This window comes from Burkholderia sp. PU8-34, assembly GCF_053427725.1.
Genome location: NZ_JBSAXC010000020.1, coordinates 1 through 56,628 on the forward strand (window position 1 = coordinate 1; position 56,628 = coordinate 56,628).

At 67.2% G+C, this 56,628-nt stretch carries 53 protein-coding genes, 1 tRNA gene and 1 riboswitch (1 of these 55 only partly in view); of the genes, 32 read left to right on the top strand and 22 right to left on the bottom strand.

Annotated features, from left to right (window positions below):
* Window positions 1–400: 400 nt before the first annotated feature.
* A complete protein-coding gene (locus ACV22Z_RS30925) occupies window positions 401–1,666 on the bottom strand; it encodes an SGNH/GDSL hydrolase family protein (RefSeq protein ID WP_448080126.1) in 1,266 nt (421 codons plus the stop codon).
* 201 nt (window positions 1,667–1,867) lie between these two features.
* Here ACV22Z_RS30925 and paaA point away from each other — a divergent pair, with 201 nt between their 5' ends.
* From paaA to ACV22Z_RS30965, 8 genes are all read left to right on the top strand, one after another.
* Window positions 1,868–2,866 (top strand): 1,2-phenylacetyl-CoA epoxidase subunit PaaA, encoded by a 999-nt coding sequence (gene paaA / locus ACV22Z_RS30930; RefSeq protein WP_448080047.1) that lies wholly within the window; start codon window positions 1,868–1,870, stop codon window positions 2,864–2,866.
* A gap of 107 nt (window positions 2,867–2,973) precedes the next feature.
* A complete protein-coding gene (gene paaB / locus ACV22Z_RS30935; protein ID WP_010092957.1) occupies window positions 2,974–3,258 on the top strand; it encodes a 1,2-phenylacetyl-CoA epoxidase subunit PaaB in 285 nt (94 codons plus the stop codon).
* Window positions 3,259–3,269: 11 nt separating this feature from the next.
* Window positions 3,270–4,073, top strand: a complete 804-nt coding sequence (gene paaC, locus ACV22Z_RS30940) for a 1,2-phenylacetyl-CoA epoxidase subunit PaaC (RefSeq protein ID WP_448080048.1) — start codon at window positions 3,270–3,272, stop codon at window positions 4,071–4,073.
* Window positions 4,074–4,098: 25 nt separating this feature from the next.
* Window positions 4,099–4,656 (top strand): 1,2-phenylacetyl-CoA epoxidase subunit PaaD, encoded by a 558-nt coding sequence (paaD, locus tag ACV22Z_RS30945; RefSeq protein WP_448080049.1) that lies wholly within the window; start codon window positions 4,099–4,101, stop codon window positions 4,654–4,656.
* Between the two features lie 121 nt (window positions 4,657–4,777).
* Window positions 4,778–5,842, top strand: coding sequence for a 1,2-phenylacetyl-CoA epoxidase subunit PaaE (gene paaE, locus ACV22Z_RS30950; RefSeq protein ID WP_448080127.1), 1,065 nt, complete (start codon window positions 4,778–4,780; stop codon window positions 5,840–5,842).
* Between the two features lie 150 nt (window positions 5,843–5,992).
* Window positions 5,993–6,802 carry a DUF1835 domain-containing protein gene (locus ACV22Z_RS30955; RefSeq protein WP_448080050.1) on the top strand — a complete coding sequence of 270 codons (810 nt, stop codon included), beginning with the start codon at window positions 5,993–5,995 and terminating at the stop codon, window positions 6,800–6,802.
* A gap of 13 nt (window positions 6,803–6,815) precedes the next feature.
* Window positions 6,816–7,421: a TetR/AcrR family transcriptional regulator gene (locus ACV22Z_RS30960; RefSeq protein WP_448080051.1), complete on the top strand. Its 606-nt coding sequence runs from the start codon at window positions 6,816–6,818 to the stop codon at window positions 7,419–7,421.
* A 234-nt stretch (window positions 7,422–7,655) separates the two neighbouring features.
* Window positions 7,656–8,303 (top strand): GNAT family N-acetyltransferase, encoded by a 648-nt coding sequence (locus tag ACV22Z_RS30965; protein WP_448080052.1) that lies wholly within the window; start codon window positions 7,656–7,658, stop codon window positions 8,301–8,303.
* A 287-nt stretch (window positions 8,304–8,590) separates the two neighbouring features.
* Here ACV22Z_RS30965 and ACV22Z_RS30970 read toward each other — a convergent pair whose 3' ends face one another.
* Complete coding sequence (locus ACV22Z_RS30970) at window positions 8,591–9,115, bottom strand: Lrp/AsnC family transcriptional regulator (protein ID WP_448080053.1); 525 nt, start codon at window positions 9,113–9,115, stop codon at window positions 8,591–8,593.
* A gap of 205 nt (window positions 9,116–9,320) precedes the next feature.
* Between ACV22Z_RS30970 and hppD the strand changes: the two genes are divergently transcribed.
* Entirely contained in the window at window positions 9,321–10,418 is a 1,098-nt protein-coding gene (gene hppD, locus ACV22Z_RS30975) for a 4-hydroxyphenylpyruvate dioxygenase (protein ID WP_448080054.1), read from the top strand.
* 126 nt (window positions 10,419–10,544) lie between these two features.
* On the opposite strand, the gene ACV22Z_RS30980 is transcribed toward hppD, so the two are convergent.
* Window positions 10,545–10,739, bottom strand: coding sequence for a hypothetical protein (locus tag ACV22Z_RS30980; RefSeq protein ID WP_448080055.1), 195 nt, complete (start codon window positions 10,737–10,739; stop codon window positions 10,545–10,547).
* Window positions 10,740–11,060: 321 nt separating this feature from the next.
* Between ACV22Z_RS30980 and ACV22Z_RS30985 the strand changes: the two genes are divergently transcribed.
* Window positions 11,061–14,654: an indolepyruvate ferredoxin oxidoreductase family protein gene (locus ACV22Z_RS30985; protein ID WP_448080056.1), complete on the top strand. Its 3,594-nt coding sequence runs from the start codon at window positions 11,061–11,063 to the stop codon at window positions 14,652–14,654.
* Between the two features lie 172 nt (window positions 14,655–14,826).
* Here the strand turns inward: ACV22Z_RS30985 and ACV22Z_RS30990 are convergent, their stop codons facing one another.
* Window positions 14,827–17,097, bottom strand: coding sequence for an NADP-dependent malic enzyme (locus tag ACV22Z_RS30990; protein ID WP_448080057.1), 2,271 nt, complete (start codon window positions 17,095–17,097; stop codon window positions 14,827–14,829).
* A gap of 465 nt (window positions 17,098–17,562) precedes the next feature.
* On the opposite strand from ACV22Z_RS30990, the gene ACV22Z_RS30995 reads away from it, so the two are divergent.
* From ACV22Z_RS30995 to ACV22Z_RS31025, 7 genes are all read left to right on the top strand, one after another.
* Window positions 17,563–18,249 (top strand): orotate phosphoribosyltransferase, encoded by a 687-nt coding sequence (locus ACV22Z_RS30995; protein ID WP_124598787.1) that lies wholly within the window; start codon window positions 17,563–17,565, stop codon window positions 18,247–18,249.
* A gap of 291 nt (window positions 18,250–18,540) precedes the next feature.
* On the top strand, window positions 18,541–19,134 hold the full coding sequence (locus tag ACV22Z_RS31000; protein ID WP_448080058.1) for a YbhB/YbcL family Raf kinase inhibitor-like protein: 594 nt from the start codon (window positions 18,541–18,543) through the stop codon (window positions 19,132–19,134).
* Window positions 19,135–19,372: 238 nt separating this feature from the next.
* Window positions 19,373–19,945, top strand: a complete 573-nt coding sequence (locus tag ACV22Z_RS31005; protein WP_448080059.1) for a flavodoxin family protein — start codon at window positions 19,373–19,375, stop codon at window positions 19,943–19,945.
* Window positions 19,946–20,088: 143 nt separating this feature from the next.
* On the top strand, window positions 20,089–21,039 hold the full coding sequence (argC, locus tag ACV22Z_RS31010) for an N-acetyl-gamma-glutamyl-phosphate reductase (protein ID WP_448080060.1): 951 nt from the start codon (window positions 20,089–20,091) through the stop codon (window positions 21,037–21,039).
* 452 nt (window positions 21,040–21,491) lie between these two features.
* A complete protein-coding gene (locus ACV22Z_RS31015; protein ID WP_448080061.1) occupies window positions 21,492–22,925 on the top strand; it encodes a DUF2957 domain-containing protein in 1,434 nt (477 codons plus the stop codon).
* A 139-nt stretch (window positions 22,926–23,064) separates the two neighbouring features.
* The gene (locus ACV22Z_RS31020; RefSeq protein ID WP_448080062.1) at window positions 23,065–24,306 is read left to right on the top strand and encodes a DUF2957 domain-containing protein; all 1,242 of its coding nucleotides are present in this window, start codon (window positions 23,065–23,067) and stop codon (window positions 24,304–24,306) included.
* 16 nt (window positions 24,307–24,322) lie between these two features.
* Complete coding sequence (locus tag ACV22Z_RS31025) at window positions 24,323–25,156, top strand: OmpW/AlkL family protein (protein WP_448080128.1); 834 nt, start codon at window positions 24,323–24,325, stop codon at window positions 25,154–25,156.
* A 160-nt stretch (window positions 25,157–25,316) separates the two neighbouring features.
* Here the strand turns inward: ACV22Z_RS31025 and ACV22Z_RS31030 are convergent, their stop codons facing one another.
* From ACV22Z_RS31030 to ACV22Z_RS31040, 3 genes are all read right to left on the bottom strand, one after another.
* Entirely contained in the window at window positions 25,317–25,475 is a 159-nt protein-coding gene (locus tag ACV22Z_RS31030; protein ID WP_448080063.1) for a hypothetical protein, read from the bottom strand.
* Between the two features lie 87 nt (window positions 25,476–25,562).
* A complete protein-coding gene (locus ACV22Z_RS31035) occupies window positions 25,563–26,201 on the bottom strand; it encodes a LysE family translocator (protein ID WP_448080064.1) in 639 nt (212 codons plus the stop codon).
* A 105-nt stretch (window positions 26,202–26,306) separates the two neighbouring features.
* Window positions 26,307–27,176, bottom strand: a complete 870-nt coding sequence (locus ACV22Z_RS31040; protein ID WP_448080065.1) for an NAD(P)-dependent oxidoreductase — start codon at window positions 27,174–27,176, stop codon at window positions 26,307–26,309.
* A gap of 92 nt (window positions 27,177–27,268) precedes the next feature.
* On the opposite strand from ACV22Z_RS31040, the gene ACV22Z_RS31045 reads away from it, so the two are divergent.
* Window positions 27,269–28,024: a Mut7-C RNAse domain-containing protein gene (locus ACV22Z_RS31045; RefSeq protein ID WP_448080066.1), complete on the top strand. Its 756-nt coding sequence runs from the start codon at window positions 27,269–27,271 to the stop codon at window positions 28,022–28,024.
* Window positions 28,025–28,098: 74 nt separating this feature from the next.
* Here the strand turns inward: ACV22Z_RS31045 and ACV22Z_RS31050 are convergent, their stop codons facing one another.
* The gene (locus ACV22Z_RS31050; protein ID WP_448080067.1) at window positions 28,099–28,335 is read right to left on the bottom strand and encodes a hypothetical protein; all 237 of its coding nucleotides are present in this window, start codon (window positions 28,333–28,335) and stop codon (window positions 28,099–28,101) included.
* 425 nt (window positions 28,336–28,760) lie between these two features.
* On the opposite strand from ACV22Z_RS31050, the gene ACV22Z_RS31055 reads away from it, so the two are divergent.
* From ACV22Z_RS31055 to ACV22Z_RS31080, 6 genes are all read left to right on the top strand, one after another.
* On the top strand, window positions 28,761–29,966 hold the full coding sequence (locus ACV22Z_RS31055; protein WP_448080068.1) for an efflux RND transporter periplasmic adaptor subunit: 1,206 nt from the start codon (window positions 28,761–28,763) through the stop codon (window positions 29,964–29,966).
* A gap of 1 nt (window position 29,967) precedes the next feature.
* The gene (locus ACV22Z_RS31060; protein ID WP_448080069.1) at window positions 29,968–30,666 is read left to right on the top strand and encodes an ABC transporter ATP-binding protein; all 699 of its coding nucleotides are present in this window, start codon (window positions 29,968–29,970) and stop codon (window positions 30,664–30,666) included.
* Between the two features lie 21 nt (window positions 30,667–30,687).
* The gene (locus ACV22Z_RS31065) at window positions 30,688–31,842 is read left to right on the top strand and encodes an ABC transporter permease (RefSeq protein WP_448080070.1); all 1,155 of its coding nucleotides are present in this window, start codon (window positions 30,688–30,690) and stop codon (window positions 31,840–31,842) included.
* A 7-nt stretch (window positions 31,843–31,849) separates the two neighbouring features.
* The gene (locus ACV22Z_RS31070; protein WP_448080071.1) at window positions 31,850–33,016 is read left to right on the top strand and encodes an ABC transporter permease; all 1,167 of its coding nucleotides are present in this window, start codon (window positions 31,850–31,852) and stop codon (window positions 33,014–33,016) included.
* A gap of 253 nt (window positions 33,017–33,269) precedes the next feature.
* A complete protein-coding gene (locus ACV22Z_RS31075; protein WP_448080072.1) occupies window positions 33,270–34,610 on the top strand; it encodes an MFS transporter in 1,341 nt (446 codons plus the stop codon).
* A 58-nt stretch (window positions 34,611–34,668) separates the two neighbouring features.
* Window positions 34,669–36,078, top strand: coding sequence for an enolase C-terminal domain-like protein (locus tag ACV22Z_RS31080; protein WP_448080073.1), 1,410 nt, complete (start codon window positions 34,669–34,671; stop codon window positions 36,076–36,078).
* A gap of 179 nt (window positions 36,079–36,257) precedes the next feature.
* On the opposite strand, the gene ACV22Z_RS31085 is transcribed toward ACV22Z_RS31080, so the two are convergent.
* The 5 genes from ACV22Z_RS31085 to ACV22Z_RS31105 form a co-directional block, all read right to left on the bottom strand.
* A tRNA-Ala gene (locus ACV22Z_RS31085) sits at window positions 36,258–36,333 on the bottom strand.
* 50 nt (window positions 36,334–36,383) lie between these two features.
* Window positions 36,384–36,734: a c-type cytochrome gene (locus ACV22Z_RS31090; RefSeq protein ID WP_448080074.1), complete on the bottom strand. Its 351-nt coding sequence runs from the start codon at window positions 36,732–36,734 to the stop codon at window positions 36,384–36,386.
* Window positions 36,735–36,745: 11 nt separating this feature from the next.
* On the bottom strand, window positions 36,746–37,540 hold the full coding sequence (locus ACV22Z_RS31095) for a BON domain-containing protein (RefSeq protein WP_448080075.1): 795 nt from the start codon (window positions 37,538–37,540) through the stop codon (window positions 36,746–36,748).
* Window positions 37,541–37,557: 17 nt separating this feature from the next.
* A complete protein-coding gene (locus tag ACV22Z_RS31100) occupies window positions 37,558–38,142 on the bottom strand; it encodes an SIS domain-containing protein (protein ID WP_448080076.1) in 585 nt (194 codons plus the stop codon).
* Window positions 38,143–38,288: 146 nt separating this feature from the next.
* On the bottom strand, window positions 38,289–38,753 hold the full coding sequence (locus tag ACV22Z_RS31105; RefSeq protein WP_448080129.1) for a YraN family protein: 465 nt from the start codon (window positions 38,751–38,753) through the stop codon (window positions 38,289–38,291).
* A gap of 46 nt (window positions 38,754–38,799) precedes the next feature.
* Between ACV22Z_RS31105 and rsmI the strand changes: the two genes are divergently transcribed.
* Entirely contained in the window at window positions 38,800–39,678 is an 879-nt protein-coding gene (rsmI, locus tag ACV22Z_RS31110; RefSeq protein WP_448080077.1) for a 16S rRNA (cytidine(1402)-2'-O)-methyltransferase, read from the top strand.
* A 160-nt stretch (window positions 39,679–39,838) separates the two neighbouring features.
* Here rsmI and ACV22Z_RS31115 read toward each other — a convergent pair whose 3' ends face one another.
* Window positions 39,839–40,441, bottom strand: coding sequence for a septal ring lytic transglycosylase RlpA family protein (locus tag ACV22Z_RS31115; protein WP_448080078.1), 603 nt, complete (start codon window positions 40,439–40,441; stop codon window positions 39,839–39,841).
* 642 nt (window positions 40,442–41,083) lie between these two features.
* Between ACV22Z_RS31115 and ACV22Z_RS31120 the strand changes: the two genes are divergently transcribed.
* The 3 genes from ACV22Z_RS31120 (at window position 41,084) to ACV22Z_RS31130 (ending at window position 42,934) form a co-directional block, all read left to right on the top strand.
* Complete coding sequence (locus tag ACV22Z_RS31120; protein WP_448080079.1) at window positions 41,084–41,728, top strand: MBL fold metallo-hydrolase; 645 nt, start codon at window positions 41,084–41,086, stop codon at window positions 41,726–41,728.
* Complete coding sequence (locus tag ACV22Z_RS31125; protein ID WP_448080080.1) at window positions 41,725–42,384, top strand: exonuclease; 660 nt, start codon at window positions 41,725–41,727, stop codon at window positions 42,382–42,384. The genes ACV22Z_RS31120 and ACV22Z_RS31125 overlap by 4 nt, the downstream gene beginning before the upstream one ends.
* A 79-nt stretch (window positions 42,385–42,463) precedes the next feature.
* On the top strand, window positions 42,464–42,934 hold the full coding sequence (locus tag ACV22Z_RS31130; protein ID WP_006477376.1) for an Lrp/AsnC family transcriptional regulator: 471 nt from the start codon (window positions 42,464–42,466) through the stop codon (window positions 42,932–42,934).
* A 180-nt stretch (window positions 42,935–43,114) separates the two neighbouring features.
* Here the strand turns inward: ACV22Z_RS31130 and ACV22Z_RS31135 are convergent, their stop codons facing one another.
* From ACV22Z_RS31135 to ACV22Z_RS31145, 3 genes are all read right to left on the bottom strand, one after another.
* On the bottom strand, window positions 43,115–44,281 hold the full coding sequence (locus ACV22Z_RS31135; protein WP_448080081.1) for a cation diffusion facilitator family transporter: 1,167 nt from the start codon (window positions 44,279–44,281) through the stop codon (window positions 43,115–43,117).
* A 237-nt stretch (window positions 44,282–44,518) separates the two neighbouring features.
* A complete protein-coding gene (locus ACV22Z_RS31140; RefSeq protein WP_448080130.1) occupies window positions 44,519–44,812 on the bottom strand; it encodes an H-NS histone family protein in 294 nt (97 codons plus the stop codon).
* Between the two features lie 356 nt (window positions 44,813–45,168).
* Window positions 45,169–45,828 carry a HugZ family pyridoxamine 5'-phosphate oxidase gene (locus ACV22Z_RS31145; protein WP_448080082.1) on the bottom strand — a complete coding sequence of 220 codons (660 nt, stop codon included), beginning with the start codon at window positions 45,826–45,828 and terminating at the stop codon, window positions 45,169–45,171.
* Window positions 45,829–46,275: 447 nt separating this feature from the next.
* Between ACV22Z_RS31145 and ACV22Z_RS31150 the strand changes: the two genes are divergently transcribed.
* Window positions 46,276–47,478 (top strand): MFS transporter, encoded by a 1,203-nt coding sequence (locus ACV22Z_RS31150; RefSeq protein WP_448080083.1) that lies wholly within the window; start codon window positions 46,276–46,278, stop codon window positions 47,476–47,478.
* 100 nt (window positions 47,479–47,578) lie between these two features.
* On the opposite strand, the gene ACV22Z_RS31155 is transcribed toward ACV22Z_RS31150, so the two are convergent.
* Together ACV22Z_RS31155 and ACV22Z_RS31160 are read right to left on the bottom strand one after the other, a co-directional pair.
* Window positions 47,579–48,721: a branched-chain amino acid ABC transporter substrate-binding protein gene (locus ACV22Z_RS31155; protein WP_448080084.1), complete on the bottom strand. Its 1,143-nt coding sequence runs from the start codon at window positions 48,719–48,721 to the stop codon at window positions 47,579–47,581.
* A gap of 478 nt (window positions 48,722–49,199) precedes the next feature.
* Window positions 49,200–50,279, bottom strand: a complete 1,080-nt coding sequence (locus tag ACV22Z_RS31160) for an NAD(P)H-dependent flavin oxidoreductase (protein WP_448080085.1) — start codon at window positions 50,277–50,279, stop codon at window positions 49,200–49,202.
* A gap of 464 nt (window positions 50,280–50,743) precedes the next feature.
* On the opposite strand from ACV22Z_RS31160, the gene ACV22Z_RS31165 reads away from it, so the two are divergent.
* Both ACV22Z_RS31165 and ACV22Z_RS31170 read left to right on the top strand, forming a co-directional pair.
* A complete protein-coding gene (locus ACV22Z_RS31165) occupies window positions 50,744–51,436 on the top strand; it encodes a dienelactone hydrolase family protein (RefSeq protein ID WP_448080086.1) in 693 nt (230 codons plus the stop codon).
* Between the two features lie 84 nt (window positions 51,437–51,520).
* Window positions 51,521–52,993, top strand: a complete 1,473-nt coding sequence (locus tag ACV22Z_RS31170; RefSeq protein WP_448080087.1) for an amidase — start codon at window positions 51,521–51,523, stop codon at window positions 52,991–52,993.
* 119 nt (window positions 52,994–53,112) lie between these two features.
* Here ACV22Z_RS31170 and metF read toward each other — a convergent pair whose 3' ends face one another.
* From metF to ahcY, 3 genes are all read right to left on the bottom strand, one after another.
* Window positions 53,113–53,943 carry a methylenetetrahydrofolate reductase [NAD(P)H] gene (metF, locus tag ACV22Z_RS31175; protein WP_448080088.1) on the bottom strand — a complete coding sequence of 277 codons (831 nt, stop codon included), beginning with the start codon at window positions 53,941–53,943 and terminating at the stop codon, window positions 53,113–53,115.
* Between the two features lie 19 nt (window positions 53,944–53,962).
* Complete coding sequence (locus ACV22Z_RS31180) at window positions 53,963–54,316, bottom strand: phage holin family protein (protein WP_448080089.1); 354 nt, start codon at window positions 54,314–54,316, stop codon at window positions 53,963–53,965.
* 157 nt (window positions 54,317–54,473) lie between these two features.
* On the bottom strand, window positions 54,474–55,892 hold the full coding sequence (gene ahcY, locus ACV22Z_RS31185; RefSeq protein WP_448080090.1) for an adenosylhomocysteinase: 1,419 nt from the start codon (window positions 55,890–55,892) through the stop codon (window positions 54,474–54,476).
* A 33-nt stretch (window positions 55,893–55,925) separates the two neighbouring features.
* Window positions 55,926–56,045, bottom strand: a riboswitch (S-adenosyl-L-homocysteine riboswitch).
* 367 nt (window positions 56,046–56,412) lie between these two features.
* Here ahcY and ACV22Z_RS31190 point away from each other — a divergent pair.
* Window positions 56,413–56,628, top strand: partial view of a DUF2515 family protein gene (locus ACV22Z_RS31190; RefSeq protein WP_448080091.1) — the 5' end (the start) only. It continues 795 nt past the right edge of the window; the window shows 216 of its 1,011 coding nt (coding positions 1–216); its start codon is at window positions 56,413–56,415; its stop codon lies off the right edge, out of view.

Consider the following 56,628-nt stretch of genomic DNA (forward strand, 5'->3'; position numbering starts at 1 on the left):
CGCGAGAAGAACTTCTTTCTCAGCAGCGCTGCGTTGTCAGCAGCAGAGAAGCGGAATTATGAACGCTGTTTCGCAGTTCGTCAACAACTTTTTTACTACAGCGTTGCGACTGCGGGGTTCATCTTTCTCGGCGACGCCGGCATCCCAAACAAGACACCCACACCGCTTCGCTCCCCCTCTTCCGCCCCGGCGTTGCCGTCAGCGCGAAAGAGGCGTGATTCTAGGCAGCTCCCGCGCCGAGCGCAAGGGGGTTGGTGAAATAAATTTTACAGCTCCCGTGCGCTGCCGCGCACGGGGGCTTTTTGCAGATGTATCGGGCGTCGCTGCACGCGCAGCCGATTCGCGTCCTTCTACATATAGAGGAGCTAGAGAAGCGCGAGAGCGAGTTGCCGATGACGCATCACTTCCCTGCTACCGCCGCCTGCAGCCGCTCGACCGGAACAGCCTCGGCCATCGCGGCATAGCCCGCATCACTCGGGTGAATACCGTCGCCGCTATCGTAGCGACGCTGCAGGGCACTCGGGCGCGCCGGGTCGCGCAGCGCCTGATCGAAATCGACCACGCCGTCGAACGCGCCACCACCCCGGATCCAGCGGTTCACCTCCAGCCGCAGCGCTTCGCGCCCGGCGGGCAGCGCCGCCGGCGTTAGTGTCGCGCCGAAGACCTTCACCCCCTGGCGATGCGCAGCGTCGATCAGCCGCCGATAACCGCCGATCAGCGATTCCGCCGTGACCTGCGTATGCGGGTTGTCGCAGTCGAGGCCGGCACGAGGCGGCATCGCCGCGAAGTTGATGTCATTGATGCCGATCAGCAGGATCACGGCCTTTACACCGGAGCGCGCCAGCGCGTCCCGCTCGAAACGGGACTGGAGCGCGGTGCCGTAGCACGCCGAATCGCTAAGCAGCCGGTTGCCGCTGATCCCGAGATTCACCACGCCGAGCGCATCCGCGCCCGACGCGCCCAGCCGGCGTGCGAGCGCGTCCGGCCAGCGGCTATTCCGATTCAGGCTCGAGCGCAGCCCGTCCGTGATCGAATCGCCGATCGCGGCAACGCTCGCCCGCGCCGCACCACCCTCGACTGCCAGTTCGGTGACCCACGCGTATTGGGTAAAGCGGGTCCGGAACGCGGCAGCTCTCGCGTCTTTCGTGTAATCGCCCGCCGCCGACACATAGTTCAGCTGGTTCGATACCCGATGCCACACCGTCATCCGCTGACTGGCGCCCATATAGAGAGACACGGCATACGGCCGCCCGGCCGCCACGTCGATCGCGACCGGGTCGCTCTCGATCTCCTGACCCGGCGCCAACGCGATCGACGCCTTGCCGCCGAATCGGATCGGCGCTGCAGCACCATCCGCCAGCGCGGCGCCGTCAGCCGCCCGGGCGAGGCTCGCCGACTCGATCACCAGCGGTGCGCGTCCATACGCGTTGCTCACGCGAATACGCGCCGCCCGCCCGGCGACCGTCGGATAAACGACCTGACGCACAGTCCTGCCGGCCACGTCGGGCGCACGGTAAAGCGGCGGCGGCGCAGCCAGGTCGGGAATCGGCTGCAACGCGGTCGCCCACGCGGCGACCCATTCCGCAGACGCGGCCACAGCTCCGGGCGGCGACAGGAGAACGGACGCACCCAGCACGGCCGCGGCAAGACTGCTTCTAAATGACATCGGCAAAATCCTCATCGGAAAGCGGGCATTGTGCCGCAGAAGCGCACGCGCTCCGCATGCCACCAGCTCCGTCCCCGTAAAACGGCCGGGCATTCTCCTCTCGTTTACCCGCATCACTTGCCGAATCGCCAAAATAATTTATTAACCGACCGGTCGGTTGGCTTATACTGCGCACACATTCAACCGGACGAGAGTCTCGCCATGTACACGCAATCCCTCGACATCCCCGGCAACGTCGCCCCGCTCGACGCCGCAGCCGAGTCACCCGAGCAGGCGCGGTTCGACGCGGTCATGGCCGCGGACGGCAAGATCGAGCCGCAGGACTGGATGCCCGACGCCTATCGCAAGACGCTGATCCGCCAGATTTCGCAGCACGCGCATTCGGAAGTCGTCGGCATGCTGCCGGAAGGCAACTGGATCTCGCGCGCGCCGAGCCTCAAGCGCAAGGCGATCCTGCTCGCGAAGGTGCAGGACGAAGCGGGTCACGGCCTCTATCTGTACAGCGCGGCCGAAACGCTCGGCGTGTCGCGCGACTCGCTGATCGACGCGCTGCTTGCCGGCAAGGCCAAGTATTCGAGCATCTTCAACTACCCGACGCCGACTTGGGCCGACGTCGGCGTGATCGGCTGGCTCGTCGACGGCGCCGCGATCATGAACCAGATCCCGCTGTGCCGCTGCACGTACGGCCCGTATGCGCGCGCGATGATCCGCGTGTGCAAGGAAGAGTCGTTCCACCAGCGTCAGGGCTTCGACGCGCTGATGTCGATGATGAAGGGCAGCGACGCGCAGCGCGCGATGGTCCAGCAGGCCGTGAACCGCTGGTGGTGGCCGGTGCTGATGATGTTCGGTCCGAGCGACGCCGATTCCGTGCATAGCAACCAGTCGGCCAAGTGGGGCATCAAGCGGATCACGAACGACGACCTGCGGCAGAAGTTCGTCGACGCGACGGTCGACCAGGCGAAGGTGCTCGGCGTGACGCTGCCCGACCCCGACCTGAAGTGGAACGAGGCGCGCGGCCACCACGACTACGGCACGATCGACTGGGAAGAATTCTGGCGCGTCGTCAACGGCGACGGCCCGTGCAACAAGGAGCGCCTCGCGACCCGCGTGAAGGCGCACGACGACGGCGCATGGGTGCGAGAAGCCGCGCTCGCGCACGAAGCGAAGCGTCGCGCGCGCGCCGAACAACACGCCGCCTGAGCGGCACGCGCCGGCGGCGCCCTGCGGCGCCGGCACACATCGAATTCAACATTGCATGGGACTGGAGCGGGCGCCGAAGCGCCTGCTCTGGCCGACAGGAGAAAGTGATGAACAAGGAATGGCCGATCTGGGAAGTGTTCGTGCGCAGCAAGCAGGGCCTCGACCACAAGCATTGCGGCAGCCTGCACGCGGCCGACGCGTCGATGGCGCTGCGCATGGCGCGCGACGTCTACACGCGCCGCCAGGAAGGCGTGAGCATCTGGGTGGTGCCGTCGTCGGCGATCACCGCGTCGGATCCGAACGAGAAGGCCGAGCTGTTCGAGCCGGCGGGCGACAAGATCTACCGTCACCCGACGTTCTACACGCTGCCCGACGAAGTCAACCACATGTAACGGCCCGCGCCATGACGATCACGCCCGAACACCTCTCCTACGTGCTGCGCCTCGCGGACAACGCGCTGATCCTCGGTCAGCGCAACGCCGAATGGTGCGGCCACGGTCCGATTCTCGAAGAAGACATCGCGCTCACCAACATGAGCCTCGACCTCATCGGCCAGGCGCGCATGCTGTACACGCACGCGGCCGACCTCGAGCGCCAGCTCAACGGCGCGGCGAAGACCGAGAACGATTACGCGTACTTCCGCACCGAGCGCGAGTTCGCGAACTTCACGCTCGCCGAACTGCCGCACTATGGCCCGGTGTCCGGCACCGCGCACGCCGACAAGGACTACGCGGTGACGATCGTGCGCAATTTCCTGTACACGATGCTGATGCTGCATGTATGGACCGCGCTCGAAACGTCGGAAGACGCGACGCTCGCCGCGATCGCCGCGAAATCGGTGAAGGAAACCCGCTATCACGTGCATCACGCACGCGAATGGCTCGTGCGCCTCGGCGACGGCACCGACGAATCACATCGCCGCGCGCAGGCTGCGCTCGACTATCTGATCCCGTACACGCGCGAATTCTTCGCGGCGGACCCGGTCGACGACGCGGTCGCCGCACGGCGCGTCGGCCCGGCGCCGGCGTCGCTCGAAGCGGCGTGGCGCGCGGACGTCGACGAAGCGCTCGCCGAAGCCACGCTCGTGCTGCCGGCGCCCGTGCAGCACATCACGACCGGCAAGCAGGGCGAGCACTCGGAACATATGGGCTACCTGCTCGCCGAAATGCAGAGCCTCGCGCGCCAGCACCCCGGCGCGACCTGGTAACGCGACGACTCACCGGAGCCCCACGATGTCCGTCCCGACCGCCGCGCCCCGCGCCACCGCCCCGCACCATGCCGATCCGCTGCTCGCGCGCGCGTGGGAAGTGCTGGAAGCGGTGCCCGATCCCGAAATCCCCGTCGTGTCGATCCGCGAGCTGGGCATCCTGCGCGACGTCCGGCGTGCGGACGACGGCCAGCTCGAGGTCGTGATCACGCCGACTTACTCGGGCTGTCCGGCGATGTCGCAGATCGCCGAGGACATCGCCGCCGCGATGCAGCAGGCCGACCTGCCGCCGCACCGGATCGAGACGGTGCTCGCGCCGGCGTGGACGACCGACTGGATCACGCAGGAAGCGCGCGACAAGCTGCGCGCGTACGGCATCGCGCCGCCGGTCGGCCAGTGCGGCAGCGCCGCGCCACGTGAAAACGTCGTGCGCTTCATGCCGCGGCCGGTCGCGGCGCCCGTCTGCCCGCGCTGCGGCTCCGCGCGCACCGAGCGCCTCGCGCAATTCGCGTCGACGGCCTGCAAGGCGCTTTATCGCTGCGTCGACTGCCGCGAACCCTTCGACTACTTCAAACCTTACTGAGATGAAACAACCCCCACGCTCACTTTGTTCGCTTGGGGGGGCGCAGCCCCCCCATCCCCCGGAAGCAGATCCATCGCTCGGGGCGGCCCGGCGGGGGTCGACGACCCCGCAATTTCATCCGCTGCGTATCCGCGACGTGCGGCCCGAGACCGCCGACGCCGTGACCGTCTCGTTCGAGATCCCGCCCGAGCTGCGCGACGCGTACCGCTTCACGCAAGGCCAGTTCGTCACGCTGAAAACCCACATCGACGGCGAAGAAACGCGCCGCTCGTACTCGATCTGCGTCGGCACGACCGACTACGACCGCGACGGCGAATTGCGCATCGGCATCAAGCGCGTGCGTGGCGGGCGCTTCTCGAACTTCGCGTTCGACACGCTGAAGCCCGGCCACACGATCGACGTGATGACGCCGGACGGCCGCTTCTTCACGCACCTGAACGCTGAGCACGGCAAGCAGTACGTCGCGTTCTCCGGCGGCTCGGGCATCACGCCCGTGCTCGCGATCGTGAAGACGACGCTCGAGCTCGAGCCGCGCAGCACGTTCACGCTGATCTACGGGAACCGCAGCGTCGACGCGATCATGTTCGCGGAGGAGCTCGAGGACCTGAAGAACCGCTACATGAACCGCTTCGTGCTGTATCACGTGCTGTCCGACGATATCCAGGACGTCGAGCTGTTCAACGGCGTGCTCGACCAGGCGAAGTGCGCGGCGTTCCTCGACACGCTGATGCCGGCCGACGCGATCGACGAGGCGTTCATCTGCGGCCCCGCGCCGATGATGGATGCGGCGGAAGCCGCGCTGAAGGCGGCCGGCTTGCCGCAGGCGAAGATCCATGTCGAGCGCTTCGGCACGCCGCTGCCGCAGGCCGGCGTGCCGGTGGTCGAGATCACCGACGACACGCCCGCCGCCGACCTCGAGATCGTCCTCGACGGCAAGAAGCGCAAGCTGCGCCTGCCGTACGAAGGCGTGAGCCTGCTCGACGTCGGCCTGCGCGCCGGACTCTCGCTGCCGTACGCGTGCAAGGGCGGCGTGTGCTGCACGTGCCGCGCGAAGGTGCTCGAGGGCGAAGTGCGGATGGAGAAGAACTACACGCTCGAGGAGCAGGAGGTGAAGGACGGTTTCGTGCTCACCTGCCAGTGCCACCCGGTCAGCGACAAGGTCGTGGTCAGCTACGACGAGCGCTGAGCGTCGTCGCGCCGGTCCGCACGCTGTCCCGCGCCGACCGGCCTAACGGTTTCTCGCGTCACACATCTCGCTTACACTAGGGGCCGCCCGCCGGCCGGACCATCCTGCGTCCGGCCGGCCGGCGGTTTTTCCTTTGTTGACGACAGGCCGATGAGTACCATTCACGTGATTCAGGGCGGCACCGCCGCCGCGTCGCTCAGCGAAGCGCTCGCGGAAGCCGGACGCGACGAGCGCGTCGTCGGATTGCTCGACGACCTCGCCGTCGGGCCCCTCAAGGGCGTCGACGAGACGCCGGAAGTCCGCGCCGCATTCTGGCAGCGCGTGCTCGGCGACCAGATCCCCGACTGGAAGGCGGAAGTCGAGCGCGAATTCGCGCGCCTCGACCTGCTCGCGATGGACACCGGCCAGGTGGTCGTCTGGCACGCGCCGAGCGTCGGCGACAAGCTGCTGCTGCGGCGCGTCGCCTACCATCTGCGCAACGTGCCGCAGCGCCTGAACGAGGTGCGGCTGTCGGAGGCCGATCTCGGCGCCGCATCGCCGCGCGCCGACCACGCATGCGCGACCGGCATGTTCTCGCCGGCACAACTGCGCGCGAAGCGGCCGGAAGCCGCGCCGATCTCGGTGCTGCGCATCGGCCGGCTCGCGCTTGAATGGCAGGAGGCCAAGCACCTCGATGCCGAACTCCGCTATTGGGTCAGCAATACGATCAAGAGCGGCCACTATGCCGATCTCGACGCGCAGATCCTCGCGCACGCGGACGGCGACTGGCTGCCGGCGCAACGTCTTGCCGGCAGCGTGATGGCCGGCGCCGATCGCGGCGGCCTGTTCGTCAGCGATTCGATCGCGCTGTGGCGGTGCCGCGAACTGGCCGTCGCCGGCCGCCTCGAGCTGCAGGACGACACCGTCGACCTTCATTCCACGCAGGTGCGCGCGGCCCGCGCCGCCGCGCCGCACCGTTAATCCGCATTCGACCATGGCCCGCACCCGAGCCCCCGATCACGAATCCCAGCGCGAGCAGATCCTCGATCTCGCCGCCGAAAAGTTCGCGCAGACGAGCTACCCGAGCACGTCGATGTCCGATCTCGCCACCGCGAGCGGCACGTCGAAGGCACGCCTCTACCACTATTACGAGAGCAAGGAAGCGATCCTGTTCGACCTGCTCGACCGCTACACGAAGCGGCTGATGCTGATCATCGCCGAGGTCGAAGGCACGAGCCAGCGGCGCGGCCTCACCGAGCGCGAGGCGTTCGCCGAGCTGGTGCGCGCGTTCCTCACCGAATACGAGACGTCGCACAGCCGCCATGTCGCGCTGCTCAACGACGTGAAATACCTCGAGGACGCGCAACGCGAGATCGTCCTCGACCGCCAGCGCGACATCGTCGCGGCCTTTGCGCGCCAGCTCGCCCGTGCGTATCCGGAGCACATCTCGAAGGAGAACCAGACGTCGGTGACGATGATGGTGTTCGGGATGATCAACTGGACCTTCACGTGGCTCAAGCCTGGCGGGCGCCTCGGCTACCGGGACTTCGCCGAGCAGGTGATCGGCATGATCGAGCGGGGGCTGTCTTCGCCGGCCTGATTGCGGCGGAGCAGCATGCGTTGCGCGATGGAAACACTGCGTCAGGCTGCCGCGCTTTTCATATGACCAATTTTAAAATCATTAAAAATCAGAGGCTTGCACGCAAAATTAAGCACCTTTAGAATTTCCCCTCGAAATCGCATTCGGGTTTTCCCCAATCCGGAGGCCTGCGGTCGGGTACAATGCTGCTGCGTTGCACAACCCGCTGTACGGTCACACATTGAGGAACCCACGATGAACACGCATATTCACGGCCATGCCGATGTCGTCGGCACCGCCGGTGCTGCGCCGGTTCTCGTCAGGGAACTGGCTTCCAAAGACCGTGAGCAGATGCTCACCCACTTTCTCTCGCTCGACGAAGAGGACCGCCTGCTGCGCTTCGGCCAGATGGTGCCCGACCACGTGATCGAGAACTACGTCCGCACGATCGACTTCGGCCGCGACACCGTATTCGGTGTGTTCGACCATGAGCTCGAGCTGATCGGCGTCGGCCACCTGGCCTACCTGCCGGCCGAAGGCGACAAGCGCACCGCCGAATTCGGCGTGTCGGTGCTCGAAAGCGCGCGCGGCCGCGGCGTCGGCACGAAGCTGTTCGAGCGCGCGGCGATCCGCAGCCGCAACACGCACGTGACGATGCTGTACATGCATTGCCTGTCGCGCAACGCGACGATGATGCACATCGCGAAGAAGTCCGGGATGCGGATCGAGTATGCGTACGGCGAAGCCGATGCGTACCTGTCGCTGCAGCCCGCCGACCACTCGACGATCATCGCCGAGATGCTGCAGGAACAGGCCGCGGTGTTCGACTACGCGATGAAGCGCCAGGCGCGCCGCACGTCGAAGTTCATCGAATCGCTGATGCCCGTCGCGCTGACGGCGTAACACCGGCCTGAAACCGGCCGATCGGGCCGCGTCCGCCCGGGCCACGAGCCCGCGCGGCGCGCCCGGTTCCTTCGCGGGACTGCCCGCAACCTCCCCGCCGTTCACGACCGTCGATCCCGCCGCATGTCAGGCGCATGTCAGGCTCATGTCAGGCGCATGTCAGGCGCACGTCGACGCCGTCGTTGCGTCGTTGCGTCGTTGCGTCGTTGCGTCGTTGCGTCGTTGCGTCGTTGCGTGCCGCAAGTGTGCGCGCACCTTCCACCCCGCCGCCCGTGCCCCACCACACGCTACCGCGTCGTGCGGATCGGCAGCGCGGTCGTTTCCTTGAAGCATTCGAGCGAGAAACTCGTCTTCACGTCGATCACCGACGGATGGTGCAGCAGTTGCTCCTGCACGAAACGCGAGAAATGCGCCATGTCCTCGACCTGCACCCGCAGCAGGTAATCCATGTCGCCCGTCATCGCATGACAGGCCACCACTTCCGGCCACGCCTGCACCGCCGCGCGGAACAGCTCCGCATGGGTCGCACCGGCGCGCGCCGACGTCTCGTCGACGCGAACCGGCGCGAGCCCGCCCCGCTTCTCGAGCCGCACGCTCACGTACGCGAGCAGGTCGAGCCCGAGCTTCTGCGGATCCAAAAGCGCGACGTAGCCGGTGATCACGCCGATCTCCTCGAGGCGCCGGATCCGCCGCAGGCACGGGCTCGGCGACAGGTTCACCCGTTCGGCGATCTCCTGGTTCGACAGGCGCCCGTTCTCCTGAAGAATCGCGAGAATCCGCCGGTCGATGGCATCCAATTCGACCTGCGCCATCTTCTGCCTCCAACACGTAAATTTGAGACTGTAAATTGCGCCATCGTAGTCACGCGCAATCAAGTTCGCAAGTTTCCGCTCCGCCTCGACCGCTACACTTTGTCGCACGCACTGATTCATCGCGCGCGTCGCGGCGCGCTTCACCCTCGGCATGGAACCGGAGTGCGCGCGCAAGCGCCGACGCCGGTCGATATTGGAGACATACATGCAGATCCCCACCTGGGACAATCCCGTCGGCACCGACGGCTTCGAATTCATCGAATACACCGCGCCGGACCCGAAGGCGCTCGGCCAGCTGTTCGAACGGATGGGCTTCACCGCGATCGCGCGCCATCGTCACAAGGACGTGACGGTGTACCGCCAGGGCGACATCAACTTCATCATCAACGCCGAGCCGGACTCGTTCGCGCAGCGCTTCGCGCGCCTGCACGGCCCGTCGATCTGCGCGATCGCATTCCGCGTGCAGGACGCCGCGAAGGCCTACAAGCACGCGCTCGAACTCGGCGCATGGGGCTTCGACAACAAGACGGGCCCGATGGAGCTGAACATTCCGGCGATCAAGGGCATCGGCGATTCGCTGATCTACTTCGTCGACCGCTGGCGCGGCAAGAACGGCGCGCAGCCGGGCGCGATCGGCGACATCAGCATCTATGACGTCGACTTCGAGCCGATCCCGGGCGCGAACCCGAACCCGGTCGGCCACGGCCTCACGTACATCGACCACCTGACGCACAACGTGCACCGCGGCCGCATGCAGGAATGGGCGGAGTTCTACGAGCGCCTGTTCAATTTCCGCGAAGTGCGCTACTTCGACATCGAGGGCAAGGTCACCGGCGTGAAGTCGAAGGCGATGACGTCGCCGTGCGGCAAGATCCGCATTCCGATCAACGAGGAAGGCTCGGAGACGGCCGGCCAGATCCAGGAATACCTCGACGCGTATCACGGCGAAGGCATCCAGCACATCGCGCTCGGCGCATCGGACATCTATCGCGCGGTCGACGGCCTGCGCGCCAAGGAAGTGAAGCTGCTCGACACGATCGACACGTATTACGAACTCGTCGACCGCCGCGTGCCGAACCACGGCGAGCCGCTCGACGAGCTCAAGAAGCGCAAGATCCTGATCGACGGCGCACGCGACGATCTGCTGCTGCAGATCTTCACCGAAAACCAGATCGGGCCGATCTTCTTCGAGATCATCCAGCGCAAAGGCAACCAGGGCTTCGGCGAAGGCAACTTCAAGGCGCTGTTCGAATCGATCGAACTCGACCAGATCCGCCGCGGCGTCGTGCAGGACAAAGCCTGACGGACAAGCGCTGACGCAGGTCACGGACGCACCGCCCGCGCGGGTGTCCGGTCAATGAAAAAAGGCGGGAATCGAAAGATTCCCGCCCTTTTTGCGTTGGTGCGGCCGGACGGCCACACGATCGAATCAACGCGCGTTCGCCCCCGGCGCGGCCACGCGCGCGTACGACGGCTGTGCGACGGCGTGCTGCGCCGGCGCGATCTGGCGCATCCGCGCGCCGGCTGCCGCCAGTGCACTCGCACCTTGCGCATGCACCGGGCCGGTCATCGCGAAGAACGCGGCGGACACGATCAGGAAACTCTGGATATGACGTGTGTTCATTGGCACCTCCATTTGAACTGCCGGCGCCTCCCCGCTTTCGTCATGACAATCGACGCCAGCGGGCACCTCCGGCAGGCCGCATAGATTAATTCCAGTTGCTCGACGAAGTGAGCGGCTTTACATGCTTTTACATGCTGTAACGCGTCATTCCTTCTCATCGCGCGGTGCCACCCGGCAATTCTGACGATAAGCGGCGGGTTTATCCCAGTGCTACCATCGGCGAAAACCGGCCAATATGCCGGCCACTGCCGACGCGTCCACAAGATGCCGACGCGATCGAAGTTTTGGTGATCCCAAACTGTGGGTGGAGGAGACTGATCAATGAATGCCCCGCTAGACGCAGGCCAACGCGCGTCGCTGGAAGCCGCGCTGAAGTCCGTCACGCTTGACGACAAATACACGCTCGAACGTGGCCGCGCGTACATGAGCGGCATCCAGGCCCTCGTGCGCCTGCCGATGCTCCAGCAGGAACGCGACCGCGCCGCCGGCCTGAACACCGCCGGCTTCATCTCCGGTTATCGCGGCTCCCCGCTCGGCGGTCTCGACCAGTCGCTGTGGAAGGCCAAGAAGCACCTGTCCGCCCACCAGATCGTTTTCCAGCCCGGCCTCAACGAAGACCTCGCCGCCACCGCCGTATGGGGCTCGCAGCAGGTGAACCTGTTCCCCGGCGCGAAGCACGACGGCGTGTTCGGCATGTGGTACGGCAAGGGTCCGGGCGTCGACCGCACCGGCGACGTGTTCAAGCATGCGAACTCGGCCGGCTCGTCGCAGCACGGCGGCGTGCTCGTGCTCGCCGGCGACGACCACGCGGCGAAATCGTCGACGCTCGCGCACCAGTCCGAACACATCTTCAAGGCCTGCGGCCTGCCGGTGCTGTTCCCGTCGAACGTGCAGGAATACCTCGACTTCGGCCTGCACGGCTGGGCGATGAGCCGCTATTCGGGCCTGTGGGTCGCGCTCAAGTGCGTGACCGACGTCGTCGAATCGTCGGCATCGGTCGACATCGACCCGCATCGCACCGAGATCGTGCTGCCGACCGACTTCATCATGCCGGACGGCGGCCTGAACATCCGCTGGCCCGATCCGCCGCTCGTGCAGGAAGCGCGCCTGCTCGACTACAAGTGGTACGCGGCGCTCGCCTACGTGCGCGCGAACAAGCTCGACCGCATCGAGATCGATTCGCCGCATGCGCGCTTCGGCATCATGACGGGCGGCAAGGCGTACCTCGACGTCCGCCAGGCGCTGACCGATCTCGGCCTCGACGACGAAACCTGCGCGCGCATCGGCATCCGCCTGTACAAGGTCGGCTGCGTGTGGCCGCTCGAAGCGCAGGGCGCGCAGGCATTCGCGCGCGGCCTCGACGAAATCCTCGTCGTCGAGGAAAAGCGTCAGATCCTCGAATACGCGATCAAGGAAGAGCTGTACAACTGGCCCGACACGCAGCGCCCGCGCGTGTTCGGCAAGTTCGACGAGAAGGACGGCGCCGGCGGCGAATGGTCGGTGCCGATGGGCAACTGGCTGCTGCCCGCGCACTACGAGCTGTCGCCCGCGATCATCGCGAAGGCGATCGCGACGCGCCTCGACAAGTTCGAGCTGCCGTCCGACGTGCGCGCGCGCATCGCCGCGCGGCTCGCGGTGATCCACGCGAAGGAAACCGCGCTCGCGAAGCCGCACGTGACGGCCGAGCGCAAGCCGTGGTTCTGCTCGGGCTGCCCGCACAACACGTCGACCAACGTGCCGGAAGGCTCGCGCGCGATCGCCGGGATCGGCTGCCACTACATGACCGTGTGGATGGACCGCAGCACGAGCACGTTCAGCCAGATGGGCGGCGAAGGCGTGCCGTGGATCGGCCAGGCGCCGTTCACGAACGAGAAGCACGTGTTCGCGAACCTCGGCGACGGCACCTACTTCCACTCGGGCCTGCTTGCGGTGCGCGCGGCGATCTCGTCGAAGGCGAACATCACCTACAAGATCCTGTACAACGACGCGGTCGCGATGACGGGCGGCCAGCCGGTCGACGGCGTGCTGACCGTGCCGCAGATCACGCACCAGCTCGCGTCCGAAGGCGCGAAGAAGATCGTGATCGTCACCGACGAACCGGAGAAATACGACGACACGAAGTCGCTGCTCGCGCCGGGCGTCACGATCCATCACCGCGACCAGCTCGACGACGTGCAGCGCGAGCTGCGCGAGATCGAAGGCACGACGATCCTCGTCTACGACCAGACCTGCGCGACCGAGAAGCGCCGCCGCCGCAAGCGCGGCACGTATCCGGACCCGGCCAAGCGCGTCGTGATCAACGACGCGGTGTGCGAAGGCTGCGGCGACTGCTCGGTGCAGTCGAACTGCCTGTCCGTCGAGCCGCTGGAAACCGAATTCGGCACGAAGCGCCAGATCAACCAGTCGAGCTGCAACAAGGACTTCTCGTGCGTGAAGGGCTTCTGCCCGAGCTTCGTGACGGTCGAAGGCGGCCAGCTGAAGAAGCCGAAGGCCGTGTCGGTCGACGGCAGCACGCTCCCGCCGATCCCCGAACCGGCGCTGCCGGCGATCGACCGCGCGTACGGCGTGCTCGTCACGGGCGTCGGCGGCACGGGCGTCGTCACGATCGGCGCGCTGCTCGGCATGGCCGCGCACCTCGAAAACAAGGGCGTGACCGTGCTCGACGTCACCGGCCTCGCGCAGAAGGGCGGCGCCGTGATGAGCCACGTGCAGATCTCGCACGCGCCGACCGACATCCACGCGACGCGGATCGCGATGGGCGAGGCGGACCTCGTGATCGGCTGCGACGCGCTCGTCACGGCCGGCGACGAATGCACGTCGCGGATGCGGCACGACGCGACGCGCGTGGTCGTCAACAGCGCGAAGACGCCGACCGCCGAGTTCATCAAGAACCCGAACTGGTCGTTCCCGGGCCTGTCCGCGGAGCAGGACATCCGCGCGGCGGCAGGTGATGCGGTCGATGTCGTCGACGCGAACCGCTTCGCGGTCGCGCTGCTCGGCGACGCGATCTACACGAACCCGTTCGTGCTCGGCTACGCGTGGCAGAAGGGCTGGCTGCCGCTCACGCTCGCGTCGCTCGAACGCGCGATCGAGCTGAACGCCGTGTCGGTCGACAAGAACCGAGCGGCCTTCGACTGGGGCCGCCGCGCCGCCCACGATCTCGCGAGCGTGCAGCAGGCCGCGGCCGGCGATGCGCGTGCCGCGCAGGCCGGCGCAACGGTGATCGCGCTGCACACGAAGAAGTCGGTCGACGCGCTGATCGCGAAACGCGTCGAGTTCCTGACCGCGTACCAGAACGCCGCGTATGCGTCGCGCTATGCAGCCTTCGTCGACAAGGTGCGCACCGCCGAGCGTGCGCTGGCGGACGGCGATACCGCGCAGGAACCGCTGACCGAGGCGGTCGCGCGCAACCTGTTCAAGCTGATGGCGTACAAGGACGAATACGAGGTCGCGCGGCTGCAATCCGATCCGGCGTTCCTCGCCCGCGTGTCCGCGCAATTCGAAGGCGACTGGAAGCTCAAGTTCCACCTCGCGCCGCCGCTGTTCGCGAAGAAGGACGCGCACGGCCATCTGGTGAAGAAGGCGTACGGCCCGTGGATGATGTCCGCGTTCCGGATGCTCGCGAAGCTGAAGGTCCTGCGCGGCACGGGGCTCGATCCGTTCGGCCGTACCGACGAGCGCCGCACCGAGCGCGCGCTGATCGGCGAGTACGAGGCGCTGGTCGGCGAGCTGGTCGGCAAGCTGAACGCCGCGAACCGCCCGCTCGCGCTCGAACTGGCGGCGCTGCCGGACGGCATCCGCGGCTACGGCCACGTGAAGGAGAACAACCTGCGCGCGGTACGCCAGAAGTGGAACACGCTGCTCGCGCAGTGGCGTTCGCCGACGGGCGGCCAGAGCCGGCAGCAGGTCGCGTGACGGGTTGCCGGGCCGGCGGCGCGCTCGCGGTTCGCGCCGGCCGACGCGACAAGGTGGCACAGCACGCGGCCCAATAACCGGCTCGCCATGAAAAAACGCCACGGAACGCAAGTTCCGTGGCGTTTTGTTTTGCACCGCGCGAGCCGCGCGGCGCGCCGTCAGCGCGAACGCGTTACTTCGTGTTCACGTTCGCGGCAGCGACAGCCGTCATGTTGATGATCCGGCGCACGGTCGCGGCCGGCGTCAGGATGTGGACCGGCTTCGCCGCGCCGAGCAGGAACGGGCCGACCGTCACGCCTTCGCCGCCGACCATCTTCAGCAGGTTGTACGCGATGTTCGCCGCTTCCACGTTCGGCATGATCAGCAGGTTCGCTTCGCCCGTCAGCGTCGTGCCCGGGAACGCGGCCTTGCGGACCACTTCGGACAGCGCCGCGTCGCCGTGCATTTCACCGTCGACTTCGAGGTGCGGTGCGCGCGCGACGATCTGCTTGCGGGCCTCGGCCATGCGGCGCGACGACGCCGACGGCGCGCTGCCGAAGTTCGAGTTCGACAGCAGCGCGGCCTTCGGCGTGATGCCGAAGCGCTCGATCTCGGCCGCGGCCTGGATCGTCATGTCGGCGAGCTGTTCGGCGCTCGGCTCTTCGTTCACGTACGTGTCGCACAGGAACAGGTTGCGGCCCGGCAGCATCAGCAGGTTCATCGCCGCGTAGTGCTCGGCGCCCTTCGCGCGGCCCAGCACCTGCTCGATGAACTTCAGGTGGCTGTGGTACGTGTCGATCATCCCGCAGATCATGCCGTCCGCGTCGCCCAGGTGGACGAGCATCGCGCCGATCAACGTGTTGAACTTGCGCAGCGCCGCCTTCGCGACTTCCGGCGTCACGCCGTCGCGCGCGCCGATCTCGTGGTACGCCGCCCAGTACTGGTGATAGCGGGTGTCGTCTTCCGGATTGACGATCTCGAAGTCGACGCCGGCCTTCAGCTTCGAGCCGATCTTCTGCAGACGCATTTCGACGACCGACGGACGGCCGACGATGACCGGCTTCGCGATCTTCTCCTGCAGCACGAACTGTGCGGCGCGCAGCACGCGCTCGTCCTCGCCCTCGGCGAACACGATGCGGGCCTGCTTCTTCTTCGCAGTCGCGAACACCGGGCGCATCACCATGCCGGTGCGGTAGACGGTCGCGCCGAGCTGCTCGCGATACGCGTCCATGTCCAGGATCGGGCGCGTCGCGACGCCCGAATCCATCGCGGCTTGCGCGACAGCCGGCGCGATCTTGATGATCAGGCGCGGATCGAACGGCTTCGGAATCAGGTATTCCGGGCCGAATTCGAGCGAATGGCCTTCATACGCCTTCGCGACTTCCTCGCTCTGGTCGGTTTCCTCGGCCAGCTCGGCAATCGCGCGCACGCACGCGAGCTTCATCTCTTCCGTGATCGTCGTCGCGCCGACGTCGAGCGCGCCGCGGAAGATGAACGGGAAGCACAGCACGTTGTTGACCTGGTTCGGGTAGTCCGAACGGCCGGTCGCGATGATCACGTCCGGGCGCGCAGCCTTCGCGTCTTCCGGGCGGATTTCCGGTTCCGGGTTCGCGAGCGCGAGGATCAGCGGACGGGTGCCCATCGCCTTGACCATGTCCTGCTTCAGCACGCCGGCGCTCGAGCAGCCGAGAAACACGTCCGCGCCGACGATCGCATCGCCGAGCGTGCGCGCGTCGGTCGTCACGGCGTAACGCTGCTTCGACGGATCGAGGTTGCCGCGGCCTTCGTAGATCACGCCCTTCGAGTCGCACACGAGCACGTTCGCCTTGTTCAGGCCGAGCTTCACGAGCAGGTCGAGACACGCGATCGCCGCCGCGCCCGCGCCCGAGCACACGAGCTTCACTTCACCGATCGTCTTGCCGACCACCTTCAGGCCGTTCAGGATCGCGGCCGACGCGATGATCGCGGTGCCGTGCTGGTCGTCGTGGAAGACGGGGATCTTCATCCGCTCGCGCAGCTTCTGCTCGATGTAGAAGCATTCCGGCGCCTTGATGTCCTCGAGGTTGATGCCGCCGAGCGTCGGCTCGAGCATCGCGATCGCGTCGACGAGCTTGTCGGGGTCCGACTCCGACAGTTCGATGTCGAACACGTCGATGCCCGCGAATTTCTTGAACAGGCAACCCTTGCCTTCCATCACCGGCTTCGCGGCCAGCGGGCCGATGTTGCCGAGGCCCAGCACCGCCGTGCCGTTCGTGATGACGCCGACCAGGTTGCCGCGCGACGTGTACTTCTGCGCATCGAGCGGATCCGCGTGGATCGCCTCGCACGCGGCCGCGACGCCCGGCGAATACGCGAGCGACAGGTCGAGCTGGTTCGACAGCGGCTTGGTCGGCGTGACCGAAATCTTGCCGGGTTTCGGGTTCTGGTGATAGGCGAGGGCTGCCTGCTTCAGTTGTTCGTCCATGATTGACCTGCGAGAGACATGCGAAAGAGAAATGCGAGTGCTCAGTACGCAGCACCTTGAGCCGCGTGTGCGTGGATCGAGGGGGTAATCGACTGCAACGGCCGCTGCGCGCCGGATTGGCGCGCGATCGAACCTCGGCGGGTGGCAAGAGGAAAGTACAAAGTACTGAGCGATTATTCTAGGGTCGCCTAGTGTACACCCCGCGCATGACGAACGTTGCTGCGTCGCCGCATCGCGAGCCTCGCGGCGCCACCCGATCAAGCCCCGTTTATTTCGGACTGTTCCGTACACGCCGGCAAGCACGCGCAAAGGCGTCGAAAACCGGCCCGAATCGGGTAAAATAGCGGGCTACGCGCGCAGCGATGCGGCCGGTCCCCCGGTCGCGCCCCGGCCCTCGCGGGCGGGTTCCCCTTGCTGCGCCACCGGGCCCGCGCCCGCTCCTCGCTCACCATCCAAGGAACGCCCATGACAGGCTTCGATCGTCAGACGATCTCCGACACGACCGCCAAAATCCTGCTCGAAGTGCAGGCGGTGCACTTCAACGCCGAGAAACCATTCATCTTCACGTCCGGCTGGGCCAGCCCGGTCTACATCGACTGCCGCAAGCTGATCTCGTATCCGCGCGTGCGCCGCGGCCTGATGGAAATGGCGGAAGCGACGATCCTGCGCGATGTCGGCTTCGAGCAGATCGACGCGGTGGCGGGCGGCGAAACCGCCGGCATCCCGTTCGCGGCCTGGATCGCCGACCGGATGATGCTGCCGATGCAGTACGTGCGCAAGAAGCCGAAGGGTTTCGGCCGCAACGCGCAGATCGAGGGCCATCTGGAAGAAGGCTCGCGCGTGCTGCTCGTGGAAGACCTGACGACCGACAGCCGCAGCAAGATCAACTTCGTCAACGCGCTGCGCACCGCGGGCGCGACGGTGAACCACTGCTTCGTGCTGTTCCACTACAACATCTTCAAGGAAAGCGTGTCGGTCCTGAAGGACATCGACGTCGACCTGCACGCGCTCGCGACCTGGTGGGACGTGCTGCGCGTCGCGAAGGCGTCGGGCTACTTCGAGACGAAGACGCTCGACGAAGTCGAGAAATTCCTGCACGCGCCGGCCGAGTGGTCGGCTGCGCACGGCGGCGCGACGGGCGCCCAGGAGTAATGCCGCGCCGGCGGACACGCCGGCCGCATGGCTCGACGAGCCGCTCGCCATCCGGCGAGCGGCTTTTTTTTCGCCCGCGCCGCCGCCTGTCCGTGCGCGTCTCGCCCGCCGTTGCGGGCTCCCGCCGCCGGCGGCTCCCCCGCACGCCGGGAAACCGATCGCGATCATGCGTCATTGCCTGCGTCGTTCATCGAACCCTAATGCTAGACTTGACCCATCGCCGCAGTCACCTTCGCAACAACAACGATGCCGGGCTCGGCGGCCCGGCCCACGTGACGGGAGAAGCGCCATATGCGTGTGGGTCGCCAGATCGCTCCGCCTGCGTCAACGCGTTGCCCGTCCCCGCTCGCCCTCGCCTTCCTTTGCGCCATCGGCTTCGCATGCCTGCCGGCACACGCTGACACCGCGTTCACCGTCACGAGCAGCGACCTGACGCCCGGCGGCCGGGTCGCCGCCGCGCAGGTGTTCGACCGCGGCGACTGCAAGGGCGCGAACCGCTCGCCGCAGCTGTCCTGGCGCAACCCGCCGCCCGGCACGCGCGGCTACGCGATCACGATGTTCGATCCGGACGCGCCGGGCCACGGCTGGTGGCACTGGGCCGTCGCGGTCATCCCGACCACCGTCACGAGCCTGCCCGCCGATGCAAGCGCATCGGGCTTCCTGCGGCGCATCGGCGCAAACGAGGCGCGCAACGACTTCGGCATCGACGGCTACGGCGGCCCCTGCCCGCCACCCGGCAAGCCGCATCGCTACGTGATCACCGTCTACGCGCTGAAGGGCACCGACCTGCGGGTCGGCCCGGGCCGTCCGGCGCCGATGTTCGAACACGAGATCGATACGGAGACGCTCGGCACCGCCACGCTCACCGTCAGCTACGGACAGTAGCGCCCACGCGCGTCGGCAGCCGGGCGGCGAAGCGCGTTGCCGCGCATTGCACTGCGCGGCCCGATTGCCTTCGCCGAAAAAACGCACTGCGTCGCGTTTCGTGCACATTCGCATCATGTCGCCTTGCTAGACTCTCGACGCCCGGGCGCTGCGCCATCCGCCGCACATCGCCGCGCACCGGCACCCGACGCGGCGAGCACGCGCTGGCCGCCCCCCGCTTCTTTCCGGAGAACGCTTCATGTCGAACATCGTCATCGTCTATCACAGCGGTTACGGTCACACGAAGAAACTGGCCGAAGCCGTGCAGGCCGGCATGCAGGACACCGGCGCGCACGCGCGCCTCGTTGCGGTCGGCGACCTCGACGACGCTGGCTGGGCCGCGCTCGACGCGGCCGACGCGATCGTCTTCGGCGCGCCGACCTACATGGGCGGCCCGTCGGCGCCGTTCAAGACCTTCGCCGATGCGACGTCGAAAGCGTGGTTCACGCAGAAATGGAAGGACAAGATCGCCGCGGGCTTCACGAACTCCGCGACGATGAACGGCGACAAGTTCTCGACGATTCAATATTTCGTCACGCTCGCGATGCAGCATGGGATGGTGTGGGTCGGCACGGGCCTGATGCCGGCCAACACGAAGTCGGCCACGCGCAACGACATCAACTTCGTCGGCGGCTTCACCGGCCTGCTCGCGCAGTCGCCGTCGGATGCGTCGCCGGACGAGGCGCCGCTGCCGGGCGACCTCGACACCGCGAAGGCGTTCGGCAAGCGCGTCGCCGACGCGACGGCCCGCTGGCTCGCGGGCGCGCGCTGAAGCGCTTCCCACGATAAAGGGACACAAGACGGCCCGCGGGCCGTCTTTTTTTCGCCCCGCGCGGTGCAGGCCCGCCGCATGACGTCTTAAAATGGCTGTTTTCCGGCGTGCGAGCGCCGTGGCCCCGTTTCAGAGAGAGCGAGATGAGCACCAAAGTTTTTGTCGACGGCCAGGAAGGCACGACCGGCCTCAAGATCTTCGAATACCTGTCCGCACGCAGCGACATCGAAATCCTGCGCATCGACGAAGCGAAGCGCAAGGACGTCGACGAACGCCGCCGCCTGATCAACGCGTCGAACGTCACGTTCCTGTGCCTGCCCGACGTCGCGTCGCGCGAGTCGGCATCGCTCGTCGAGAACCCCGATACCACGCTGATCGACGCGAGCACCGCGTTCCGCACGAATCCGGACTGGGCCTACGGCCTGCCCGAACTGGCACGCACGCAGCGCGAGAAGATCCGCACGTCGAAGCGCATCGCGGTGCCGGGCTGCCACGCGTCGGCCTTCGTGCTCGCGATGCGTCCGCTCGTCGACGCCGGCGTCGTCGCGCCGGCGTTCGCCGCGCACAGTCATTCGATCACCGGCTACAGCGGCGGCGGCAAGTCGATGATCGCCGACTACGAGAACCCCGCGCTGGCGAGCAAGCTCGCAAGCCCGCGTCCGTACGCGCTCGGCCTCGCGCACAAGCACCTGCCGGAAATGGCCGCGCACACGGGCCTCGCGACCGCGCCGATCTTCACGCCGATCGTCGGCCCGTTCCTCAAGGGTCTCGCGGTGACGACGTACTTCACGCCCGCACAGCTCGCGAAGCGTACGACGCCGCAGGACGTGCAGCGCATCTTCGCCGAGTACTACGCGGACGAAGCGTTCGTGCGCGTCGCGCCGTTCAATGCGGACGAGAACCTCGACGCTGGCTTCTTCGACGTGCAGGCGAACAACGACACGAACCGCGTCGACCTGTTCGTGTTCGGCAACGAAGAGCGCTTCGTCACCGTCGCGCGTCTCGACAATCTCGGCAAGGGTGCGTCGGGCGCTGCGATCCAGTGCATGAACCTCAACATCGGCGTGGCCGAGGATACGGGCCTCAAGCGCTGACCCAAGCGCTGACCCAAGCGCTGACCATCCTCGCATGCGATGCAAAGCCGGCCGCTGGCCGGCTTTTTATTTACCCTCGATTGGCAATAAAGCACCATTCGCGCACGCATTTACAATAATTTACAAGCTTTCCATTGCGCGATTGCCATCCAATTAATTCGCCACATTTTTATCCAGTCAATCCCGAATAGGGATAAACCGGATACCGCCGATTTAAACGCTGCCGATATACGCGCGTACGCGGCGAGCCTGCCGGGCGCGTCGCGTGGCGGCCACCCCGGGGGCACCCCGCAGCCTTCGCCACGTTTTAATTCTTACTGAAATCCGCTTGCCGAAAGGCTTCAATCGACGCGCGCTGTTTCAATCGTCTTTTTTAGACGAGTTCATCAATTGACAGCAAAAATCCGTGCAGCGACATTAGCTCGCACAATTAAACGATTGGAGACAGCGGCATGTCGCACGCCTTATCTAAGGGGGTGGCAACGGCCTTTGCCATCGCCCCTTTGCTGGTTGCATGTGGTGGGGGGGATTCCGGCGGCTCGCCCGCCCCGATCGAAGCGCCCCAATGTTCCGGTTCGAGCTGCGGCACGCAAGGGCCGCCGCCGTCGCAGCCCGTCAACGGCTCGCTGTGCCCGGCCGACGCCGACATCGTGAAGAGCACGTATCTCGGCGGCGCCGGTAGCGGCGAGATCGTCAGCGTCAACATCGATGCGGTCGCAATGACCTACACGCTCAAGTGGCTCGAGTCGCCGATCCCGCTGACGACAGGCACCGTCACGCCGACGCGCGCCGGCACGACGATCACCGGCAAGGTCATGCACCCGCCGACCGGCACGCTGCCGACTGCCGAGCAGACCCGTTGCGCGTTCATCTTCACGCCCGGCACGGGAACGGCCGGCAACGGCTCGGCCTATTCGACGGCCGCCGACTTCAACCCGTCGAACCCGCCGATGCTGCTCATCGGCATGGGCGTCGCGGGCGGCGGCATTCCGGGCGCGACGATCCAGTACAACGGGCTAACGATTTCCGTCGCCGGCATTCCGCTCTACCAGAACGTCGGTCAGGTGCCGAACCGCCACTTCGACTTCTATCCGTTCCTCGGCTTCGCGAGCACGACGACGGACCTGACGAAGCTGCCGGGCACGTACAACGCGCTGATCTACCACCTGGTGCCGTCCGGCAACTATGCGACGAAGGGCACGAACTCGAGCGAGACGTTCGATGCGAACGGTGCATGCACATCGACCGGCTCGTCGGGCTGCGAGACGACCGGCAATCCGTGGACGACGAGCGCGAACGGCGGCTACTTCGACAGCACGAACGCACCGCAGATCCTGCCGCAGACGAAGCTGCCGATCATCGGCGCGACCGGCAAGTCGGCGACCGCGCACATGGTGATCGGCCAGTTGAACGGCGCGACGGTGCCGGTGATCGTGCGCACGGGCAGCGTGTATCTCGGCACGGACGCAGCGCTGCACACCGACGCGAAGGTCGACGACGAATCGGGCATCGCGGTGCTCGGCAAGGCGACGGCGCTCACGTCGGGCGGCATCGACGGCGGCTACGCGGGCGCGGACTCGAACTTCAAGTACACAGCCGCACTGATTCGCGGCGCGAACGGCACGTTCGTGAACCCGACGACGCAAGCCGAGGAAGACGGCTTCACGCTGGACTACGGCCAGTCGACGCCGGGCCTGCTGAACGTGACGACGATGCCGCCGAGCGGCGCGAGCTACGCGGCCGGATCGGGCGTGATGATCGCCACGGGCGGGCTGTACGCGGCGCTCGTGCAGGGCACCGTGAACGGCGGCGTCACGTCGACGTCGGCGAATTCGAGCACGTCGTCGGCACCTTACTTCGGCGTGGGCGCGCAGATCAGCAAATAGCGGGCTTCAAGCGGTGACGACGCGGCGGCGCAAGCCGCCGCAACGAGGCGCCCGGCACGGCGCCGGCAGGGCGAAGCACAACCAAGAAGCGGCCGACAGGGAGCCGGCCGCCACACAAGACAAATTCTGGAGGAGCAACATGAAGCGGAACCTCATTCTGGCGGCGGCATGCGTCGCGCCCCTTCTTTCGGCATGCGGCGGCGGCGGGAGCGACGATCCGCCGCCGCTCGTCGAGGACCGGCTGTGCCCTGCCACGCTGGACTACAGCACCGTCTACACGGGCGGCGCCGGCAGCGGCGAGCTCGTGAAGCTCCAGCTCGACACGACCAAGATGACCTGGCAGGTCACCTACGTCGAATCGCCGGTGCCGCGCACGACCGGCACCGTCACGCCGACGCGCGCGGGCACCGTCGACAGCGGCACGCTCACGCAGGAAACGCTGCTGCCGACCAACAAGCTCAACCAGTGCGCGTTCCGCCTGAACGGCGCGAGCCTCGATTCGACGCGCCCGGCACGCATTTTCGTCGGCTACGGCGTCGCGGGCGGCACGATCCCCGGCAAGGAGATCCAGTTCGGCGGCGTGCTCGGCCAGGCCGCGGTGCCCGACACGAAGTTCCCGTACTACCCGTTCATCGGCTTCTCGTCGATCGAGACGAATATCGCGAACGTCGCGGGCAAATACAGCCACGTCGGCTTCGGCGAAGTGCCGTCGCAGAACTTCGCGCCGGCATCGATCGACGCGACGGTGACGATCAACGCGGACGGCACATGGACCAAGTGCGACACGACCGGCCAGTTCGCAGGCAGTTGCCGCCAGCCTGGCACGAACCTCGCGCAGTCGGCCGACGGTAGCGGCGCATTCCAGACCAACAACTACCAGAGCCAGTTGAAGCCGACGCTGTCGACGCTCCCGCAAGGCAAGGGCTTCATGATCGTCGGCAAGCTGCGCAACCAGCTCGTGCCGATCCTCGTGCGCACCGGGGTCGCGAACCCGAACCCGACGCCCGACAGCAACGGCGTGCCGGGCCTCACCGCCGACGACGAGTCGAGCATCTCGATCCTCGCGCCGCAGACGGCGATCGCGGTCGGCTCGCAGAACGGCGAATACATCGGCGTCGACAGCGCATTCAACTATCGGACCACCGCGCTGATCAACAACCAGGCGACGCTGCTCGACCCGTTCCAGCCGTCGCAGGCGTCGCTCGCGACCCCGCTCGACCTCGACTACACGCAGAAGGTGCCGGGCACGGTCACCACGGTCCACTCGGGCTCGGGCAGCACGACGCCGACCGGCAAGTTCATCTTTACTGGCGGGGTGTTCGGCTTCCTCGACAACGCGAGTTCGACGCCGTATTTCACGATCGGCGCATTCGTCCAGTAAGCGGAGGGAAGCCGTGATCAACAAGACCCTTCTGTGCGCGGCGGCCGGCGCCGTCGCGCTGGCGCCCGTCGCGGCGCACGCGCAGAGCGCCGGCAGCAACGTCGTCACGCTCGGCTGGTTCCACGTGATGCCGCAGCAGAGCAGCACGCCGATGACGACCAACGTCGCGCCGACGCCGATCAACACGCCGCTGCGGCTGCCGCCGTCGTTCACGTCGCCGGGCACCGGGCTGCGCACGAGCGGCGCCGACACCGTGGGCCTGACGGTCAGCCACTTCCTGACCGACCACATCGCAGTGACGTCGGTGGCCGGCGTGCCGCCGGTGTTCAAGGTGTCGGGCGAAGGCACGATCAAGCCGCCCGGCCCCGCCGGTGCGCTCGGCACGCAGAACATCGGGCTCGCGTCGGTGAACCCGATCGTGAAGAGCGTGCGCCAGTGGAGCCCGGCCGTGATCCTTCAGTACTACTTCGCACAGGCGAATGCACGATTCCGGCCGTTCCTCGGCCTCGGCGTGTCGTACAACTGGTTCAGCGACCTGCAGCTCAACACGAACTTCATCAAGCAGACGCAGGACAACCTCGGCGCGATTCTCGCCGCGGGCGCGGGCAAGCCGGGCGTGACGTCCGTGGAGGCGAAGGCGTCGTCGTCGTGGCAGCCGGTGTTCAACGCGGGCCTGCAGTACAACATCACCGAGCATTTCGGGCTCGTCGCGTCGGTGACCTACATCCCGCTGAAAACGACGTCGACGGTGACGATCAAGGCGGCCGACGGCACGACGCTGGCCGAGTCGAAATCGGACCTGAAGGCCGATCCGATCATCAGCTACGTCGCGATGTCGTACAAGTTCTGACGGCGGCCGGGGAAAAACGGGCAAAAAAAAGCCCGCCTCAGAGGCGGGCTGAATCCATATCAGAGGAGACATGGAGGAGACAGGTGCAACTATAGCGAAACAGTTTCCGCAACGCAACATTTCCGTAGAGAAAATAAGGATTTTCCCTCGAATGCCGGCTCTAAACCGCCTTTTCTTCTGACCCCGCCTGATTTTCGCGGTCGATCACCTCGGCCAGCTCGTCCGCAGCGGTGCGATCGGCGGCAGTGGCCGCGCCCGAAACACCGTCAGAAAAGACGGTCGCCCAATGAAAAAATCCCCGCATGGCGGCATCCGCCATGCGGGGATCAGTCTGACGATTTCGTGACGCGCCGCCTGCTGTCGAGGGCGGGCCGTCGAACCTGTAACGGCGGGCGGCGCTCGGCGCTCAGTGCCGAACCAGCGCCATCATCGCGCCGAAGCCAACGAACAGGCCGCCCGTCAGCCGGTTGAACGTCTTCGCAACGTTCTGGCTCTTCAGCGTCGCGCCGATGCGCGTGCCGAACGACGCATAGACGAGATACCAGCTCACCTCGATCACCGCGAACGTGACGACCAGGACGCCGAACTGCGGCAACGTCGGCTCGGACGCATTGATGAACTGCGGCAGCAGCGCGGCGGCAAACAGGATCGCCTTCGGATTGCTGCCCGCGACCAGGAAGCCGTTGCGGAACAGCACCCAGCGCGACGCCGGCTCGGCCTGGCGCGGCACCGATTCGACGCCGGCGGCCGGCGCGTCGTCGACGCGCGCGCGCCACGCCTTCACGCCGAGGTAGATCAGATACGCCGCGCCGGCGAAGCGCAGCGCGTTGAACATCGCCGGCCACGCCTCGAGGAACACGCCGAGACCCGCCGCCGACACCGACAGCATCAGCACCAGCGCACTCAGGCAGCCGGCCATCGTCGCCGACGAGCGCCGCAGCCCGTGCCGCGCGCCGTGCGTCATCACGAGCAGCATGTTCGGGCCCGGAATCGCCGACACGACGAACACCGTCGCCACGAAAAGCCACCACGTATGCAAGCTCATCTCCGCCTCTTCCTGAAGGAAACCGAAAGGTCGATTATGCCGCGTGCGGCGCGGGTTTGTCCCGCGCCACTCCCCGCGCGCCCCCGCGCCCCCCGCGTCCCCGCGTCAGCGGCCCGCGCGGCGCGACGCCACTTCGCCGAGCACCGCGAAGTCCAGCTCGCCGCCGCCATGCGCAAGCGCGTCGAGCAGGTTGTCGCGCACGAGGCTCGCGACCGGCAGCGGCACCGACACCGCGTCGCCTGCCTCGAGCGCGAGCCGCACGTCCTTCAGCCCGAGGCGCGCCTTGAAGCGCGCCGGCTCGTAGCGCCGCTCGGCAATCATCGCGCCATAGCCTTCGTACACCGGCCCCGGAAACACGCTGCTCGTGATCACGTCGAGGAAATCGCGCATCGCGACGCCGTGCCCGGCGAGCAGTGCCGACGCCTCGCCGAGCGTCTCGATCGCCGACGCGAGCGTAAAATTCGCGGCGAGCTTCGCAACGTTCGCGTGCTGCGGCAGCGAGCCGAACCGCCAGGTCTTCTGGCCGATCGCGCCGAACACCGGCTGCATCCGGTCGAGCGCTTCCGCCGGGCCGGCCGCCATGATCGTCAGCCGCGCGGCCGCCGCGACGTCCGGCCGCCCCATCACCGGCGCGGCAATGTAGTCGAGGCCGCGCGTCGCATGCCCGTGCGCGAGCGCTTCGGCGAGCGCGACCGAGATCGTCGCCATGTTCACGTGAATCAGCCCGCGCGGCGCCTGCGCGAGCAGCGCGTCGTCGAACACCGCGCGTGCGGCCGCGTCGTCCGCGAGCATCGAGAACACGGCATCGCCGCGAAACGCGTCGGCCGGCGCGTCGACCACCTGCGCGCCGAGCGCCGCGAGCGGCGCGGCCCGTTCGCGCGACCGGTTCCAGACCCGCACCCGGTGCCCGGCCTTCAGCAGGTTCGCCGCGATCGCCAGCCCCATTTCGCCCAGTCCGATAAATCCGAGATCCATCGCTCGCTCCTTCGACAAGTGAAGCCCGGAGTTAAACACAGCCGCGCGCAACTTGCAGGCACCGCCGCCACACTCGATGCGATACTGCGCGCATGGCAACCGCGACCTTCCGTTTCCACGGCGAACTGAACGCGTTCCTCGCGCGCACGCAGCGCGACCGCGCGTTTGCCCGCGCGTGTGCGAGCGAGGCGACCGTCAAGCACATGGTCGAGGCGCTCGGCGTTCCTCATACGGAAGTCGGGCAGCTGCGCGTCAACGGCGCGGCAGCGCCGCTCGACCGGCGACTCGCGGACGGCGACTGCGTCGACGTCTACCCGGAGCGCGCGCAGCCGCTGCTGGATGGCACACCGGCTGGCGCACAAACGCCCGCGCCCCCGGAATGGCGCTTCGTCGCCGACGCGCACCTCGGCGGCCTCGCGCAACTGCTGCGCCTCGCCGGCTTCGACACCTGCTACGACAACCATTTCAGCGACGACGAAATCGCTGCGCTTTCCGCCCACGACGGCCGTGTCGTGCTCACCCGCGACCGCGAGCTGCTCAAGCGGCGCGCGGTGGCCCGCGGCTGCTACCTGCATGCGCTCCAGCCCGCCGCGCAGCTGCACGAGCTGTTCGCGCGGCTCGATCTCGCGCCCCACATGCGGCCGTTCCGCCTGTGCCTGCGCTGCAACGTGCCGCTGCACCCGCTCAGCGAGGCCGACGCGGCGGCGCGCGTGCCGGCCGGCGTCCGGCAGCGCCACCGGCGCTTCGCCGCGTGCGACGTGTGCCAGCGGGTGTTCTGGGAGGGCTCGCACTGGCGGCGCATGCGCACGGTGGTCGACGCGATGCGGGCCGTGCCGCCGCGCGCCTGAAAAAACACAACCCCGCATGCGTGAACATGCGGGGTTGTGTCTGGCGGCCGGCAGCCCGGCCTCGGGCGAACGACTTAGTTCTGCGTGCCTGCGTCGTTCGTGCCGGCGGCCGATGCCGCGGCGGCCTTCGCCTTGCCCTTCGCCGAGCCATGCTGCTTCAGCTGGTGCTTCGGCTTGGTGTGATCCTTCTTCATCGGCGCCGGTGCGGAGGCAGCCGGTGCTTCAGCGGCCGGCGCCGAAGCCTGTGCGAATGCCGAAACCGATGCGAGTGCGAATGCTGCGGTCATGATCGAAGCGAGCGTCTTCTTCATTGTTCTTCCTTTAACAGGGAAAAAATCAAACGTACCGGTGAACAGATGCGAGGCATTCGCATCGGAACGTCAGCCACGCCGGGGGTTTCCGGTCGCCGCCGGGCAGGTCGGCTTGCGCATTCCTGTCGCGACGAAAACTGACGCACTGGCTCCATAACGCATCGCGCTCGCGCTGAGTTGACAGCCCGCTTGCGGGATCCGGGCTTTCCCTGATACGCACCTGGTATGCACGCGCGACCGGGCCGGTCGGCCCGCGATCGGTATGAAGATACGCGCCGGAAGCAGGCTCGCGCGCTGCCGCGGCGACGCTATACTGGCCTTCTTCCGTCCCTTTCCTCGGAACCCCGGAAACCGGATCGCGATCGGTCGTCGCCCATGCCGCACGGTGCCGCCGCGAACGCGCCGCCGGCACGAGGCACCCCAAATTGCCCGATCACAATCTGGACAGGTTGAAAATCGACCGTCGGCCGACCGCAACCGCCACGCGGCGGCGCCCGTGGCTCCACTACGCAATCATTGCCGCGCTCGTCGCCGTGGCGATCGGCGCGGGCATCGTGCTGACCGGCCGGCCGGCGGTCGAGACGACGGCCGTGACCACCGCCTACCCGTTCCAGAACGACACGATGCTCAACGCGACCGGCTACGTCGTGCCTCAGCGCAAGGCCGCGGTCGCATCGAAGGCGCAGGGACGCGTCGAATGGCTCGGCGTGCTCGAAGGCACGCACGTGAAGAAGGACGAGATCATCGCGCGCCTCGAAAGCCGCGACGTCGCGGCGGCCCTCGCGCAGGCGATCGCGCAGGTCAGCGTCGCCCGCGCCAATCTGGCGCTGCAGCAGGCCGAATTGAAGGATGCGCTGATCAGCCTGCACCGCAGCGAAATCCTCGCGCCGAAGGGTGCGCTGCCGGCCGCGCAATACGATTCCGACGTCGCCCGCGTGAACAAGGCGCGCGCGTCGGTCGCGAGCGACGAGGCCGCGATCGTGTCGGCCGAAGCCAATGCGCAGGCCGCGCAGGTCGCCGTCGACCAGACCGCGATCCGCGCGCCGTTCGACGGCGTCGTGCTCGAAAAGCACGCGAACGTCGGCGACAACATCACGCCGTTCTCGTCCGCGTCGGACAGCAAGGGGGCCGTCGTGACGATCGCCGACATGGACACGCTCGAAGTCGAGGCGGACGTGGCCGAATCGAACATCGCGCGGATCCGCGCGAACCAGCCGTGCGAGATCCAGCTCGACGCGCTGCCCGACCAGCGTTTCGCCGGGCAGGTGTCGCGCATCGTGCCGACCGTCGACCGGTCGAAGGCGACCGTGCTGGTCAAGGTGCGCTTCGTCGACCGCGACGCGCGCGTGCTGCCGGACATGAGCGCGAAGATCGCGTTCCTGTCGAAGCCCGTGTCCGCGCAGGGCCGGCAGCCGGTGACGGCCGTGCAGGCGAGCGCGGTCGTCGAACGCGGCGGCCGGCAGGTCGTGTTCGCGGTGAAGGACGACACCGTGCACGAGACGGCCGTGACGACCGGCGCGCGGATCGGCGAACTCGTCGCGATCCGCGGCGTGAAGCCCGGCGACGCGCTCGTGCTCGCGCCGGGACCGAAACTCGAGGACGGCGCGAAAGTGACCGTCGCGAAGAAGTAGCGTGAACGCCCCGCCCGCCCCGCTCGTCGAGATCAGCCATGTCGCGAAGTCGTACCGGCGCGGCGTGCAGACCGTGCCGGTGCTGACCGACATCACGCTCGACATCGGCGAAGGCGACTTCGTCGCGCTGATGGGGCCGTCGGGCTCCGGCAAGAGCACGCTGCTGAACCTCGTCGCGGGCATCGACCGGCCCGACAGCGGCGAGCTGCGCGTCGGCGGCCTCGACATCACGCGGCTCGCGGAAGCGGCGCTTGCCGAATGGCGCGCCGCGCACGTCGGCTTCATCTTCCAGTTCTACAACCTGATGCCGGTGCTCACCGCGTACGAGAACGTCGAGCTGCCGCTGATGCTGACGAACCTGCCGCGCAAGGCGCGGCGCGAACGCGTCGAGCTCGTGCTGGACATGGTGAATCTCGGCGACCGGATGAGCCATTACCCGTCCGAGCTGTCGGGCGGCCAGCAGCAGCGCGTCGCGATCGCGCGCGCGCTGATCACCGACCCCGCGCTGATCGTCGCCGACGAGCCGACCGGCGACCTCGACCGCGCGTCCGCGACCGACGTGCTGTCGATGCTGCAGCGGCTCAACGCGGAGCTCGGCAAGACCATCATCATGGTGACCCACGACGCGCACGCGGCCGCTGCGGCGAAGGCGCTCGTGCATCTGGAAAAAGGGGAGCTGATCGATGGGCAGCCCGGCTGAGCGCCGTCGCGGAGCCGCGCGATGTACATGCTGAAGCTGATCGCGCGCAACGCGCTGCGGCACAAGCTGCGCACGCTGCTGACCGTGCTCGGGCTGACCATCGCGGTGCTCGCGTACGGGCTGCTGCACACGGTGGTCGACGCGTGGTACGCGGGCGCCGCCGCGGCGTCGAGCGCGCGGCTCGTCACGCGCAACGCGATCTCGCTGGTGTTTCCGCTGCCGGTGAGCTACGAGAACCGGATTCGCGGCGTGGACGGCGTGACGGCCATCGTCCGCTCGAACTGGTTCGGTGGCATCTACCGCGACCCGAAGAACTTCTTCGCGAGCTTTGCGGTATCGGACAACTATCTCGACCTGTACCCGGAGTTCATCCTGGGCGCGCAGCAACGCGAAGACTACCAGCGCGACCGCAAGGGCTGCCTCGTCGGCCGGCAGCTCGCGACCCAGTTCGGCTTCAAGGTCGGCGACGTGATTCCGCTGAAGGGCACGATCTACCCGGGCACCTGGGATTTCGTCGTGCGCGGCATCCTCGACGGCCGCGACGAATCGACGATCACGCGCCAGCTCGTGTTCCACTGGGACTACCTGAACGAGTCGGTGCGCAAGACGACGCCCCGCCAGGCCAACCAGGTCGGCGTGTACGTGCTCGGCATCGCGAACCCCGACGATGCCGCCACGATCTCCCGCAACGTCGACGCCATCTTCAGGAACTCGCTCGCCGAGACCCTGACCGAAACCGAGCAGGCCTTCCAGCTCGGCTTCGTCGCGATGTCGAACCAGATCATCGCGGCGATCCGCGTCGTGTCGTACGTGGTGATCCTGATCATCATGGCGGTGATGGCCAACTCGATGGCGATGAGCGCGCGCGAGCGCACCGTCGAATACGCGACGCTGAAGGCGCTCGGCTTCGGGCCCGGGTTCCTCGCGCTGCTCGTTTTCGGCGAGTCGCTCGTGATCGCCGCGATCGGCGGCAGCCTCGGCATGCTCGCGATGCCGCCGGCCGCGCACCTGTTCAAGCAGGCGACGGGCGGCGTGTTCCCGGTGTTCAACGTGTCCGCGCAGACGCTTGCATTGCAAGCGGCGTGCACGCTCGCGGTCGGCGTCGCGGCGGCGATCGTGCCGGCCTGGCAGGCCGCGCGGGTGCGCGTCGTCGAAGGCCTGCGGGCGATCGGCTGAGCACCCCGTGGCGATCCCGCTCACCTACATCGCGCGCAACCTGTGGGCCCGCCGGCTCACCACCGTGCTGACCGCGGGCGGCCTCGCGCTCGTGGTGTTCGTGTTCGCGACCGTGCTGATGCTCGACGCGGGCCTGACGAAAACGCTCGTGTCGACCGGCGAGCCCGACAACGTCGTGATCATCCGCAAGGGCGCGGAAACCGAGGTGCAGAGCGCGATCGACCACCAGCAGGCGAACGCGCTGGAAATGCATCCGTCGGTGGCCCTCGGCGCCGACGGCCGGCCGATGGCGTCGAAGGAAACCGTCGTACTGATCTCGCTCGTGAAGCGCTCGACGGGCAAGCCGTCGAACGTCGTGATTCGCGGCGTGTCGCAGGCGGGCCTCGGGCTGCGGCCGCGCGTGAAGCTCGTCGCCGGGCGCATGTTCACCGCCGGCTCGTCGGAAATCGTCGTCGGCAACGCGATCGCGAACGGCTTCAGCGGCACGCAGATCGGCGATCGCCTGCATTTCGCGCAGCGCGACTGGACCGTCGTCGGCCGGTTCGACGCCGGCGGCAGCGGCTTCGATTCCGAGATCTGGGGCGACGTCGACCAGCTGATGCAGTCGTTTCGCCGCACCAGCTTTTCGTCGATGGTCGTGCGCATCCCGGGCGCGGACGCGTTCGCGCGCTTCAAGGCCGGCATCGACGTCGATCCGCGCCTCACCGACGAGGCCAAGCGCGAGCAGACGTTCTACGGCGACCAGTCGAAGACGCTGTCGAGGTTCATCAACATCCTTGGCATGACGCTGTCGACGATCTTCTCGATCGCCGCGATGATCGGCGCGATGATCACGATGTATGCGTCGGTCGCGAACCGCGTCGCCGAAATCGGCACGTTGCGCGCGCTCGGCTTCAAGCGCGCCAACGTGCTCGCCGCGTTCCTGCTCGAGGCGCTGCTGCTCGGCTTCGTCGGCGGCGTCGCCGGGCTCGCCTGCGCGGCGCTGATGGGTTTCGTGTCGTTTTCCACGACCAACTTCCAGACGTTCTCGGATCTGTCGTTCCGCTTCGTGCTCACGCCGGGCATCGTCGTGAAGACGCTGCTGTTCTCGGTGACGATGGGGCTGATCGGCGGATTCCTGCCCGCGATGCGCGCCGCGCGGATGAACATCGTCGACGCGCTGCGCGCGCGGTGACGCATCGATTCAAAACCTGCATCGATCAAGTCAGGAATTGGCATGAAATGCGCAATTTCGCCATGCAAGAATGATCCGGACGTCCTGCCGCCGTGACGCGTAGCTGCTTGCCGCGGCGGTGACGGCGTCCGGCCAGCGGGCGGGCGGCGGCTTTCCGCCTGATCCGCCCCCGGCCGGCAACACCCGACACGACATCGAGCGCGCGCGACGCGCCTGCCGCACGACGGCACCTTCCGCTCTCGGAGGAGACAACATGAATCCGCTCCAAGCGTTGCCGGCGTCCGCGTCGGCGACGGCCCGGCGCACCCGCGTGCGCTGGCTCGTGCTGGCCGTGCTGTTCGCGGTTACGACCATCAACTATGCGGATCGCGCGGCGATCGCGATCGCGGGCCCGAGCCTCGCCCGCGCGCTGCACCTGAGCCACGTGCAGATCGGCTTCATCTTCTCCGCGTTCGGCTGGTCGTACGTGATCGCGCAGTTGCCCGGCGGGTGGCTGCTCGACCGCTACGGGTCGCGCGTCGTCTATGCATGCAGCATCTTCTTCTGGTCGCTGTTCACGCTGCTGCAGGGCGCGATCGGGTTCTTCGGCGGCGGCGCCGCGTTCGCGCTGCTGTTCGCGCTGCGGTTTTGCGTCGGCGCAGCCGAAGCGCCGTCGTTCCCGGCCAACAGCCGGATCGTGTCGGCGTGGTTCCCGGCCCCCGAGCGCGGCACTGCGTCGGCGATCTTCAACGCCGCGCAATATGCGGCGACCGTCGTGTTCGCGCCGCTGATGGGCTGGCTCGTGCACGCGTTCGGCTGGCAATCGGTGTTCGCCGTGATGGGCGTGCTCGGCTTCGCGTTCGTGCTGGTATGGAACCGCACCGTGTACGACCCGAAGGATCATCCGCAGATCAACCGCGCGGAGCTCGACTACCTCGCCGACGGCGGCGCGCTCGTCAACATCGACCAGGCGACCGGCCAGCGCGACGGCGGCCCGCAGTTTCGCCACGTGAAGGCGCTGCTGAAGAGCCGGATGCTGATCGGCGTGTACGTCGCGCAGTACTGCATCAACGCGCTCACCTACTTCTTCATTACGTGGTTTCCCGTCTACCTCGTGCAGGCGCGCGGCATGTCGATCCTGAACGCGGGGCTCGTCGCGTCGATTCCGGCCGTGTGCGGGTTCCTCGGCGGCATTCTCGGCGGGATCATCTCCGACGCGCTGCTGAAGCAGGGCCAGTCGCTGTCGATCGCGCGCAAGGTGCCGATCGTCGTCGGCATGCTGCTGTCGATGTCGATGGTCATCTGCAACTACACCGACTCGCACGTGCTCGTCGTGCTGTTCATGGCGCTGTCGTTCTTCGGCAAGGGGCTCGGCGCGCTCGGCTGGGCCGTCAACGCCGACACCGCGCCGCGCCAGATCGCCGGCCTGAGCGGCGCACTGCTCAACACCTGCGGGAACCTGTCCAGCATCACGACGCCGATTGCGATCGGCTACATCGTCGACCGCAGCGGCTCGTTCAACGGCGCGCTCGTCTATGTCGTCGCGCACGCGCTCGTCGCGGTGATCTGTTACGTGTTCGTCGTCGGCGAGATCCGCCGCGTCGAGCTGAATTGAACGCGGCGGGCCGCGCCGGCGCGTCCGGGCGGCCCTGCCGCCAGCCAGGAGCGAATCGATGTCCGAATCCCGCCGTGCCGGCGCGCCGCCGGGCACCCCGCGCGTCACGCGCATGCAGGTGATCCCCGTCGCCGGACGCGACAGCATGCTGCTCAACCTGTGCGGCGCGCATGCGCCGTTCTTCGCCCGCAATCTCGTAATCCTCACGGACAGCAGCGGACGCACGGGTGTCGGCGAAGTCCCGGGCGGCGAAGGGATCCGGCAGGTGCTCGAACGGATGACGGATCTCGTCGTCGGCCAGCCGATCGGGCGCTACCAGGCAACGCTCAACGCGGTGCGCGCGGCGCTGTCCGGCAACGGCGCGGCGGCCGGCCGCACGATCCGGCACGAGGTGACGTCGGCCGGCGAAGCTGCGGTGCTGCGACAGCCGCACGAGATCAACCTGCGGCTCGACAACGTGATCACCGCGATCGAAGCCGCGCTGCTCGACCTGCTCGGCCAGTGCCTCGACGTGCCGGTCGCGGCGCTGCTCGGCGAAGGCCAGCAGCGCGACGCGGTGCCGATGCTGGCCTACCTGTTCTACATCGGCGACCGGCGCCGCACCGACCTGCCGTATCGGGACGAAACCGGTGCGGCGCACGCGTGGTTCCGGCTGCGCAACGACGAAGCGCTGACGCCCGCGGCGATCGCGCGGCAGGCGGAGACGGCCGTGGAGCGTTACGGATTCGCCGATTTCAAGCTGAAGGGCGGCGTGATGGCGGGCGCCGACGAGATGGAGGCGATTGCGGCCATCAAGTCGCGCTTTCCCGACGCACGCGTGACGCTCGACCCGAACGGCGCGTGGTTGCTCGACGACGCGGTGGCCCTGTGCCGCGGACAGGGCCACCTGCTCGCGTACGCGGAAGACCCGTGCGGGCCGGAAGCCGGCTATTCGGGACGCGAGGTGATGGCCGAATTCCGCCGCGCGACCGGCATCCCGACCGCGACCAACATGATCGCGACCGACTGGCGGCAGATGGATCACGCGGTGCGCCTGCAGGCGGTCGACATCCCGCTCGCCGATCCGCATTTCTGGACGATGCAGGGCTCGGTGCGGCTCGCGCAGCTGTGTCGCGACTGGGGGCTCACGTGGGGCTCGCACTCGAACAATCACTTCGACGTGTCGCTCGCGATGTTCACGCACGCGGCGGCCGCAGCGCCCGGCACGATCACTGCGATCGACACGCACTGGATCTGGCAGGAAGGCGACGCGCGGCTCACGCGCGAGCCGCTGGCCATCGTCGGCGGCAAGGTGGCGGTGCCGGAACGGCCGGGCCTCGGCATCGAGCTCGACATGGCGCAGGTGGAAGCGGCGCATGCGCTGTACAGGCAGGTCGGCGGCACGGCGCGCGACGATGCGATCGCGATGCGCTACCTCGTGCCGGGGTGGACGTACGATCCGAAGCGGCCGAGTTTCGGGCGGGGGTGAGGGGGACGGCGGGCACGGCGGCGGGTGCGCGCTGCGCCGCGCTGTCGATTCCGACGTTCACGACGCTCTACAAGCTGCTCAGCCGGTCGCCGTTCGGCGGCCGGCTTGCTGCCCGCCTCGTTACGCCGATTTACAAACAAAAAGGGCCCGACCTTGCGATCGAGCCCTTCGAATGCTGTTGGTGGAGCGGAGGAGGATCGAACTCCCGACCTTCGCATTGCGAACGCGACGCTCTCCCAGCTGAGCTACCGCCCCAACAGACACCAATCATACACACGCATTTGCACGCTTGACAATAGGGGTCGTTACTTCGTTGGCGCCCCCGCCAGCACCCATTCGACGACCGAGCGGATGTCCGCGTCGCTCATGCGCGGATGCGCGGGCATCGGGATCGCGCCCCACACGCCGGAGCCGCCCTCCTTCACCTTTTTGGCCAGCTTCGCCGCCGCCTGCGGGTCGCTCTTGTAGCGCGCCGCGACGTCCTTGAACGACGGGCCGACCAGCTTGCGGTCGACCGCGTGGCAGCCCATGCACGCATTGCTGCGCGCAACCTTCAGACCGTCGCCGACGTCCGCGTGCGCGACCGTACCGAACGTGCCGGCGACGAGTGCCGCGGCCGCAACACCCTGCACCATCCAGTGTTTCATCTGCTTCATCTGCCTGACCATCATTGCGGCGCCGCCTTCGGATTGCCGGGATGCACGTTGGACGAGTTCGAGATCGGCGCGGGCGGCTGCAGCGGTGTCGCCGTCACCGACGTATCGGGCACGGCGCCGACCGTCGCGTTGTCCGCCGGTGCGGCCGACGTCGCCGCGGCGCCGCTTGCGGGCATCGCTGCCTGCAGCGCCTGCGCGTCCTGCAGCTTGATGTACTGGAACACCTTCACGACCTTCTCGACGCCCGGCACCTGGCTCGCGACTTCCGCGCCGCGATTGCCTTCGTCGACCGTCACGAGACCCAGCAGATAGAGGTTGCCGCGCTCGCTGACGACCTTGTAGTTGTTCGCCGAGATGTCCTTCTCGGCGATCAGCGCGGTCTTCACGCGCCCTTCGAGATACGAGTCGTTCGCGCGCGACGACAGCGACGCGGCCGGCTCGACCGACAGCTCGTTGACGATGCCGTTCACGTTGTTGATGCCGCGCACGATTTCCTCGGCGCGCTGCTTCGATGCGTCGTTCGGCACCTCGCCCGTCAGAAGTACGCGGCGGTTGAACACCGTCACGTTCACGTGCGACTCGTCCGGCAGCCCACTCTTGATCTGCGACAGCGCCTTGACCTGGATCTCGCGGTCCTCCGTCTGCGCGCCGAGCGTGCGGCGATCGGTCGCAATCAGCGCACCGCCGCCGGCTGCCGCTCCCAGCACGCCGAGCACGCAGCCCTGCAGCGACATGGCGGCGCCCGCCATCAGCGCGGCCAGCAACGTGGTTCTGACGAGCGTCTGTTTGACGCGGCTTTTCTTCATCGACGGCTCTCCTTCGTTCAATCCTCACCCAGCAGCATCGCGTCGATGCCGTCGCACAGGCAGTGGATGGTCAGCAGATGGACTTCGTGGATGCGCGCCGCGCGTTCGGCGGGCACGCTGATCGGGATGTCGGTGTCGGACAGCGCGGCCGCGAGCGCATGGCCGCTGCCGCCCGTCAGCGCGACCACCGTCATTTCGCGCTCGTGCGCCTCGTCGACGGCGGCCAGCACGCGCGGCGACGCGCCGGTCGGGTCGAGCACCAGCAGGATGTCGCCGGTCTGCCCGAGCACGCGCACCTGCTGCGCGAACAGCTGCTCGGGCGCCATCGCGCCGGTCAGGCCCGCGTGGGACGCATCGGTGGCCAGCGCGATCGCAGGCAGGCCCGGCCGCTCGCGCTCGAAGCCGCCGACCAGCGACACGGCGAGGTATTGCGCGGCCGCGGCCGACGGGCCGTCGCCGCACGCGACGATCTTGTTGCCGTTCGCCAGCGCGGCGAACATCGCGTCGACCGCGGCCGCGATCGGCAGCGACAGCGCGTCGGCGGCTTCGACGTGAAGCGCGGTGCTGTCGCGGAAATGTTGCTGAATACGTTCGACTGACATCGATTCCTGATCGGGTACAAACGCGTGATGGACATCGCGCGACATCATGAGTGCGGCGAGTTTACCGTACTCCGGGGCCTCGTCCGGGGGCGCGGCAAGAACTCTTTACATCTCGTCACAGCTCGCGGCGATCCTGGCGAGCACGGCTATCCGTCGTCGGCACGGAATGCGTCGCGCAGCCAGACGAGCTGCCCGGCCTCGAACGCGACCACATCGAAGCGGCACGGCGCGCCGGCACCGTGCCGCACCCAGAACCGCTGCGCCGCCGCCACGAGCCGCCGGCGCTTGCGCCAGCCGATGCTCGCCGCCGCACCGCCGTGCCGGACGCTGCGCCGCGCGCGCACCTCGACGAACACCAGCGTGCCGTCCGGCTCCCGCATCACGAGATCCAGCTCACCGCCGCGCATCGTCACGTTCGCCGCGACGAACGCGAGCCCGCGGCGCTCGAGAAACTGCCGCGCCCGTGCCTCGAACGCCGCACCGATCGACTTGGATCGCGCCGGGCCGGAAAAGTTGTCGTCACAGTTGTCGTTCCGCACGGGCGCCTGCGCCCCTGCGCGCACCGGATCGCCCCTGCCGCCGCCCGATCCGGCGCGCGCCCCGTGGCACAATGCCGACCTTGTTCCGCTTGCGCCGCGCCCGCGCGCGCTGCCCGCCATGACTGCCCTCCTCGAACTTGCACACACGCAGCACTACCCGGCCGCCGCGCTCTACATCGTCGCCACGCCGATCGGCAACACGGCCGACATCACGCTGCGCGCGCTCCACGTGCTCGGCCTCGCCGACCGCATCGCCGCCGAAGACACCCGCAACACGGGCCAGCTGCTCGCCCGCTACGGCATCTCGAAACCGCTCGTCGCCGCGCACGAACACAACGAACGCGAAGCGGCACTGCGCGTGATCGAGCACCTGCGCGCCGGCGAGCGCGTCGCGTATGTGTCGGACGCCGGCACGCCCGGCATTTCGGATCCGGGCGCGCGGCTCGTCGACGCGGTGCGCGCGGCCGGCTTCGCGGTGATTCCGCTGCCCGGCGCGAACGCGGCCGTAACCGCGGTAAGCGTGGCGGGCGACTGGGCCGGCACGTTCACGTTCGCAGGCTTCCTGCCGCCGAAGGCGAAGCAGCGCGCCGCCGAACTCCAGACGCTGGCCGCGCATCCGTACGCGCTCGTGTTCTACGAGGCGCCGCACCGGATCGTCGAGACGGTCGCCGCGCTCGCAGACGCATTCGGCCCCGCGCGCCGGCTGCTGATCGCGCGCGAGTTGACCAAGCTACACGAGCAGCTGTTCCAGGGCACCCTGGCCGAAGGGCTGACGTGGCTCGAAGGCGACGCGAACCGGCAGCGCGGCGAGTTCGTGCTCGTCGTCGAAGGCGCACCGGCCGACGACGGTACGGCCGACGAAACCGCGCACGATGCGCTGCTCAAACTGCTGCTGGAAGAAGTCCCGGTGAAGAGCGCCGCGAAACTCGCAGCCGCGCTGACGGGCGCGCCGCGCAACGCGCTGTATGCGCGCGCGCTGGCACTGAAGGACGGTTGAGGACGCGCGGCCGGGCTGCGGGCTGCGGTCTGCGGGCTGCGCGACACCCGCCGCCGAGCCGCCGGAAACCGCCGCGCCGAAATGAAAAAGGGCTGCCCGAAGGCAGCCCTTTTTCATGTGCGGGAGGTCCGCGCCGCGTTTGCGGCGTTGCCTCGCGGCGTTACTTCACAGAGTTCGACGCGAGCATCTCGTCGCGTGCCTCGCGTGCTTCCTGCGGCGACAGCCCCTCGATCTTCACGCGCCCGGTGCCTGCGTGGATGAGGCCGATCACCTTGGCGGCCGCGTACGACAGGTCGAGCACCCGGCCGCGCTTGTACGGCCCGCGATCGTTGACCTTCACGACGACCCACTTGCCGTTCGTCGGGTTCGTCACCTTGATGTAGGACGACAGCGGCAGCGTGCGGTGTGCGGCGGTGAGCGCGTTCATGTTGAAGCGCTCGCCGTTCGCGGTGCGGCGGCCGTGGAAGCCCCTGCCGTACCACGATGCCCTGCCGGACTGCCGGAAGTCGGACACGTCGGCGCCGTCGATCGGCTGCGCGTCCGCCAGCGACGCGCTCTTCGTGTCCTTGCTATCGGCCGGCATCGATGCCAGCGCCGAATCGAAATTCAGTTGCGAGTTGTTGCCCGCATTCGCGGTGTCGGTCGTCCTGACCGAGTTCTTCTGGTTCGCGCTGTTGGTCGTCTGGCTGGGCTGCACCGCACAGCCCGTTAGCGCGAGAAATACTGCCAATGTCCCGAATCGGCTCGGAAATCGAAAATTCATCGACGTGTCGCCTTCTGGTTCGGGCCGCTCCTTCTTCAACGTTGATACGCGGCCCGGACGGCAAATGCGCGCACGCCCGGCTCGAACGCGAGCAGGCGGCATGCATGGGCGCGGCTATCGTACTCGCCGCAACCGTCCTGATTATCTTTCACGTCTGGCGCAACCTGTCCCCGGCAGCCTGACCAGACCCCACATGCCGCCATCGAACATGGCTTTCACGTTCGCGCGCGTTGCAACAGCCAACGCACAGGAACGGCGGCACAGGCCTCATCCGGCGTCGCGGCAGCAAGGCCGCAGCGGGCGCGCAGCACCCGGCCGGACAAGACGTGAGCACCGAACGCTCGGTGCTGGATTCGCCGCCGGACTCCCCGGCGGCCGATGCTTTGACGGTGCTCATGGCCCCTTGAAAACGGGGCTCGAACACCAGCGAAACGCGTGGTTTTCACGCGTGATGGGCGCCATTATACATAAATCAAAACGTCGCCCCCCGAAAGTGGCCCGTCCGTTCCATTGATTCTCGCTATAGCGGTAACAATCGGGATGCTCCGGGATTGCCCGCGCGTGCGGCGGATCGTGCGCCGCACGCACGGCAGGCAGCCCGCCCGCCCGGTACAATCGAGCCTTTTAGCCGCCGGTGCTTCCATGAAAGTCACGCTCATTCCGGTTACGCCGTTCCAGCAGAACTGCTCGCTGCTCGTCTGCGAAAAGACGGGCCGCGCCGCCGTCGTCGATCCGGGCGGCGATCTCGAACGGATCCGGCAGGAAGTCGCGCAGCAGAACGTGCAGATCGACAAGGTGCTGCTCACGCACGGGCACATCGACCACTGTGCGGGCGCGAAGACGCTCGCGACGCACTATGGCGTGCCGATCGAGGGGCCGCAGGAGGAGGAGCGCTTCTGGATCGAGAAGCTGCCGATGCAGAGCGAGCGCTTCGGCTTTCCGGCCGCCGACGCATTCGAGCCCGATCGCTGGCTGAACGACGGCGATACCGTGCAGTTCGGCGACGAAACGCTCGACGTCTATCACTGCCCGGGCCACACGCCCGGCCACGTCGTGTTCTTCAGCCGCGCGCACCGGCTTGCGATCGTCGGCGACGTGCTGTTCGCCGGCTCGATCGGCCGCACCGATTTCCCGCGCGGCAACCATGCCGACCTCGTGCGGTCGATCAAGGAGAAGCTCTGGCCGCTCGGCGACGACGTCACGTTCGTGCCGGGCCACGGCCCGGTGTCGACGTTCGGCGACGAGCGCCGCACGAACCCGTTCGTGTCGGACAAGGTGTTCGGATGAGTCAGACGGCGATTCCGGAAATCTACGTCAGCACCGACGTCGAGGCCGACGGACCGATTCCCGGCCCGCACTCGATGCTGAGCTTCGCGTCGGCCGCTTACACCGAGGACAAGCAGCTGATCGCGACGTTTTCCGCGAACCTCGAGACCTTGCCCGGCGCGCAGCCGCATCCGGTGCAGGACGCGTGGTGGAAGACCCAGCCCGAAGCATGGGCCGCGTGCCGGCGCGACCTGCAGGCGCCGGAGGCTGCGCTCGTCGCGTACGTCGACTGGGTCGAGGCGCTGCCCGGCAAGCCGGTGTTCGTCGCGATGCCGGCCGGCTTCGACTTCACGTTCATGTTCTGGTACATGATGCGCTTCGCCGGCCGCTGCCCGTTCTCGTGGTCGGCGCTCGACATCAAGACGCTCGCGTTCGCGATGACGGGCCTGCCGTACCGCAAGGCGATCAAGCCGCGCTTCCCGAAGCACTGGTTCGACGACCATCCGCATACGCACGTCGCGCTCGACGACGCGATCGAGCAAGGCGCCCTCTTCTGCAACATGCTCGCCGACCTGCGCGTGCAGCAGGCCGCGCTCGCCGCGCAGGCGGCCTCCGGCAGCCTGACGGACGACAACGGCGCGGCGGGACAAAACGCTACGGATCCGCGCGCAAATTAGCGAATCTCGCTCAGCGACGGCGCGTCGGATTGCCTTTCCTTCCTCGCGCCTCTAACATTCTGAGTGTTGTATCTGCCGCATGGAGGCGCAGGTGACGCTCGATTCCTTTTCGCAAAAAATCCTTCGCCTGCTGCAGCTCGACGCGCGCCGCTCGGTCCAGGAAATCTCCGACCAGGTCGGCCTGTCCAGCACGCCGTGCTGGCGCCGGATCAAGGACATGGAACAGTCCGGCGTGATCCAGCGCTACACGGCGCTGCTCGACCGCGAGAAGCTCGGCCTGCACGTCTGCGCGCTCGCGCACGTGCACCTCACGCGCCACAACGAGGGCGGCGTCGAGCAGTTCGAGCGCGAGATCGCGACCTGTCCGGAAGTCACCGAGTGCTACAGCACGACCGGCGAAGCCGATTACATCCTCAAGATCGTCGCGCCCGACATCAAGGCATACGACGTGTTCCTGCACGAACGCATCTTCAAGATCCCGGCCGTGTCGCAGGTGCGCACGAGCGTCGTGCTGCGCGAAATCAAGTTCGACACGCAGCTCCCGCTGTAACGGCCACGCGGGCCGGCTTTGCGCCCGCTACGGATCGACTTCGGGTCGGTTACGGGTCATTGCGGGCCGGCACACGGCCGTCGCTCACGCCAGCCGCGCACCCCGCTACGGACCGACTTCGGGTCGGTTACAGGTCATTGCGGGCCGGCACACGGACGCCGCACTCGCCCGCCGCGCGCGTCACGGACGCGCCGGCACCGCCCGCGTGAAGCTGATGCGGCGCGCGCCGAACTGCCGCGCCAGCTCGTCGACGTCGAGCTGCCTGGCAAGCGCTGCGTCGCCGTCGCTGCCCGCGGCCGGATCGGCGGCAAGCGTCACGTCGATCTCGAGGCCCGTGCTCAGGTAGTGAAGGTTGACTGCGCTCGCGCGTAGGCCCCGCCGCGCGAGTTCCGCCTCGAGCCGCGCCGCGATCTCGTCGCGCGGCGGCAGCGCCAGCGCCGGACGGCGCGCCGCGTCGTTCTCCGGATCGACGTGGATCAGCGCGTCGAGCACGCGCCGGTCCTTCAGCACGCGCGAGCGCGCGGTTTCGGCAATGTAGTGCCCTTCCGAAACGGAAATCATCGGATCGACCAGGATGTGCGCATCGACGAGCGCCGAATCCCCCATCTTGCGCGTGCGCAGATCGTGCACGTCGCGCACGCCGGGCGTCGCTGCGAGCAACGCGCGGATCTCGGCGGTGTCGCTCTCGTCGAGCGCGCGATCCGACAGGTCCTGCAGCGCGTCATAGCCGAACGTCCAGCCCATCCTCGCGACCATGAAGCCGACGATCGCGGCCGCAATCGGGTCGAGCAACCGGAAGCCCGCGAGGCTGCCGATGATGCCGATCGCGACGACGAGCGACGACGCGGCGTCCGACCGCGCATGCCACGCATTCGCGACGAGCATTGCCGAGCGCACGCGCTGCGCTTCGCGCAGCATGTAGCGGAACAGTGCTTCCTTCGACAGCAGCACGGTCACCGCGACAATCAGCGCGGAGAAATGCACGGGCGGGATATCTTCGAGATGCACGAGGCGATCGCCGGCGCGCCACAGCATGCCGACCCCGACCGCGATCAGAATCGCGCCGAGAAACAGCGACGCAACCGTCTCGTAGCGGCTGTGCCCGTAATTGTGATCGGCGTCCGGCAGTGCACCACTATGGCGATTCGCAACCAGCACGACAAAATCCGACACCAAATCGGAAATCGAATGAACGCCGTCGGCAATCAATGCCTGCGAATGCGCTATCACGCCGACAACAATTTGAAAGGTGGCCAGCACGACATTCAGCGCAATACTGACGAGGGTGCTCTTGCGCGCGACCGCGTGCTTATCTGCGCTCTGTGCGTCGCCGGAAAAGGAGGACATGAAATATGAGATATCGAAGTGGATGCCGGATTCTATCAAACCTGGCCCGCACCCCATTCCGATAACCCTAAATTTTCCAGTTAAATCAATCGCTTATGCGAACGGATCGCATTTTCATTCACGGTCGGCCGTGACATCTTCGTGACGACGCACACACATCCGACACACACAATGCAAAAAGGCCGCGGTCCGGCAAACGGACACGCAGCCTTTTGGCCACACAACTTAAACAAACGCTTAAATTGCGAATTGCTCGCGATTCTTGCCGGCGATCCAGCGCGGCGGCTTACCGCGGCCCGACCACGTCGCGCCCGACTCGGGATCGCGGTACTTCGCCGCGACGCCAGCACGCGGACGGCCGACCTTGCCGACTTTCGCGCGGTTCAGACCGAGCTCGGCGAGCGAAAAGCCGTAATCGGCGATTTTTTGCTTCACATCATTGAGCACTTCGGCGTATTCACGCGACTTGGCTTCTTCGATTTGCTTCTCCAGCTTCTCCCGCTGGGCCAGCAGGTCCTTGTAAGAAGACATAGTTTTCCTTTCCAATTGATCGACGGCGCCGGTCTGCCGCCAGCTCACCATTCACGAAATATTTGTGCCTCGGATTTTGAAGGCAGAGATTAGCACAAAAAAGAATTGCCTGAAGCAGCACTCATTGAAAATCCCGAGTTCGAATAGTAATTCGTGCGGGTCAATTTGACCGGTCTCGGCCATATCTCAAATTGTTACGTCCTTACACGCAGATTAGGACATAAGTCGCAATGCATTAAGACTTTCAACATACGCAATTACCCTGCGTCAGAAAAATCAAAGCTTTCATCTGACGACAGGATCGGAAAATTCAGCTTGTATAGCCAAGACGAATGAGCATCCGGCCAGCCGCGACGTCAGGTCACACGCCGTGCGCATTCGATCAGCTGCGCGCGCAATCCGTCCGCATCGGCCTGCGGCGCATCGAATGCCGTTCGCATCCGCAGGCCGTCGCGTCGCCAGTCCGCGCCGTAGCGGTCGACGCCGAGCAGGTCCAGGCCGGCCCGGCGCACGTCGCCGGTGTCGTAGGCCGCCCACAGCGCCTGTTCCTCGTCGAATCCTAGCGGCGCGCGCAAATCGAGCGCGGCGCCGTCGACCCAGCCCATCCGGCCGAATCCGCCGATATAGCGCAGCCGCTCGACGTCGAGCGCCCAGAACGTGAAATCGCCGAGCGCGAGATAACGCTCGGCATCCGGTGCGTAGCGCAGGTAGCGCGCGGCGAGATGCGGATCGGCATCGACGGGCGCGAAGCGGCCGAGCAGCGTCGCGCGCTCGGCGTCGAGCACGTCGCCGTCCGGCGCGTCGACGACGAGGAAGCCGGCGCGCGGATCGGCCGCCAGGTTGCGCGTGTGCTCGGCAAGGCCGCTCACGAGGATTACCGGCCGGTGACGCGCATCCGGCGCGAACGGCACGACCGTCGGATACGGAAAGCCTTGCGGCTCGCGCGCGTGTGTCGCGAGCGTGCCGAGCGCGCAGCGGTGCAGCAGGTGCAGCGGGAGGGCGGGGTCGATGTTCACGAAAACTCCTGCAGTCGAAAGGCGGCGGATCGATGTTACTCGCGGCGAATGGTGCGGCGAATCGTGTGATGTGCCGATGGTAGAACGCGGGACGTAGCGTATCGGGCTTCGAACGCGCGACTCTGAACTCTGAACTCTGAACTCTGAACTCTGAACTCTGAACTCTGAACTCTGAACCCTGAACCCTGAACCCTGAACCCCGAACCCCGAACCCCGAACCCCGAACCCCGAACCCCGAACCCCGAACCCCGAACCCCGAACTCCGAACTCCGAACTCCGAACATCGAGCACCTAGCACCTAGCACCTAGCACCTAGCACCTAGCACCGACCACCGACCACCGACCACCGACCACCGCCGCCAGCAAAATCGTAAGCGGTTCGATAGAATCGGACGAATTCCAGACGGCATCCGATATGCCGGTCATTTTCCTTCTGACGAGCGTTCCGTGTCCGATTCCTCCCCCGACCTCGCCGCGCCGCCCGCCGCGCATCGCGCCCTGCCGCTCCCGGTCCGTCGGCGCGCACGCACCGCCACGATGGCGTTGTTCTTCGTCGCCGGGATGATGTACGCGTCATGGGGCGTGCACGTGCCGACCGTGCGCGACAAGTTCGCGTTGAGCCCCGCGCTCCTGTCCGTCGCGCTGTTCGCGGTCGCCGGCGGCTCGATCTTCGCGATGATGACGGTCGCACGCTGGATCACGCGCGTCGGCTCGCGCACCGCGTGCCTCGCTGGCGGCGTCGCGATGTCGGCGTGCGCGGCGCTGATCCTTGTCGTGCCCGACTACCCGCTCCTGCTCGCGGTGCTCGCGCTGTTCGGCTTCTCGATGGCGACGCTCGACGTCGCGATGAACGCCGAGGCGAGCGCGGTCGAAATCGCGCTCGGCCGGCCGATCATGTCGGCGCTGCACGGGATGTTCAGCGTCGGCGGGATGGCCGGCGCCGCGGCCGGCGGCGCGCTGCTGTCGGCCGGCATGGCGCCCGCCGCGCATCTCGCGCTCGCCGCGGCGGTCAGCGCCGCGGTGCTCGTCGCGTCGTGCCCGGCGGTCCTGCCGCACGTGCCGCATCACGAACACGCGCACGGCGGCGGCAATCGCTGGCGCTCGCCCGCGCTGTGGATGCTCGGCGGCATCGCGCTCGTCGCGCTCGTCGCCGAAGGCGCGATGTACGACTGGGCGACGGTCTACATGCGCGACGTCGTCGCGTCGAGTCCCGCGCTCGCGAGTGCCGCGTACGCGGCGTTCTGTGGCGGGATGGCGGCAGCGCGCTTCGCGGGCGACGCGGTGCGCGCCCGCTTCGGCGCACCGCAGCTCGTGTTCGCAAGCGCATCGCTCGCGTGCGCGGGGATGGCCGGCGCGCTGTTGCTGCCGTATCCGGCCGTCGTGCTGACGGGCTTCACGCTGATGGGACTCGGCCTCGCGAACATGATGCCGGTGCTGTTCGCCGCCGCCGCGCGCGTGAAAGGCATCCACGCGGCTGAAGGCCTTGCGCATGTCGCCGGCCTCGCGTATTTCGGACTGCTGTTCGGTCCGGTCCTGATCGGCGCAGTCGCGCAGGCCGCGAACCTGAAGATCGGGCTCACGGTCGTCGCGCTGTGCGCGGCGCTCGTCGCGGCCGTCGCGCCGAAGGTGCTCGCGCACCTGAAGATCTGACGCACACGCCGCCGCACGTTGGAGCTTCTGCGGCCCCCGAAAAACGAAGCGCGCATGCGTTGCCGCATGCGCGCTTCTGCCCCTGCTGTTGACCGCTCGATTACATCTTCACTTCATCGAGGAACGTCTTCTTGCCGCTCTTGTAGTTGTACAGCGAGATCACGCCGTGCTTCAGGTCGCCCTTCGAATCGAACGTCGTCGTCCCGATCACGCCCGTGTAGTTCGTCGCCGGCATCGCCGCGAGAATCTTCGCCGGATCCGTCGAATTCGAGCGCTTCATCGCGTCGACGACGATGTACACCGCGTCATACGTGAACGGCGCGTAAATCTGGATCGGCTGGCCGAAGCGCTTCTCGTACTTCGCCTTGAACGCGCCGCCGCCCGGCATCTTCTCGAGCGACGCACCTGCTTCCGAGCACACGATGTTGTCGGTCGCGTCGCCGGCCAGATCGGCCAGCTTTTCCGTGCACACGCCATCGCCCGCGAGGATCTTCGCGCGCAGGCCGAGCTGCTTCGCCTGCTTCGCGAACGGGCCGCCCGTCGCGTCCATGCCGCCGTACATGATCGCGTCCGGATTCTCGCCCTTGATCTTGGTCAGAATCGCGCGGAAATCGACCGCCTTGTCGTTCGTCGCATCGTGCGACATCACGTTCAGGCCGAGCGACTTCGCCTTCTTCTCGAACTCGTTCGCGAGACCCTGGCCGTAAGCGGTCGAATCGTCGACCACCGCGACGCTCTTGATGCCCTTCGAATGCGCGTAGTTCGCCAGCGCCGGGCCCTGCTGCGCGTCGGTCGCGACGACGCGGTACGTCGTCTTGAAGCCTTGCTGCGTGTAGGCGGGGTTGGTCGCCGACGGCGAGATCTGCACGATGCCCGCATCGCTGTAGATCTTCGAGGCCGGGATCGACGTGCCCGAGTTCAGGTGGCCGACCACTGCGACGACCTTGTCGTCGACGAGCTTCTGCGCGACCTGCGTCGCCTGCCGCGGGTCGGCGGCGTCGTCCTGCGCATCGAGTTGCAGCGTGATCTTCTGGCCACCGATCGTGAGACCCTTCGCGTTGATCTCCTCGACTGCGAGACGCGCGCCGTTTTCATTGTCCTTGCCGAGGTGTGCAATGCCGCCCGTCAACGGCGCAACGTGGCCGATCTTGACGACTTGATCGGCGAACGCGTTGCTTGCAGCTGCAGCGCACAGCATTGCTGCGGCGGTGATCGGCAACAGCTTTTGCATCTTGATATTCATGTAAGTCTCCAGTTTCGGTCCCAAAAAACGCCATCGCCCGGTGCCCCGCTGCCATCCCTGTGTTTGCAATCACTGGACGATTCGCCGGTTGCATCGTTCATGCACTTGGCCTCAAGCACGTGAAACAGCCGCTTTTAGCCGCCGCCCGCCCGTACTTGCGCGCAAGTGTAGGTGATCAAATTAATTTGTGGGACTTTTTGGGGGTAGTAGTAACACTACCGATGCAAGTACATATCAGACGCCTTTCTGAAATCGCTGTAAAGCCCGCCGGATAAGGGTTTCCGCTAGTTTCTTACGACTTTATGAATCGCCGCTTTAAAACCTTCCCGCGACATTTCGAATAGGTATTCTGTGCGCGGAATCGTTGAATGAAACGCGCGTGACGGCACGCGCGTTTCGCGTCGCTCAAGGGCTGCGTCGTGGGCTGAGTCTTGGGCTGCGTCTTGGGCTGTGTCTTGGGCTGCGTCAAGGGTTTCGATCAGCCCACCGCCGCGCGCCATTCAGCATCGAGCGCGTCGACCAGTTGCGCAGTCGTCAGTACGTGAGCGCGCCGCCGCGCGAGCGGCGCACCCTGCCCTGCCCACAGCGACAGGTAGTCGCCGTCGTTCGCGCGCGCGGCGGCCTGGCGCAGCGGCTGCGTGAGCGCGTTCTGCACCGGATACGGCGCGACATCGGCCATGCGTTCGCCGAGCCGCGCCATCAGCGCGTTGCGCAACCCGCGCGCGTGGCGGCCGGTGATCGCGCGCGTGACCTGCGTCGACGTATCGGCGCTCGCGAGGAGGCGCGCCTTCCAGTCCGGCGCGATCGCGCTTTCCGTGCACGTCAGGAACGCGGTGCCGAGCTGCGCGGCCTGCGCGCCGAGCGCGAGCGCCGCCGCGATCCCGCGGCCGTCCATGATGCCGCCCGCCGCGAGCACGGGCAGGCCTGTCGCGTCGGCGAGCTGCGGCACGAGCGCCATCGTGCCGATCAGCGCGTCTTCCGCCGCACCGATGAACGTGCCGCGATGGCCGCCCGCCTCGGCGCCCTGTGCGGACAATGCGTCGGCACCCGCCGCCTGCCAGGCGAGCCCTTCGGCGACGTGCGTCGCGGTGCCGATCACGTAGGTGCCGGCCGCCTTCAGCCGCGCGACCTCCGCTGCGTCGAGCACGCCGAACGTGAAGCTCGCGACCGGCACGCGCAGCGACACCAACATGTCGAGCTGCGCACGGAAGTCGGGGGTGAAACGGGCGGGCGCGGCGCCGGGAGGCAAGCCGAACGCCGCGTTGAGCGGATCGATCGCCGCGAGTGCGCGCGCAACCGTCGCCGCGTCGGGCGCGGCGTCCGGCAGCACGAACAAATTGACCGCAAACGGCCGGTCGGTGGCCGCGCGGATCTGCGCGACTTCATTGGCGAGACGCTCGGGCGCGAACGCGCCGGCACCGAGGCTGCCGAGCGCGCCGGCATTCGACGCGGCGGCGACCATGGCGGACGTGGTAGCGCCGACCATCGGCGCCTGCACGAGCGGCGCGCGCAGGCCGAAGCGTTCAACGAACGGTGTGGACAGGGAGCGGAATGACATGATGGAGATCCTTCGGTGACGCGCGAAAGCGCTTTGTAAACGGCCGATGCGTTTGACTGTACCGAAGCGCCGCGCCGCCGAAAAATGAATAATCGTGAACGGAACGATCGCTGCGCGAGAAGCGAGAGGCGAGAAGCGAGAGGCGAGAGGCGAGAGGCGAGAGGCGAGAAGCGAGAGCGAGTGGCAAGTGGCAAGTGGCAAGTGGGAAGTGGCAAGCGGCAAGCGGGCAGCGGGTAGCGGGTAGCGGGTAGCGGGTAGCGGGTAGCGGGTAGCGGGTAGCGGGTAGCGGGTAGCGGCAAGCGGCAAGCGGGTAGCCGATAGCGGCAAGCGGCAAGCGGCAAGCGGCAAGCGGCAAGCGGCAAGCGGGCATCCTGCAGTGCGCGGTGAAAGGTGGCACACTAGGCCGCCCCCTTTTTTCACTGCCGAGGCGCGCCCCACGCCGCCTCGCTCGTCAGGAGTTCAACGTGACTGCCCAATGGATCGACATCCCGACCGGTAACGACAGTTTCGGCGGCTACCTCGCGCTGCCCAGGCGCGGCAAGGGCCCGGCCGTCCTCATCATCCAGGAGATCTTCGGCGTGAACGCGCACATCCGCTCGGTCGCGGACCAGTACGCGGCCGACGGCTTCGTCGCGCTCGCGCCGGACGTGTTCTGGCGCACCCAGCCGCGCGTCGAGCTGGCCTACGAAGGTGCGGATCGCGACAAGGGCATCGAGCTGCTGCAGAAGACCGACGTGAAACTCGCGGTCGCGGACCTCGCCGCGGCGGCCGACGTGCTGCGCGCGCGGCCTGAAGTCGGCGGCAAGGTCGCCGCGATCGGCTACTGCTTCGGCGGCCGCCTCGCGTACCTGGCGGCCGCGACCGGCAAGGTCGATGCGGCGGTCGCCTATTACGGCGGCGGCATCCAGAGCGCGCTCGACGTCGCGGGCCAGGTCACGCAGCCGATCCTGTTCCATTACGCGGAGAACGATCACGGCATTCCGTTGACGGCGGTCGACCAGGTCAAGGCCGCGTTCGCCGGCCGCGACAACGCCGCGTTCCACCTGTATCCGGGCGCCGAGCACGGCTTCAACTGCTGGGATCGCGCGTCCTACAACCAGCGCGCGGCGGCGCTCGCGCACGGCCGCACGCTGACCTTCCTCGCCGAGCACCTGTAACGCAGCCGGCGGCGGGCCCGTCCCACGCGCGGGGACCGGGCCCGCCGCTTTCCATCGCCACACGTCACAACGGGGGTGACAGCGGTGCATTCAGACTATCTCGCCCATGACGCGATCGGTCTCGCCGATCTCGTCCGGCAACGCAAGGTGAGCCCGCGCGAACTGCTCGACGCCGCGATCGGGCAGGCCGAAGCGGTCAATCCCGCGATCAACGCGATCGTGCTGCAGGATTACGACGCCGCCCGCGAGCGCGCCGCCGCGACGCACGACCCCGACGGCCCGTTCGCCGGCGTGCCCTATCTTGTCAAGGATCTCGGCGCGGCGGTCGCGGGGCTGCCGCTGTCGATGGGCAGCCGTCACTACCGGTATTTCGCGCCCGACGCCGATTCGCCGCTGATCGCGCGAAGCCGCGCGGCGGGGCTCAACGTGTTCGGCAAGACCAACACGTCCGAGATCGGCCAGATGCCGTACACGGAGCCGGAACTGTTCGGCGCGTGCCGCAACCCGTGGAACCTCGATCACACGCCCGGCGGCTCGAGCGGCGGCGCGGCCGCGGCCGTCGCGGCCGGGATCGTGCCTCTCGCGCATGCGTCCGACGGCGGCGGCTCGATCCGCATCCCGGCGTCGTGCTGCGGGCTGTTCGGGCTGAAGCCGAGCCGCAATCCGGCGCTCGTCGACCTGCCGATGAACGGCGACCTCGTCGTCCAGCATGCGGTGGCGCGCAGCGTGCGCGACAGCGCGCTGCTGCTCGACGTGACGACCGGCCAGACGCTGCCGCCCGGCGCGCCCGGCACGTTCCTCGGCGCGCTCGACACGCCGCCTGATGCGCTGCGGATCGGCATCGTCGCCGATCCGATGCTGGCGCCCGCGCTCGCGGGCGACACGCGCGCGGCGCTCGACGACGCGGCCGCGCTCGTCGCGTCGCTCGGCCACCACGTCGAGCCGGCGACGCTGAACGTCGACTATGCGCGCGCCGGCGAAACCTTCCTGACGCTGTGGGCGACGATCGCCGAGGAAATGGTGCTCGGCGCGCGGCAGCTGACGGGCCGCACGCCGCGGCGCAGCGAATTCGAGGCGGCGACCTGGGCGATGGCCGTCGTCGGCCGGCGGCTCGCGCGCACGCGGCTGCCGGACGTGCTCGAGTGGCAGCGCCAGCTCACCGTACAGGTCACGGGCCTTGCCGCGCGCTACGACGTGATCCTGTGCGCGTCGCTCGCGGGGCCGCCCGTCAAGATCGGCGAGCTGCAGCCGACGCCGTTCGAGCACGCGCAGATGAAGCTGCTCGCGGCGCTGCCGATCAAGCCGCTCTTGAAGGAAATGCTCGCGAAGGCGTCGCAGAAGGCGTTCGCGTGGGCCGGCTGCACCGAGCTGTTCAACCTGACCGGCCAGCCGGCGATGTCGGTGCCGCTTTTCTGGAATGCGCGCGGCCTGCCGATCGGCGTGCAGTTCGCCGCGCGCCACGGCGACGATGCGCTGCTGCTGAAGCTCGCATGGCAGCTCGAACAGGCACGGCCGTGGTTCGACCGCCGCCCGCCGCTGATGCAGGCGCAGGGCTGACGCACGGCGCGGCAGCGGCCTGGCGTACGCGGATAAAGAAAGCCCCGCCGGCACGACACCGGCGGGGCTTTGTCAGACAGAGGCCGCAACATGCTACGCATGCGGCGCACGGGCGTGACTTACACGCCGAGCCGTTCGCAGATCGTCTTCGTCGCGGCCGCGCCGTTCAGCGTATAGAAGTGCAGCCCCGGCACGCCTGCGTCGAGCAGACGCCGGCACAGGCCCGTGACGACGTCCGCGCCGAACGCGCGGATCGCATCGCGGTCGTCGCCGAAGCTCTCGAGCCGGCGCGCGACCCAGCGCGGCACTTCGGCGCCGCACATTTCGGAAAAGCGCATCAGCTGCGAGAAGTTCGTGATCGGCATGATGCCCGGCACGATCGGCACGTCCACGCCGAGCTTGCGCACGTCGTCGACGAAGCGGAAATACGCGTCCGCGTTGAAGAAATACTGCGTGATCGCGGAATTCGCGCCGGCCTTCACCTTGCGCGCGAAATTCTCGAGATCGGCCTTCGGCGAGCGCGATTGCGGATGGTATTCCGGATACGCGGCGACTTCGATGTGGAACCAGTCGCCGTGCTCGGCGCGAATGAAGCTGACGAGCTCGGACGCATAGCGCAGCTCGCCGACCTCGCCCATGCCGGACGGCAGGTCGCCGCGCAGCGCGACGATGTGGCGGATGCCGTGCGAGCGGTACTGGTCGAGGATCGCGCGCAGGCTGTCCTTCGACGAGCCGATGCACGACAGGTGCGGCGCGGCCTCGAGGCCGTCCTTCTGCATGTCGAGCACGGTATCGAGCGTGCCCTGCTGCGTCGAGCCGCCGGCGCCGAACGTCACGGAGACGAATTTCGGCTTCAGCGGCAGCAGTTGCGCGCGGGTCGCACGCAGCTTCTCGACGCCTTCCGCCGTCTTCGGCGGGAAGAATTCAAACGAGAGTTCGATCGGTTTCATGATGGGAGTTTCAACCCGCTCAGCCGATGTTGCGCTGGCCGAAGATCAGGGCGGACAGCAGCCACGACACGATGCTGTACAGGATCGAACCGAAGAACGCGGACCAGAACCCGGATACCTCGAAACCCTTCAGCAACGACGACGCGAACCAGAAGCACAGCGCGTTCACGACGAGGATGAACAGCCCGAGCGTGACGATCGTGACGGGCAGCGTCAGCAGGATCAGCACCGGACGGATCACGGCGTTGATGAGGCCGAGCACGACCGCGACGATCAGCGCGGTGCCGAAGCTCTTGATGTGGATCGACGGCACGAGGTACGTGATGATCAGCAGCGCGAGGGCATTGATGATCCAGGTGAGGATGACGCTCATGTAATGCTCCGGTTCGGTTGATGATCGTGGCGCCCGGTCAGGCCGGGACGCTCATGCCGCGCACTGCTGCCCGGATGACGGAACGGCGGCCGCGCCGTGCTGCACGCGGCCGCCCTGCCTGCACGCCGCCGCCCTGCCGGACGGCGGCATCGCGTCATCAGTAGCGGTAGTGGTTCGGCTTGAACGGGCCTTCCTTCGACACGCCGATGTACGACGCCTGCTCGTCCGACAGCACCGACAGGTTCGCGCCGATGCGCGCGAGGTGCAGGCGCGCGACCTTCTCGTCGAGGTGCTTCGGCAGCACGTACACCTTGTTCTCGTACTCGCCGCCGCGCGTGAACAGCTCGATCTGCGCGAGGGTCTGGTTCGCGAACGAGTTCGACATCACGAACGACGGGTGGCCGGTCGCGCAGCCGAGGTTCACGAGGCGGCCTTCGGCCAGCAGGATCACGCGCTTGCCGTCCGGGAAGATGATGTGGTCGACCTGCGGCTTGATGTTTTCCCACGTGTACTGGCGGGTCGACGCGACGTCGATTTCCGAGTCGAAGTGGCCGATGTTGCAGACGATCGCGTTGTGGCGCATCGCCTTCATGTGATCGTGGTTGATCACGTGGTAGTTGCCGGTCGCCGTCACGAAGATGTCGGCCTTGTCCGCCGCGTATTCCATCGTCACGACGCGGTAGCCTTCCATCGCCGCCTGCAGCGCGCAGATCGGATCGATTTCGGTGACCCACACGGTTGCGCCGAGGCCGCGCAGCGACTGCGCACAGCCCTTGCCCACGTCGCCGTAGCCCGCGACGACTGCGACCTTGCCCGCGATCATCACGTCGGTCGCGCGCTTGATGCCGTCGACGAGCGACTCACGGCAGCCGTACAGGTTGTCGAACTTCGACTTCGTGACCGAATCGTTCACGTTGAACGCCGGGAACGGCAGGCGGCCGTCCTTTTCCATCTGGTACAGGCGGTGCACGCCGGTCGTGGTTTCTTCGGTCACGCCCTTGATGTGCGCGAGGCGCGTCGAGTACCAGTTCGCGTCGATGTCCAGGTGGCGGGCGATCGACTTGAAGAGCGCGACTTCTTCCTCGTTGGTCGGCTTTGCGATCACCGAGCGATCCTTCTCGGCCTTCGAGCCGAGGATCAGCAGCAGCGTTGCGTCGCCGCCGTCGTCGAGGATCATGTTCGCGAATTCGCCGTTCGGCCATTCGAAGATGCGGTGCGAGAACTCCCAGTATTCGTCGAGCGATTCGCCCTTGAATGCGAACACCGGCGTGCCGGCTTCGACGATCGCGGCCGCGGCGTGGTCCTGGGTCGAGAAGATGTTGCACGACGCCCAGCGCACGTCGGCGCCGAGCGCCTTCAGCGTCTCGATCAGCACGCCCGTCTGGATCGTCATGTGCAGCGAACCTGCGATGCGCGCGCCCTTCAGCGGCTGCTGCGCCTTGTATTCGTCGCGGATCTGCACGAGGCCCGGCATTTCGGTCTCGGCGATGTTCAGTTCCTTGCGGCCCCAGCCGGCAAGTGCCATGTCGGCGACGATGTAATCGTTGGAAGCTTTCGAATCGATGATGGCGTTCATCACGCCCTCCTTTCTAAAAAGTTCTAGAAAATGGTGACGTGAGCGCCGTTCAGGAAGCGGCGGCCGGCGCGATGCGCCGCGGCCCTGCCCGCTTGGTGAAGCCTTCCGAGCCTGGCGGACGCATGATCGTCCGTCGCAACGCTCCTCGGAAAACGGGAGGGATTGTAGCAAATCGGCGGGAAGATTTCTTGGTCACGAGCATCTGTTGCTTTGCTGGCCCGCGCCGCCCGCACTGGCGATCGTGGAAATCCGGATCGCTGCCGAGTCCGGAAGCAAACCGATAGTAGTGGCCGCTTGAAACGCCGGATGCGCTGCATCCGGCGTTTCGCATTTGAGGGCGGGATGATGTCATTCGCCCCTGTAGGTCGAGACGGGCTGCTTTGAGCGCGCTTTATGAGATGAGGGCTGCGCGGGATCGGCTAGATTGGCCCGGCAGTAGTCGCGAACTACCGCACAAGCGCGCCTGCCGAAATGGCCGTCGAGGCGGCGCAGTGAAAGACCACAAGAACGAGTGAGAGTTATGCAGAAGTGTAATGATCGACGTTGCCCGATTTGCTACCCGAATTGGCGAGAGGATGAGGCCGCTGCCAGGAAGCGCGCTGAGGACGACCGGCAGGATTGCGTGAACTGCTGGCGTCACTATCAGAATCAGGCTGAAGCAATTGTCTCGGGCGGCGATCCGATATCGATCAATCGCCGAATCAACGCGGCGTATGCGCAACTCTGGCTCGATGAT

Excerpts from the sequence above, each read along its gene's own strand:
- ACV22Z_RS30925 (WP_448080126.1), bottom strand. The coding sequence starts at position 1,666 with ATGTCATTTAGAAGCAGTCTTGCCGCGGCCGTGCTGGGTGCGTCCGTT.
- paaA (WP_448080047.1), top strand. The coding sequence starts at position 1,868 with ATGTACACGCAATCCCTCGACATCCCCGGCAACGTCGCCCCGCTCGAC.
- paaB (WP_010092957.1), top strand. The coding sequence starts at position 2,974 with ATGAACAAGGAATGGCCGATCTGGGAAGTGTTCGTGCGCAGCAAGCAG.
- paaC (WP_448080048.1), top strand. The coding sequence starts at position 3,270 with ATGACGATCACGCCCGAACACCTCTCCTACGTGCTGCGCCTCGCGGAC.
- paaD (WP_448080049.1), top strand. The coding sequence starts at position 4,099 with ATGTCCGTCCCGACCGCCGCGCCCCGCGCCACCGCCCCGCACCATGCC.
- ACV22Z_RS30955 (WP_448080050.1), top strand. The coding sequence starts at position 5,993 with ATGAGTACCATTCACGTGATTCAGGGCGGCACCGCCGCCGCGTCGCTC.
- ACV22Z_RS30960 (WP_448080051.1), top strand. The coding sequence starts at position 6,816 with ATGGCCCGCACCCGAGCCCCCGATCACGAATCCCAGCGCGAGCAGATC.
- ACV22Z_RS30965 (WP_448080052.1), top strand. The coding sequence starts at position 7,656 with ATGAACACGCATATTCACGGCCATGCCGATGTCGTCGGCACCGCCGGT.
- ACV22Z_RS30970 (WP_448080053.1), bottom strand. The coding sequence starts at position 9,115 with ATGGCGCAGGTCGAATTGGATGCCATCGACCGGCGGATTCTCGCGATT.
- hppD (WP_448080054.1), top strand. The coding sequence starts at position 9,321 with ATGCAGATCCCCACCTGGGACAATCCCGTCGGCACCGACGGCTTCGAA.
- ACV22Z_RS30980 (WP_448080055.1), bottom strand. The coding sequence starts at position 10,739 with ATGAACACACGTCATATCCAGAGTTTCCTGATCGTGTCCGCCGCGTTC.
- ACV22Z_RS30985 (WP_448080056.1), top strand. The coding sequence starts at position 11,061 with ATGAATGCCCCGCTAGACGCAGGCCAACGCGCGTCGCTGGAAGCCGCG.
- ACV22Z_RS30990 (WP_448080057.1), bottom strand. The coding sequence starts at position 17,097 with ATGGACGAACAACTGAAGCAGGCAGCCCTCGCCTATCACCAGAACCCG.
- ACV22Z_RS30995 (WP_124598787.1), top strand. The coding sequence starts at position 17,563 with ATGACAGGCTTCGATCGTCAGACGATCTCCGACACGACCGCCAAAATC.
- ACV22Z_RS31000 (WP_448080058.1), top strand. The coding sequence starts at position 18,541 with ATGCGTGTGGGTCGCCAGATCGCTCCGCCTGCGTCAACGCGTTGCCCG.
- ACV22Z_RS31005 (WP_448080059.1), top strand. The coding sequence starts at position 19,373 with ATGTCGAACATCGTCATCGTCTATCACAGCGGTTACGGTCACACGAAG.
- argC (WP_448080060.1), top strand. The coding sequence starts at position 20,089 with ATGAGCACCAAAGTTTTTGTCGACGGCCAGGAAGGCACGACCGGCCTC.
- ACV22Z_RS31015 (WP_448080061.1), top strand. The coding sequence starts at position 21,492 with ATGTCGCACGCCTTATCTAAGGGGGTGGCAACGGCCTTTGCCATCGCC.
- ACV22Z_RS31020 (WP_448080062.1), top strand. The coding sequence starts at position 23,065 with ATGAAGCGGAACCTCATTCTGGCGGCGGCATGCGTCGCGCCCCTTCTT.
- ACV22Z_RS31030 (WP_448080063.1), bottom strand. The coding sequence starts at position 25,475 with ATGGCGGATGCCGCCATGCGGGGATTTTTTCATTGGGCGACCGTCTTT.
- ACV22Z_RS31035 (WP_448080064.1), bottom strand. The coding sequence starts at position 26,201 with ATGAGCTTGCATACGTGGTGGCTTTTCGTGGCGACGGTGTTCGTCGTG.
- ACV22Z_RS31040 (WP_448080065.1), bottom strand. The coding sequence starts at position 27,176 with ATGGATCTCGGATTTATCGGACTGGGCGAAATGGGGCTGGCGATCGCG.
- ACV22Z_RS31045 (WP_448080066.1), top strand. The coding sequence starts at position 27,269 with ATGGCAACCGCGACCTTCCGTTTCCACGGCGAACTGAACGCGTTCCTC.
- ACV22Z_RS31050 (WP_448080067.1), bottom strand. The coding sequence starts at position 28,335 with ATGAAGAAGACGCTCGCTTCGATCATGACCGCAGCATTCGCACTCGCA.
- ACV22Z_RS31065 (WP_448080070.1), top strand. The coding sequence starts at position 30,688 with ATGTACATGCTGAAGCTGATCGCGCGCAACGCGCTGCGGCACAAGCTG.
- ACV22Z_RS31075 (WP_448080072.1), top strand. The coding sequence starts at position 33,270 with ATGAATCCGCTCCAAGCGTTGCCGGCGTCCGCGTCGGCGACGGCCCGG.
- ACV22Z_RS31080 (WP_448080073.1), top strand. The coding sequence starts at position 34,669 with ATGTCCGAATCCCGCCGTGCCGGCGCGCCGCCGGGCACCCCGCGCGTC.
- ACV22Z_RS31090 (WP_448080074.1), bottom strand. The coding sequence starts at position 36,734 with ATGAAGCAGATGAAACACTGGATGGTGCAGGGTGTTGCGGCCGCGGCA.
- ACV22Z_RS31095 (WP_448080075.1), bottom strand. The coding sequence starts at position 37,540 with ATGAAGAAAAGCCGCGTCAAACAGACGCTCGTCAGAACCACGTTGCTG.
- ACV22Z_RS31100 (WP_448080076.1), bottom strand. The coding sequence starts at position 38,142 with ATGTCAGTCGAACGTATTCAGCAACATTTCCGCGACAGCACCGCGCTT.
- rsmI (WP_448080077.1), top strand. The coding sequence starts at position 38,800 with ATGACTGCCCTCCTCGAACTTGCACACACGCAGCACTACCCGGCCGCC.
- ACV22Z_RS31115 (WP_448080078.1), bottom strand. The coding sequence starts at position 40,441 with ATGAATTTTCGATTTCCGAGCCGATTCGGGACATTGGCAGTATTTCTC.
- ACV22Z_RS31120 (WP_448080079.1), top strand. The coding sequence starts at position 41,084 with ATGAAAGTCACGCTCATTCCGGTTACGCCGTTCCAGCAGAACTGCTCG.
- ACV22Z_RS31125 (WP_448080080.1), top strand. The coding sequence starts at position 41,725 with ATGAGTCAGACGGCGATTCCGGAAATCTACGTCAGCACCGACGTCGAG.
- ACV22Z_RS31130 (WP_006477376.1), top strand. The coding sequence starts at position 42,464 with ATGGAGGCGCAGGTGACGCTCGATTCCTTTTCGCAAAAAATCCTTCGC.
- ACV22Z_RS31135 (WP_448080081.1), bottom strand. The coding sequence starts at position 44,281 with ATGTCCTCCTTTTCCGGCGACGCACAGAGCGCAGATAAGCACGCGGTC.
- ACV22Z_RS31140 (WP_448080130.1), bottom strand. The coding sequence starts at position 44,812 with ATGTCTTCTTACAAGGACCTGCTGGCCCAGCGGGAGAAGCTGGAGAAG.
- ACV22Z_RS31155 (WP_448080084.1), bottom strand. The coding sequence starts at position 48,721 with ATGAATATCAAGATGCAAAAGCTGTTGCCGATCACCGCCGCAGCAATG.
- ACV22Z_RS31160 (WP_448080085.1), bottom strand. The coding sequence starts at position 50,279 with ATGTCATTCCGCTCCCTGTCCACACCGTTCGTTGAACGCTTCGGCCTG.
- metF (WP_448080088.1), bottom strand. The coding sequence starts at position 53,943 with ATGAAACCGATCGAACTCTCGTTTGAATTCTTCCCGCCGAAGACGGCG.
- ACV22Z_RS31180 (WP_448080089.1), bottom strand. The coding sequence starts at position 54,316 with ATGAGCGTCATCCTCACCTGGATCATCAATGCCCTCGCGCTGCTGATC.
- ahcY (WP_448080090.1), bottom strand. The coding sequence starts at position 55,892 with ATGAACGCCATCATCGATTCGAAAGCTTCCAACGATTACATCGTCGCC.